Annotated in this window: 56 protein-coding genes and 1 pseudogene (2 of these 57 cut by a window edge); 25 read left to right on the plus strand and 32 right to left on the minus strand. The window is 64.5% G+C overall.

From position 1 onward, the window contains the following. Positions 1–195, minus strand: partial view of a hypothetical protein gene (locus tag NLY37_RS17900; RefSeq protein WP_023740888.1) — the 5' portion only. The gene continues 156 nt to the left of window position 1, outside the view; only the first 195 of its 351 coding nucleotides appear in the window; it begins with the start codon at positions 193–195; the stop codon falls past the left edge of the window. A 45-nt stretch (positions 196–240) separates the two neighbouring features. On the opposite strand from NLY37_RS17900, the gene NLY37_RS17905 reads away from it, so the two are divergent. The 4 genes from NLY37_RS17905 (at position 241) to NLY37_RS17920 (ending at position 2,968) form a co-directional block, all read left to right on the plus strand. Next, positions 241–513 carry a hypothetical protein gene (locus NLY37_RS17905; protein ID WP_023740887.1) on the plus strand — a complete coding sequence of 91 codons (273 nt, stop codon included), beginning with the start codon at positions 241–243 and terminating at the stop codon, positions 511–513. 262 nt (positions 514–775) lie between these two features. Further along, complete coding sequence (locus tag NLY37_RS17910) at positions 776–1,528, plus strand: DUF4142 domain-containing protein (protein WP_023671088.1); 753 nt, start codon at positions 776–778, stop codon at positions 1,526–1,528. A 32-nt stretch (positions 1,529–1,560) separates the two neighbouring features. Beyond that, positions 1,561–2,166 carry a general stress protein gene (locus NLY37_RS17915; RefSeq protein ID WP_023671087.1) on the plus strand — a complete coding sequence of 202 codons (606 nt, stop codon included), beginning with the start codon at positions 1,561–1,563 and terminating at the stop codon, positions 2,164–2,166. 181 nt (positions 2,167–2,347) lie between these two features. After that, a complete protein-coding gene (locus NLY37_RS17920; protein ID WP_031245930.1) occupies positions 2,348–2,968 on the plus strand; it encodes a hypothetical protein in 621 nt (206 codons plus the stop codon). 53 nt (positions 2,969–3,021) lie between these two features. Here the strand turns inward: NLY37_RS17920 and NLY37_RS17925 are convergent, their stop codons facing one another. The 3 genes from NLY37_RS17925 to NLY37_RS17935 form a co-directional block, all read right to left on the minus strand. After that, positions 3,022–4,170 carry an extracellular catalytic domain type 1 short-chain-length polyhydroxyalkanoate depolymerase gene (locus tag NLY37_RS17925; protein ID WP_023740885.1) on the minus strand — a complete coding sequence of 383 codons (1,149 nt, stop codon included), beginning with the start codon at positions 4,168–4,170 and terminating at the stop codon, positions 3,022–3,024. 208 nt (positions 4,171–4,378) lie between these two features. Further along, entirely contained in the window at positions 4,379–5,365 is a 987-nt protein-coding gene (locus tag NLY37_RS17930) for an aldo/keto reductase (protein ID WP_023740884.1), read from the minus strand. Positions 5,366–5,602: 237 nt separating this feature from the next. Further along, complete coding sequence (locus NLY37_RS17935) at positions 5,603–6,343, minus strand: FadR/GntR family transcriptional regulator (protein WP_023740883.1); 741 nt, start codon at positions 6,341–6,343, stop codon at positions 5,603–5,605. Between the two features lie 104 nt (positions 6,344–6,447). On the opposite strand from NLY37_RS17935, the gene NLY37_RS17940 reads away from it, so the two are divergent. Then, positions 6,448–7,359: an NAD(P)-dependent oxidoreductase gene (locus tag NLY37_RS17940; protein WP_023740882.1), complete on the plus strand. Its 912-nt coding sequence runs from the start codon at positions 6,448–6,450 to the stop codon at positions 7,357–7,359. A 160-nt stretch (positions 7,360–7,519) separates the two neighbouring features. Here NLY37_RS17940 and NLY37_RS17945 read toward each other — a convergent pair whose 3' ends face one another. The 3 genes from NLY37_RS17945 to NLY37_RS30945 form a co-directional block, all read right to left on the minus strand. Continuing rightward, complete coding sequence (locus NLY37_RS17945; RefSeq protein ID WP_023740881.1) at positions 7,520–8,314, minus strand: DUF3037 domain-containing protein; 795 nt, start codon at positions 8,312–8,314, stop codon at positions 7,520–7,522. After that, positions 8,311–9,132, minus strand: a complete 822-nt coding sequence (locus NLY37_RS17950; protein ID WP_156931487.1) for a HipA family kinase — start codon at positions 9,130–9,132, stop codon at positions 8,311–8,313. The genes NLY37_RS17945 and NLY37_RS17950 overlap by 4 nt, the downstream gene beginning before the upstream one ends. Before the next feature lie 217 nt (positions 9,133–9,349). After that, positions 9,350–9,628: a hypothetical protein gene (locus NLY37_RS30945; protein WP_488492020.1), complete on the minus strand. Its 279-nt coding sequence runs from the start codon at positions 9,626–9,628 to the stop codon at positions 9,350–9,352. Between the two features lie 250 nt (positions 9,629–9,878). On the opposite strand from NLY37_RS30945, the pseudogene NLY37_RS17955 reads away from it, so the two are divergent. Further along, a pseudogene (locus NLY37_RS17955) lies at positions 9,879–10,761 on the plus strand (AraC family transcriptional regulator). 285 nt (positions 10,762–11,046) lie between these two features. On the opposite strand, the gene NLY37_RS17960 reads toward NLY37_RS17955, so the two are convergent. Beyond that, positions 11,047–11,844, minus strand: a complete 798-nt coding sequence (locus NLY37_RS17960) for a FadR/GntR family transcriptional regulator (RefSeq protein ID WP_023740880.1) — start codon at positions 11,842–11,844, stop codon at positions 11,047–11,049. Positions 11,845–11,847: 3 nt separating this feature from the next. Further along, complete coding sequence (locus NLY37_RS17965) at positions 11,848–13,290, minus strand: FAD-binding oxidoreductase (RefSeq protein WP_023740879.1); 1,443 nt, start codon at positions 13,288–13,290, stop codon at positions 11,848–11,850. Between the two features lie 157 nt (positions 13,291–13,447). On the opposite strand from NLY37_RS17965, the gene gloA reads away from it, so the two are divergent. Next, complete coding sequence (gene gloA / locus NLY37_RS17970) at positions 13,448–13,858, plus strand: lactoylglutathione lyase (protein ID WP_019856614.1); 411 nt, start codon at positions 13,448–13,450, stop codon at positions 13,856–13,858. 74 nt (positions 13,859–13,932) lie between these two features. Here the strand turns inward: gloA and NLY37_RS17975 are convergent, their stop codons facing one another. From NLY37_RS17975 to NLY37_RS17990, 4 genes are all read right to left on the minus strand, one after another. Then, a complete protein-coding gene (locus tag NLY37_RS17975) occupies positions 13,933–14,901 on the minus strand; it encodes an ABC transporter permease (RefSeq protein WP_023740878.1) in 969 nt (322 codons plus the stop codon). Positions 14,902–14,905: 4 nt separating this feature from the next. Next, the gene (locus NLY37_RS17980; protein WP_023740877.1) at positions 14,906–16,408 is read right to left on the minus strand and encodes a sugar ABC transporter ATP-binding protein; all 1,503 of its coding nucleotides are present in this window, start codon (positions 16,406–16,408) and stop codon (positions 14,906–14,908) included. Between the two features lie 5 nt (positions 16,409–16,413). After that, positions 16,414–17,454: an ABC transporter permease gene (locus NLY37_RS17985; RefSeq protein ID WP_245262508.1), complete on the minus strand. Its 1,041-nt coding sequence runs from the start codon at positions 17,452–17,454 to the stop codon at positions 16,414–16,416. 102 nt (positions 17,455–17,556) lie between these two features. Beyond that, positions 17,557–18,627 carry a sugar ABC transporter substrate-binding protein gene (locus tag NLY37_RS17990; protein WP_023683136.1) on the minus strand — a complete coding sequence of 357 codons (1,071 nt, stop codon included), beginning with the start codon at positions 18,625–18,627 and terminating at the stop codon, positions 17,557–17,559. Positions 18,628–18,931: 304 nt separating this feature from the next. Between NLY37_RS17990 and NLY37_RS17995 the strand changes: the two genes are divergently transcribed. Next, entirely contained in the window at positions 18,932–20,527 is a 1,596-nt protein-coding gene (locus tag NLY37_RS17995; protein WP_023740876.1) for a GMC family oxidoreductase, read from the plus strand. An 865-nt stretch (positions 20,528–21,392) separates the two neighbouring features. After that, entirely contained in the window at positions 21,393–22,406 is a 1,014-nt protein-coding gene (rsgA, locus tag NLY37_RS18000) for a ribosome small subunit-dependent GTPase A (protein WP_245261286.1), read from the plus strand. A gap of 60 nt (positions 22,407–22,466) precedes the next feature. On the opposite strand, the gene NLY37_RS18005 is transcribed toward rsgA, so the two are convergent. Genes NLY37_RS18005 through NLY37_RS18035 form a run of 7 tightly spaced genes read right to left on the minus strand, consistent with a single transcriptional unit; the run spans position 22,467 to position 28,782 of the window. Further along, entirely contained in the window at positions 22,467–23,258 is a 792-nt protein-coding gene (locus tag NLY37_RS18005) for a sugar isomerase domain-containing protein (RefSeq protein ID WP_023740873.1), read from the minus strand. 37 nt (positions 23,259–23,295) lie between these two features. Continuing rightward, complete coding sequence (locus NLY37_RS18010) at positions 23,296–24,066, minus strand: GntR family transcriptional regulator (protein ID WP_023683130.1); 771 nt, start codon at positions 24,064–24,066, stop codon at positions 23,296–23,298. Beyond that, the gene (locus NLY37_RS18015) at positions 24,063–24,938 is read right to left on the minus strand and encodes an ROK family protein (protein WP_023740872.1); all 876 of its coding nucleotides are present in this window, start codon (positions 24,936–24,938) and stop codon (positions 24,063–24,065) included. Before NLY37_RS18015 ends, NLY37_RS18010 begins: the two co-directional genes overlap by 4 nt. Further along, positions 24,935–25,675, minus strand: coding sequence for a PIG-L deacetylase family protein (locus tag NLY37_RS18020; RefSeq protein WP_031195993.1), 741 nt, complete (start codon positions 25,673–25,675; stop codon positions 24,935–24,937). The genes NLY37_RS18015 and NLY37_RS18020 overlap by 4 nt, the downstream gene beginning before the upstream one ends. Next, positions 25,672–26,529, minus strand: coding sequence for a carbohydrate ABC transporter permease (locus NLY37_RS18025; protein WP_023740871.1), 858 nt, complete (start codon positions 26,527–26,529; stop codon positions 25,672–25,674). The genes NLY37_RS18020 and NLY37_RS18025 overlap by 4 nt, the downstream gene beginning before the upstream one ends. Continuing rightward, positions 26,526–27,458: a carbohydrate ABC transporter permease gene (locus NLY37_RS18030; protein ID WP_031245929.1), complete on the minus strand. Its 933-nt coding sequence runs from the start codon at positions 27,456–27,458 to the stop codon at positions 26,526–26,528. The genes NLY37_RS18025 and NLY37_RS18030 overlap by 4 nt, the downstream gene beginning before the upstream one ends. Before the next feature lie 49 nt (positions 27,459–27,507). Next, the gene (locus tag NLY37_RS18035) at positions 27,508–28,782 is read right to left on the minus strand and encodes an extracellular solute-binding protein (RefSeq protein ID WP_023740869.1); all 1,275 of its coding nucleotides are present in this window, start codon (positions 28,780–28,782) and stop codon (positions 27,508–27,510) included. Between the two features lie 315 nt (positions 28,783–29,097). Between NLY37_RS18035 and NLY37_RS18040 the strand changes: the two genes are divergently transcribed. The 3 genes from NLY37_RS18040 to NLY37_RS18050 are packed head-to-tail and all read left to right on the plus strand — an operon-like array spanning position 29,098 to position 32,140. Beyond that, entirely contained in the window at positions 29,098–30,390 is a 1,293-nt protein-coding gene (locus NLY37_RS18040; protein ID WP_023740868.1) for an ABC transporter substrate-binding protein, read from the plus strand. Next, positions 30,390–31,280 (plus strand): carbohydrate ABC transporter permease, encoded by an 891-nt coding sequence (locus NLY37_RS18045; protein WP_023740867.1) that lies wholly within the window; start codon positions 30,390–30,392, stop codon positions 31,278–31,280. The genes NLY37_RS18040 and NLY37_RS18045 overlap by 1 nt, the downstream gene beginning before the upstream one ends. After that, entirely contained in the window at positions 31,277–32,140 is an 864-nt protein-coding gene (locus NLY37_RS18050) for a carbohydrate ABC transporter permease (protein ID WP_023710857.1), read from the plus strand. The genes NLY37_RS18045 and NLY37_RS18050 overlap by 4 nt, the downstream gene beginning before the upstream one ends. 6 nt (positions 32,141–32,146) lie before the next feature. On the opposite strand, the gene NLY37_RS18055 is transcribed toward NLY37_RS18050, so the two are convergent. Next, entirely contained in the window at positions 32,147–33,331 is a 1,185-nt protein-coding gene (locus tag NLY37_RS18055; protein ID WP_023740866.1) for a Gfo/Idh/MocA family protein, read from the minus strand. A gap of 86 nt (positions 33,332–33,417) precedes the next feature. Here NLY37_RS18055 and NLY37_RS18060 point away from each other — a divergent pair, with 86 nt between their 5' ends. The 8 genes from NLY37_RS18060 to NLY37_RS18095 all read left to right on the plus strand — a co-directional run bounded on the left by NLY37_RS18060 (position 33,418) and on the right by NLY37_RS18095 (position 42,760). Continuing rightward, on the plus strand, positions 33,418–34,305 hold the full coding sequence (locus tag NLY37_RS18060) for a MurR/RpiR family transcriptional regulator (RefSeq protein WP_023740865.1): 888 nt from the start codon (positions 33,418–33,420) through the stop codon (positions 34,303–34,305). 78 nt (positions 34,306–34,383) lie between these two features. Continuing rightward, entirely contained in the window at positions 34,384–35,166 is a 783-nt protein-coding gene (locus NLY37_RS18065; RefSeq protein WP_023740864.1) for an SDR family oxidoreductase, read from the plus strand. Beyond that, complete coding sequence (locus NLY37_RS18070; protein ID WP_023740863.1) at positions 35,163–36,698, plus strand: mannitol dehydrogenase family protein; 1,536 nt, start codon at positions 35,163–35,165, stop codon at positions 36,696–36,698. Before NLY37_RS18065 ends, NLY37_RS18070 begins: the two co-directional genes overlap by 4 nt. Before the next feature lie 22 nt (positions 36,699–36,720). Further along, positions 36,721–37,635: a sugar phosphate isomerase/epimerase family protein gene (locus NLY37_RS18075; protein ID WP_023740862.1), complete on the plus strand. Its 915-nt coding sequence runs from the start codon at positions 36,721–36,723 to the stop codon at positions 37,633–37,635. 78 nt (positions 37,636–37,713) lie between these two features. Beyond that, positions 37,714–38,748, plus strand: a complete 1,035-nt coding sequence (locus NLY37_RS18080; protein ID WP_023704174.1) for an ABC transporter substrate-binding protein — start codon at positions 37,714–37,716, stop codon at positions 38,746–38,748. A 277-nt stretch (positions 38,749–39,025) separates the two neighbouring features. Next, complete coding sequence (locus NLY37_RS18085; RefSeq protein ID WP_023740861.1) at positions 39,026–40,576, plus strand: sugar ABC transporter ATP-binding protein; 1,551 nt, start codon at positions 39,026–39,028, stop codon at positions 40,574–40,576. Then, entirely contained in the window at positions 40,573–41,544 is a 972-nt protein-coding gene (locus tag NLY37_RS18090) for an ABC transporter permease (protein WP_023669686.1), read from the plus strand. The genes NLY37_RS18085 and NLY37_RS18090 overlap by 4 nt, the downstream gene beginning before the upstream one ends. Positions 41,545–41,779: 235 nt before the next feature. Beyond that, positions 41,780–42,760, plus strand: a complete 981-nt coding sequence (locus NLY37_RS18095; RefSeq protein WP_023735089.1) for an ABC transporter permease — start codon at positions 41,780–41,782, stop codon at positions 42,758–42,760. A 293-nt stretch (positions 42,761–43,053) separates the two neighbouring features. On the opposite strand, the gene NLY37_RS18100 is transcribed toward NLY37_RS18095, so the two are convergent. Together NLY37_RS18100 and NLY37_RS18105 are read right to left on the minus strand one after the other, a co-directional pair. Then, positions 43,054–43,494 (minus strand): lipid-binding SYLF domain-containing protein, encoded by a 441-nt coding sequence (locus NLY37_RS18100; RefSeq protein ID WP_023735090.1) that lies wholly within the window; start codon positions 43,492–43,494, stop codon positions 43,054–43,056. 160 nt (positions 43,495–43,654) lie between these two features. Continuing rightward, entirely contained in the window at positions 43,655–44,647 is a 993-nt protein-coding gene (locus NLY37_RS18105) for a hypothetical protein (RefSeq protein WP_023735091.1), read from the minus strand. Positions 44,648–44,845: 198 nt separating this feature from the next. On the opposite strand from NLY37_RS18105, the gene NLY37_RS18110 reads away from it, so the two are divergent. Together NLY37_RS18110 and NLY37_RS18115 are read left to right on the plus strand one after the other, a co-directional pair. Next, a complete protein-coding gene (locus NLY37_RS18110; RefSeq protein ID WP_031202403.1) occupies positions 44,846–45,514 on the plus strand; it encodes a GNAT family N-acetyltransferase in 669 nt (222 codons plus the stop codon). A gap of 13 nt (positions 45,515–45,527) precedes the next feature. Beyond that, the gene (locus NLY37_RS18115) at positions 45,528–46,739 is read left to right on the plus strand and encodes a cytochrome P450 (protein ID WP_023735092.1); all 1,212 of its coding nucleotides are present in this window, start codon (positions 45,528–45,530) and stop codon (positions 46,737–46,739) included. Here the strand turns inward: NLY37_RS18115 and NLY37_RS18120 are convergent. The 6 genes from NLY37_RS18120 to NLY37_RS18145 form a co-directional block, all read right to left on the minus strand. Further along, on the minus strand, positions 46,705–47,637 hold the full coding sequence (locus NLY37_RS18120) for a glycosyltransferase family protein (RefSeq protein ID WP_023735093.1): 933 nt from the start codon (positions 47,635–47,637) through the stop codon (positions 46,705–46,707). The genes NLY37_RS18115 and NLY37_RS18120 overlap by 35 nt on opposite strands. Then, on the minus strand, positions 47,634–48,509 hold the full coding sequence (locus NLY37_RS18125; RefSeq protein WP_023735094.1) for an alpha-1,2-fucosyltransferase: 876 nt from the start codon (positions 48,507–48,509) through the stop codon (positions 47,634–47,636). The genes NLY37_RS18120 and NLY37_RS18125 overlap by 4 nt, the downstream gene beginning before the upstream one ends. Positions 48,510–48,614: 105 nt before the next feature. Continuing rightward, the gene (locus NLY37_RS18130; RefSeq protein ID WP_023735095.1) at positions 48,615–48,974 is read right to left on the minus strand and encodes a hypothetical protein; all 360 of its coding nucleotides are present in this window, start codon (positions 48,972–48,974) and stop codon (positions 48,615–48,617) included. Positions 48,975–49,062: 88 nt separating this feature from the next. Next, positions 49,063–50,211, minus strand: coding sequence for an amidohydrolase (locus NLY37_RS18135; protein ID WP_023735096.1), 1,149 nt, complete (start codon positions 50,209–50,211; stop codon positions 49,063–49,065). Positions 50,212–50,246: 35 nt separating this feature from the next. Next, a complete protein-coding gene (locus NLY37_RS18140; protein ID WP_023735097.1) occupies positions 50,247–50,678 on the minus strand; it encodes a type II toxin-antitoxin system VapC family toxin in 432 nt (143 codons plus the stop codon). A 3-nt stretch (positions 50,679–50,681) separates the two neighbouring features. Then, entirely contained in the window at positions 50,682–51,044 is a 363-nt protein-coding gene (locus NLY37_RS18145) for a hypothetical protein (protein ID WP_023710841.1), read from the minus strand. Between the two features lie 51 nt (positions 51,045–51,095). Here NLY37_RS18145 and NLY37_RS18150 point away from each other — a divergent pair, with 51 nt between their 5' ends. The 3 genes from NLY37_RS18150 (at position 51,096) to NLY37_RS18160 (ending at position 52,752) form a co-directional block, all read left to right on the plus strand. Beyond that, on the plus strand, positions 51,096–52,091 hold the full coding sequence (locus NLY37_RS18150) for a GlxA family transcriptional regulator (protein WP_023714104.1): 996 nt from the start codon (positions 51,096–51,098) through the stop codon (positions 52,089–52,091). A gap of 68 nt (positions 52,092–52,159) precedes the next feature. After that, a complete protein-coding gene (locus NLY37_RS18155) occupies positions 52,160–52,441 on the plus strand; it encodes a type II toxin-antitoxin system ParD family antitoxin (protein ID WP_023669694.1) in 282 nt (93 codons plus the stop codon). Beyond that, positions 52,438–52,752, plus strand: coding sequence for a type II toxin-antitoxin system RelE/ParE family toxin (locus NLY37_RS18160; RefSeq protein ID WP_023735098.1), 315 nt, complete (start codon positions 52,438–52,440; stop codon positions 52,750–52,752). The genes NLY37_RS18155 and NLY37_RS18160 overlap by 4 nt, the downstream gene beginning before the upstream one ends. Here NLY37_RS18160 and NLY37_RS18165 read toward each other — a convergent pair. The 3 genes in view from NLY37_RS18165 to eglC are tightly spaced (at most 3 nt apart) and all read right to left on the minus strand, a layout consistent with a single transcriptional unit that may run on beyond the window. Then, positions 52,739–54,058, minus strand: coding sequence for an HlyD family type I secretion periplasmic adaptor subunit (locus tag NLY37_RS18165; RefSeq protein ID WP_023740859.1), 1,320 nt, complete (start codon positions 54,056–54,058; stop codon positions 52,739–52,741). The two genes, NLY37_RS18160 and NLY37_RS18165, sit on opposite strands and share 14 nt — an antisense overlap. Before the next feature lie 3 nt (positions 54,059–54,061). Continuing rightward, a complete protein-coding gene (locus NLY37_RS18170; RefSeq protein WP_023740858.1) occupies positions 54,062–55,822 on the minus strand; it encodes a type I secretion system permease/ATPase in 1,761 nt (586 codons plus the stop codon). Further along, positions 55,823–55,995: the 3' portion of an endo-1,3-1,4-beta-glycanase EglC gene (eglC, locus tag NLY37_RS18175; protein ID WP_023714107.1), read on the minus strand. The gene runs 1,252 nt beyond the window's last position; only the last 173 of its 1,425 coding nucleotides appear in the window; its start codon lies beyond the right edge, outside the window — the gene reads right to left on this strand; it ends in the stop codon at positions 55,823–55,825.

Genomic DNA, 55,995 nt, shown 5'->3' on the forward strand with positions numbered 1-55,995 from the left:
TGCCCGTGCCGCGCGCTCGGTCGCGCTGCCGTACCAGCCGCCGGCTTCGCCGACGGCATCTTCTGCGCGCTCGGCAAGCGTCCGGTTGATCTTGCTGATCTCGCGCTTCAGCGATGCGACCTGCTTCTCCAGGGCCTCCTGGGCCTCTCGGGCGGAAATCTTCGGGGTGTCCTTCGGGGTGTCGTTCTCGGCCATGGCTGTTCCTTTCGTTGAGGCAGGGGGAACGGCCAACGGACAAGGATGGTTCCGCTGCCTGCCGTCACGGTCATTCGCCGGGCCGGCCGCCAACTTTGGGAACACTCTCCCGATCCAACGGTTGTGGCTGATGGAGGCACGCATTTGTCGAATCGATCGAGCCATGCTGAAACGCTGCGGACGGTCTCCGACCTGCTCCACCGCGCCCGCCGTGTCATTCGCGACGGCGGCCATGCGGCGGCGATGTTCGAAATAGACACGCTGCTGCAGGTCGCACAAACAGAGGTTGCGCGCCGCCTCGAACGCAACGATCGCTGAACCTCGATAGGCCACCGCGGGCGGTGTTCATTTGCCGGCGGCGAAGGGCCTCGTTTCCCTTTTTGATCGACTTGCAAGGCGCCCATCGAGCGGGTCGCCGTCCCCGCCACGCGTCGACATGGCAAAGGCGCAAAATCCGAGGATGAGGGGCCATCATCGCGGCATCGACCCTCCCGGCTATAACGCTTGGGCGGCGGAACAAAGCTTGGCCGCACTGGTTAGGCTCACAGCACGATGTGTGCCCCAACGAGGATTTCTGTCCATGAAAACACGTGTTCTTCTAGCTTCGCTGGCCACCGCCACAGCCATGGTCTTCGCCCTGCCCGCCTTCGCCGCCGACAGTGCTCAGGACTTTGTCGACAAGGCTGCCATCGGCGGCCTGTTCGAAGTGGACTCCAGCAAGATCGCAGAAGGCAAGGCCCAGGATCAAGGCGTCAAGGATTTCGCCAAGAAGATGATCGACGATCACGGGGCCGCCAACGCCAAGCTTGCGACCATCGCCGGCGAACAGAAGCTGAAAGTGCCGACGGAGCTGGATGCCAAGCACAAGGCCGATCTGGAGGCTCTGCAGAATGCCAACGATGCCGTCGACAAGCCCTATGTCCAGATGCAGCGCGATGCGCATTCGGAGGCGGTCACGCTGTTCGAGAGCTATGCCAAGGACGGCGACAACGCGCAGTTGAAGACCTTCGCCTCCGAGACCTTGCCGACGCTCAAAATGCATCAGGAAATGGTCGAGAAGATCGCTTCCGCCGACAATGCATCGTCGACCACCAGCTCCACCACCCCGGCCGTGAGCACGACCGACACCACCAATCCGGCCGCCCCAGTCCCGGGTGCCAACAGCTTCACCGAGGATCAGGCGAAGAGCCGCATTCAGGATGCCGGCTTCTCCGGCGTGTCCAAGCTGACCAAAGACGACCAGGGCATCTGGCGCGGTCAGGCCACCAAGGATGGCAAGACCACGACCGTGGCGCTCGATTATCAGGGCAACGTCGTTGCCGGCGCGAACTGAACCCTCTGAACCAGAACGAGGAGATCAAGACCATGAAAACCGTAACCGGACTTTTCGACAACTACGATGATGCCTCCGATGCCGTCGGCGAACTGGAGGCAATCGGCGTGCCGCAGGCCGACATCAGCATCGTCGCCAACAATTCGGATGACTGGTACGACGACGGCGACACTTCCAACGCCGCCGAGGATGCGGCCGGCGGCGCCGGTCTCGGAGCCGTCATTGGCGGCGCCGGCGGGCTTCTGACAGGGCTCGGCATCATGGCCATTCCGGGCGTCGGTCCGGTCGTGGCCGCAGGATGGCTGGCCGCCACCGCGGTCGGCGCCGTTGGCGGCGCGGTCGTCGGTGGCGCTGCCGGCGGCATCGTCGGGGCGCTGACCGAGTCAGGCGTCCCCGAAAGGGATGCGCATGTCTATGCGGAGGGCGTTCGCCGCGGTGGCACGATGGTGACCGCCAGGGTCAGTGACGAACTCGCCGACGAGGCCGAGCGTATTCTTGGCGAATCCAACTCGGTCGATCTGCAAGACCGCCGACGCGCCTATGAAGCCGGTGGCTGGACCGGCTTCGATGCCAATGCCGACCCCTACACCGACATCGAGGCCGAGCGCGACAAAACGCGCAACGCCAGCCCACTCTGATCATCGAGCCCCGTCGCCGCACGGCGGCGGGGCCGAAGGTGCTGTCGGCGCACAGCAAGCGGCGTTCAAATTCGGCCATAAGGGGCGGTTCTCTTCGGACCTGCCCCTTTTCGCTGTTGCCTTGGCTTGACCGGCTCTTGCCGTGTTAGCATCGAGCCAACGAAACCAGCCCAAGGAAAGCATGAGCCCGTCCCCGCAACTGATTGCCGAATGGCCGCTGTCGCCGTCAGCGACACTCGGGTCCGCCGTGCGCTCCAAGGGGATCGAACGTGAAGTCAGAGCCCGGCTGCCATGGGCAGTCAGGAAGCACGTCAAGGCCGAGACGGGCCGCATCGCATTGCGAATGTCGAGATCCGAAGCGGAAGCGTTCAAGGCCGCCTCTGCCAGTATCTCCAAAACACTGGAGGGAGTGGAAGCGCTGCCTGTGCTTCCACGCGAGGTCGAGGATATCCTTACGATCTCTTCGCGCGAGCGCCACAAATGGCTCAAGGACGGTCGGCTGCAAAGCACCGGCACACGCACCGTCAAGATGCGTGGGCGATCAAAGTCTGTCACCTTCCACGTTTTCGACCCGCGCCACATCGAGGACGTCCTGGACCGCGATTTGGCAACAGTCTGGAGAGAGCAGGATGTCCAGGCGGTCGCCGAGAACAGGCGGCGCGGCGCGGGCAAGGCCGCGTTGACGCGCGCGGTAAAAGGCACCGGGCAGGCACGCACTGCGAGGAAGGCCCGGAACACGGACGGCCCGCCGCCCGGATTGAAGGGCTGGGATGCGTTCGAGGACGAAGGCCTGCTGCGATAATGATGCTGGCGCTTGCCGTTGTCCTTTGGGCCGGGCGAGCCTCAGCCTCAGCCTCAGCGCATCAATCCCGCTGCCCTGAGCGCGTCCTCGATGACCTTGGTGATCCCGGCCGCCGGACCGCCTGGCGGATTGACGGGCTCCGGGGTCGGATCGACACGGACGGCTCGCGGTTTTTCCTTCGGCGAGAAAGGCTGCAATACAGTGCCTGAAGCGGCCTCGGCTTTCGCCGCGCGTCGTACGTCTGGCTTCGTCAGCCCCCAGAAACGGGCGATGTGGCGCGTCGAGGAAATCCCGACATCCAGCATGAACGGCCCTGCTTTGCCGAGAGCATTGTCGCCGCTCGCCTGCAATGGCGTGCCATGGCCCATGCCGGCAATGCTGTATGCCTCGACCACGTCGCGGCCTTTGCCATCGCACCAGACTTTTCGGCTCTGACCGTCGACCTTTTCCGTGCGTGTCGGCGCTTGAGCGAGGCCGTGCACGCCCTCCCATTGCGCCAGCACCGCGTCGGCATTGGAAGGCACCACGGTCGTATCGGCCGAGCCCTGCCAGATCGAAATCCTCGGCCACGGCCCCTTGTGCGGCGAAGCCTCCCGCAACAGACGCTGCAGGTCGGTTCTGGACGGGCCGCCATGGCCACGCATGCGGTCGAAGGCTTCGGGGATGGTCGAGGCGCTGCCATAGGCAAGCCCGGCAATGATCGCGCCGCCGGCAAACACGTCCGGGTAGGTCGCCAGCATCACCGCCGCCATGGCGCCGCCGGCGGAAAGACCGGTGACGAAGATCCGCTTGCGGTCGAGACCGTGGGTGACCACCGCCGCCTCGATCATCTGGCGGATGGACAGCGCCTCGCCGCTGTCGCGGCTTATATCGCCCGGCACGAACCAGTTGAAGCAAAGATTGGCGTTGTTGGCGCGCTGCTGCTCGGGGAAAAGCACGGCAAAACCCTGCTCGTCGGCGAGTTCGGTCCAGCCGGAACCATGGTCGTAGCCGGCGGCAGTCTGGGTACAGCCATGCAGCACCACGACCAGCGCCGCCTGCTTCGGTAGGTTTTCAGGACGATAAAACCGCGCGCGCAAGGCGCCGGGATTGGACCCGAACCCTGTCATCTCGGACAGGTGATCGTCCTTGCTCTGTCCTGCACCGGCTGGCCGGCCGCGCATCGCGCTCAGCCGGGCGATCGTATCGGATATGTCTCGCAAATCGTTATCCTTGCGCGCCGGAATGGGCAGACTCGTGCACACAACGCACACGCAGCAATATCGTTGCTGCACTGCACAATAACAAGCGGCGCGGTCGATTAAATGACCGATGGATCATAGAATCCGCTGCACGGCTTGTGACGGACGAACGCAATTTGGCCCGGCTGGCCTCTGGTCAGTCAGCCGGTCGAGGGCGGCAGGCGCTGGCTCACCAGCGCTGATGCACGTAGGGCTTGATGTTCTCGTCGTAGACCGCCTCCACCTTGGCCATCAACTCGGAGGACAACGGCGCAAGCTCCGCCGCTTCCGCATTGGAAACCGCCTGCGCCGGATTGCGGGCGCCGGGAATGACAACCGTCACCGCGTCGAACATCAGGATCCAGCGCAGCGCGAATTTCGCCATCGTGGTGTCGCCTGACACCAGCGGCCGCACCTTCTCGACCGCCGCCAGCCCGACCTCATAGGGCACGCCCGAAAACGTCTCGCCGACATCGAAGGCTTCGCCATTCCTGTTGAACAGGCGATGATCGGTGGTCTCGAACTTGGTGTCCGCCCTGAACTTGCCGGACAACAGGCCGCTGGCCAGCGGCACGCGGGCGATGACGGCGACATCGTTCTTTTTCGCCTGGTCGAAGAACAGCTCGGCCGGGCGCTGGCGGAAGGCGTTGAAGATGATCTGCACGCTGACGACGCCGGGATATTGCATCGCCTTCAGCGCCTCTTCGACACGCTCGACGCTGACGCCGTAATTGCGGATCTTGCCCTGCTCCACCAAACGGTCGAGACGCTCGAACACCTCCGGGTGGTAGTAAAGATCGGTCGGCGGGCAATGCAGCTGCACCAGGTCGAGCGTGTCGGTCTCGAGGTATTTCAGGCTGCGGTCGATCCAGCCGTTGAGGTTCTCGACGCTGTAGCCCTCGACCGTCTGCTTCGGCAGCCGCCGTCCGGCCTTTGTGGCGATGAACGGGCGCGCGCCACCGCGTTCCTTCATCACCCGCGCGATCAGCTTTTCCGAACGGCCGTCGCCGTAGACGTCGGCGGTATCGAGGAAGGTGACGCCGGCATCGAGCGCGGCATGCAGGGCGGCGACCGCATCGTCATCATTGACCTCGCCCCAGGCGGCGCCGATCGCCCAGGCGCCGAAGCCGATCTCGCTGACTGATCTGCCGGTACGGCCAAATTTCCGTGACTGCATCTCGCTGTTCCTGACTGCGGCTTCGCCGGCAATGCCGGCTGCAAGATTCCGTTTTTCGGGGAGCCTCATATCGCATGGCAACGCGATTGACATCCCTCTTCGTTGGATTTACCAGATTACAGGGTTGTATGACAACCTGGTAAGAAGGCAACGATTTCGAGTCGGGAGGAACATGTCGCTGATGCGCGAACTCTATCTCGGCGGGGTCGCCGCAGTCCATCAACCGTGGTTGGCTCCCTAATCGTGAACAGCCTTGTCGCGCAGATCCTCGAAGCGGGCATAGCTTTTGGTCAGATGGCTGCGCATGGCGCGGCGCGCGGCGTTGACGTCCCTGGCTTCGATGGCCCCGAGAATGGCGCGATGCTCGCGCTGCATGCGGTCGAGATATTTTTCCCGCTCGGCCTCCGTCATGCGGTCGAGCCGCGTCCAATGGCGCGGGACCATGGCGCTGCCGAACGTGTCGAACAGCCGGGCGAAATTCGGGTTCTGCGTCGCCGCGAGAATGGCGCGGTGGAAGCCGAAATCCTCTTCCGAGCCGGAGCCGCCGGCGCGCACCGCAGCCTCCAGCGCGTCTAGCCGCGCGCTCATCTGCTGGAGCGCTGCCTCGCTGCGCCGTTCGGCGGCGAGACCGGTCGCTTCCACCTCGATGCCCATGCGCAGTTCCAGCACGCGCAGCACCTCGTCGATCGATTCGAGATCGTCGGGCAGCACGGAAAACGTCTTCGGCGGCGGATCCTTGGCGACGAAGGCGCCGAGCCCCTGGCGCGTGGTAATCAGCCCGCGCGCACGCAGCGCCGCCAGCGCCTCGCGCACCACGGTGCGGCTTACACCCGTGGCGGCGACGATTTCCTGCTCGGTCGGCAGCCGCTGGCCCGGCGCGAGGTCGCCGGATTCGATCTGCGCGATCAAAGTGTTGACCAGACCCGTCCGCAGGTTGGGCGCCTGCGGTATGGCGTCGAAAGTCATGGGCTCCGCCATCGGTGGCACTCCGGTTCGATTCTTGATCAAAGGATTGCATCCACAGGTGTTCGCCGCAAGGTGACGAAAATCTAGCCCGTCGCGCGGGTCATAGGAGGATTCTCATGAAAGAACGCATCGGTTTCATCGGCCTGGGCAGCATGGGCGCCGGCATGGCCGACAATCTGCTGCGCAAAGGCTGGCCGCTGACCGTCCATGTGCACCGCAGCCGCACCGCAGCCGACCGCCTGATCGCGGCCGGCGCTACCGAAGCCGCCAGCCCGCGCGAACTCGCTGCCGCCTCAGACATCGTCATCCTCTGCGTCACCGGCTCGCGCGAGGTCGAAGCGCTGGTCAAAGGTCCCGACGGGCTGGTTGCGGCCGCCAAGCCGCTGCTGATCATCGACTGCTCGACCTCCAACCCGTCCTCGACGACCGCACTTGCCACCGACCTCGCCACGCAAGGCATCACCCTGATCGACGCGCCGCTGGCGCGCACGCCCAAGGAAGCCGCCGAAGGCAAACTCGACGTCATGGTCGGCGGTGCGGCCGAAGTGGTCGCCCCCGCACGCCCGGTGCTCGAAGCCTTTGCCGCGCGCGTCGTTCCCACCGGCCCGACCGGCAGCGGCCACACCATGAAGCTGCTCAACAATTTCGTCTCGATGGGCTATTCCGCCATCTATTCCGAAGCGCTGACGCTGGGCGCCAAAGCCGGCCTGACGCCGCAGGTCTTCAACAGCGTCATCTCCGGCAGCCGCATGGATTGCGGCTTCTACCAGGCCTTCTTCGATTTCATCCTCAACCGCAACGAAAACGCCCAACGCTTCGCAATCGTCAACGCGCTGAAAGACATGACCTACCTCGCCTCCTTCGCGCAATCAGCCGGCGTGGCCAACCCGATCGGCGCTGCGGTGCGCAATGGCTTTGCCACGGCGGTCACCACCGGCCACGGCGAGAAATTCGTGCCGGCGCTGTCGGATATTGTTGCGGGGTTGAACGGGGTGTCGCTGGTGGAGGCGACATCACCGGGCCAATAGAAAACGGGTGGATTCGGGCGCAAGCCAACGGTCCCTACATCCTGTAGCCATTGGCGTGAAATCCGAGCGGCTCAACGGAGCCGCCCGGAAGCTTAAAGCATATGAAGGCGAAAGGGGTTTGAAACCGCGATTGACAAATTGCAAGGCGTCGAACGCGGAACTAGCGATGGAGGACGTAATTCTGGCGAATGTCCCTAACCAACGGCTCGATCTCATTTAGGGTATAGAATCGGACATGGTGGCGGTCCATTTGCTCCGCAATCATGTTTACGAATTCCGCATCCTGTGCCTGCGCATCGTCCCCGACCACCACTAAGCGAGCAGGTCGATCAAGGGCGGTTTCTTGGTAAAGAAGTTCGCCTTCTATCATATGCGGGCTGGCGCGGTTGAGCGCCTTATCCGGGTCACCCGCAAGCGACACGGCGTCAATCAGATTGAAGGCTCCATTCTGATAGGCAAAGGGAACCTCGATCTTTACGCCTCCGGAAAGATGGACGGGGTCAGGCTTCACGAGGAAGTCTTCGACGCCATTAGAACGAAAAGCTTGCGCCAGTTTTGTCGACAGCCTTTGGCCGCGCGGCGAGCTGGGTACCTCACCAACCAGCTTTTCGAACAGTTCGCTGACAAGCTTCTCGGGGTCTTTAACCAACACAGATCGAACCGGGGACAGGCGAACCTTCCCAGACCTAAGCCCTATAAATTTCTCGATCTTTTCCCTGTCCCAGCCGTTACCAAATTCATACCGCAATCGACCTTCCATCGATTCTTTCAGGTGCTGAAAATGGTTACCGAGATGGATTTTGAACGCCTGCTCGGCGCGGCGCGGGCTATGGCTAAACTTCACAAAAACCGAAGCATGAGCGAACACAATGACGCCAATGTTCACAAACTCAGCCCGCTCCGGGAACTCTGAGTATTGAACGAGCGAAAAATAGCCTTGTGACTCTCGGATCATTTTACCAACCCCGGGATTTCCGGTTCATCCACCAATCGCCCTGAGATCGTGTTCACCACATATTGGCCGCGCTCACAAATCAAATCGACCAGCGAGAGCGCGGCGTTGGGGCCAAAGCCCCATTGTGCAGGAATAGAATTAACGACTTCAACCACGAAATCGCGCTTTAATTGAGACAGCTTCTCGACGGCGCGCTTGACTGACTTCGCGTCGATATATGGATCGAAGGCCGGAAACTTACCATATACATTTGGGTCTAGGACCCATGCCTCAGGGGCCGGCCCCATAGGAAAATCAACGTCATTCCCAATAAAACAGCTTGAATGATCGATGGGGACAAGATCGTATTTACGACGCCCCTCAGCCTTCACATAAAGTAGGTTGTCGGCGTTGTCTTGTCCATCAAAAAACCGGTCCCAATTGCGGACCCACGTATCGAAAACAACCAGCAACGCCACGTCACCAGGCTCTCGGAGACGAGACAAAAAAGTGTCTCCTCCGTCGTGTGGGGTTCCATCAACGGCGCGTGAAAAGAACATGGGCGGCACCATGCGCGCCCCATTCCTTTCCATAGTCAGGTCTATTTGACAGTCGTGGACTATGGCAAACGGCGGCACCTTGAGGCCAAGCCAAGAAGCCAATTCTCCAGACACCAATTCCGACACAAGTATCGCAGAACCCATCGGATTTCCCATCGATTTGAGAAATCCCTCGCCTGAATCTGTGTCCACCCGGATCGGGCTGGTGCTTGAACCAAACGACTCTATTTCCCGACGCACCTCCGCCGGCTGACATACCGCCCCACATGCAAGAGCCATGATGCTCCACCCATCCCAATTCGGATTGCATACATCGCATCCCGAACGGAATCGAGTCTTGGGTACACGAAGTATAACATACTGCTTTGTTTTGGTTAGTTTGTTGATAGGTCAGGCATTGGCCAGTCGCGTCTATGATAGCTGCTTCGGCGCGTTGCGTATGGCGAGTAGCTTCTTATCCTCAGTCTCACCTGTCGCCAGTGCGGGTGCTTATCGGTCATGATAATGCGTGAGGATGCATGGACCGTTTGCCTGAGAAGGTTCGCGGTTTCAGTGAGCATCCATCATGGCCGTCGATGTGTTCGAAATGAGCGCGCATCCCATTGTTGCTTTCGCGGTGTGCACGGACAGCGCCATGGCACTCTGGGCAACGCTTCGGAATTTTGGGATTTAGACCAAGCGCTTGGTCGATCGTGAGGTACGACCAACCATCGACTACCTTCATTTCGCAGGCATCCATTTCCATCCGACGAATATGGCATTCAACGCCGGACATTCAAAGGCGGAAATTCGACCGTCAGCCCGCCCGCGCACAGCCTTCCGCAATCTCGAATGCCGCAGCGGAGACGCTGCCCCTCGCGCCCGTGATGCCGACTCCGCAGCCGCATCGCTCTCGAGCAGACCTGGCGCACCTCCAAGCACCCGCCTAGCGAACAGCCATCCATCCGTGTCAAACCGCAATATCGGTCGAGCGCGAAATGCCCTGACGCGCCTATCTGGTGTCGCCACGCAGGACGAGACGTTTGATGACCCCACTTGAAAACTACCATGCCCGGATGCGGCGGGTGCTGGATCATATCGACCAGCATCTCGACGACGATCTGGGCCTGGAAGCGTTGAGCGGCGTCGCGGTGTTCTCGAAATACCATTTCCACCGGCAGTTCACGTCAACCTTCGGCTTGTCCGTGCATCGCTATGTCCAGCTCGCCCGCCTGAAGCGCGCTTCGTACCGGCTTGCCGAGAGCGACGCCCAAAGCGTCACCGACATAGCGATGGATGCCGGCTACGACGCACCGGATGCCTTCGCCCGCGCCTTTCGGCAACGGTTCGGACAATCGCCTTCGTCGTTCCGGAAGTCTCCCGACTGGGGGGCGTGGCTCATGGCCTTCGGGCCGCTCGACAAAGCAAGGACCACGCTCATGCAGATAATCTTCGAACCCGACGACGTGATGATCCGCGATGTGCCGCCGACGCCGGTGGCGATCATGGAGCATCGCGGCGACCGGGCGACGCTCCAGGACACCATCCAGCGCTTCATCGCCTGGCGCAAGGCCGCCGGCCTGTCGCCCGAGACCAGTTCGACCTTCAACATCTTCCGTTCCGAAAGGGAGCCGGCGAACCCGGCCGATTACAGCATGGACATCTGTGCCGGAACCGAGCTGCCGGTAGAGGGTGGGCCGATCGAGGACGCGCAGATGAAGGCCGGCGTCATCCCCGGCGGACGCTGCGCGGTGCTGCGCTACCCCGGCAACACCAACAATCTCGAGCCGGCAGCACTTTACCTCTATCGCGAATGGCTTCCGGCCAGCGGCGAGGAGGCGCGACTTTCCGGTGTATTGCCAGCGACACTTTTCGTCGAACGGACCGGTGCGCGAGGTGGTGCTTGAGCTGTTTCTGCCGCTGAAATAGCGCGGTGGGGTGGCGGCCTATCTCCGGCCCTGAGCTGGTTGAGCCGACGACCGAGTGAAATCTGATATGGCGCTCCCCACTCCGTCTCGGCTTCGCCGAGCCACCTCTACCCCCACATTCGTGGGGAGAGGAAACCCAAGCTTTTGAAGGGCTGCGATCTCGGAGATTGGCATTTCCTCATCCCCCATGAAATGGGGTAGAGGTGGCTCGGCGAAGCCGAGACGGAGTGGGGGTCAGCGCTGCCATAGGCGATTGGCCCAGCGCGCGGACAAGGCAAGGCTATCCCTAAGCCTGCCCGCGCACAGCCTTTCGCAACCGCGAATGCCGCACCGGAGACGCCACTTCCTGCACCGGCGCACCAGGCTCCGCAGCTTCCCTCTCATGCAACCCCACCCGCAGCGCAGCGCCCGCTAGGTGGTCGCGCATGGCGGCTTGTGCTCCTTCGGCGTCGCCGGCACGGATCGCTCTCAGGATGCGCTCATGTTCGCCGAGCGTAATGCGGGCCATGTCGTCCGACTTTTGCTGGTTGCCGGCGGCGAGAATGCTTTCGCGCACCCGCTCGGACACGAAGACCAGGAATTGGCCCATGTAGGAATTGCGCGTCGCCTCGGCGACGGTGCGGTGGAATTCGAGGTCGCTGCGCAGCCAGGCGACGCTGCCATAGGGGGCGGCGCGCATGCCGGACAGCGCATCGCCCATGGCTTTGAGATCGGCGTCGCTGCGCCGCTTGGCGGCAAGGGCCGCCGCCTGCACTTCGAGGATACCACGCAGTTCGAACAGATTGCGAAACGAGTCGGCGCGCTGCAGCGTCTCATGGTCGATGGTCAGCACCGTCGGGTTGTTGCTCTCGACCACGAAGGCGCCGCGCCCCTGCTGCGACCAGATTCGGCCTTCCGAGCGCAGCCGCGCGATCGCCTCGCGCACCACGTTGCGGCTGACCCCGAAAGTGGTTGCCAGCGCCGCCTCGGTCGGCAGCTGGTCACCCGGCTTCAGCCGGCCTTGCGCGATCTCGCGCGAGATGGAACTGGCCACCAGAGTGGAGAGGTGTGGGCCGCGATTGACCTTGTCGAGTTTCAGCGTCATCGCTCACCTATAGTCGACGGCGGGTGCGGACGCCAGAATGCGGCCGTTGCTGAGAATGTGGCGCGGGTCGAATGCGTCCTTGATGCCGGCGGCGAGGTCGAGCGTCACCGGATCGATGCGTTCGAGGAACGCCTTCTGCTTGACCCGGCCGATGCCGTGCTCGGCGCTGATAGAGCCGCCATAGCGATCGACGACGGTGAAGATCTCGGCTTCCGCCTGCTCGAACAGATGTTCCATCGCCTCGGTGCCCATGCCTTCCGGCGGCACGACGTTGAGGTGGATGTTGCCGTCGCCGACATGGCCGTAGGTGACGGCCAGCGCGTCGGGCCGGGCTTTCTCCAAGGCGGCCAGCGCATCGGTGACGAAATCGGCAAGCCTGGAGATCGGCACCGACACATCGGTGCGCAGGTAGCGCCCGCCCCTGCCCTGCCGCTCGACCATGATCTCGCGGTAGAGCCACAACCGCTCACCTTGAGCCCTGGTCGAAGCGATGACGCCGTCCTCGACGATGTCCTCGACGCTGCCGAGAAACCCCAGCAGCATATTGGAGAGGTCGATCAGCCCGCCCGACGACACCTCGATCAGCACATAGACGGGATAGGGCTGGCTGAGCGGATCGGGAAAATCCTGGCCTTCGCGCATGGTGATCTCGATGCCGCCGCGCAGGATCAGTTCGAAGGCGGTGAGCAAATCGCTGCAATCGCGCCGCGCCCTTGCATAGAGTGCCATCGCGTCCTCGACGGAACGCAGGCCAACCAGCGCGGTTTCGATCTGCGTCGGCTTGGGGAATAGTTTCAGCGCCGCCGCGGTGACGATGCCTAGCGTGCCCTCCGAGCCGATGAAGATCTGCTTCAGATCATAGCCGCGGTTGTCCTTGCGCAGCACTTTCAGCCCGTTCCAGATGCGGCCGTCGGCCAGCACCACTTCGAGGCCAAGCACCAGGTCGCGCGTCATGCCGTAGCGCAGCACGTTGAAGCCACCGGCATTGGTGGCGACATTGCCGCCGATGCGGCAGCTGCCTTGCGCGCCGAAGGTGATCGGCAGCAGGCAGTCGCTCGCTTCAGCCTCGCGCTTGGCGTCCTCGAGGATGCAGCCGGCCTCGACCACCATGGCAAAGTCGATCGGGCTGATCGAACGGATACGGTTCATGCGCTCCAGCGAGATGACGATCTCGCCGCCATCCGCCGCCACTGCGGCGCCCACGAGCCCGGTCAGGCCGCCTTGCGGCACCACCGGAATGCGCTCGGCATGGCAGAACCGCATCAGCGCCGACATCTCCTCCACCGAAGAGGGCCGCGCCACGGCCAGCGGCCGGCCGAAATGATCGCCCGACCAATCGCGGCTGTAGCGCGCCAGATCCACTTCCTCGGTCAGCAGCCCGCCATTCGGCAGCAGGCCGGCCAGGGCTGCGATCTGCGATGCGGAGGTTGGCAGCACGGCATTCATGGATTGGCTCTAGGCCCCTCGGCAAAACGACTGGACAAATACCGACGTTGTCGTGTTATCATACAACCCTGATTGAGAACATCAAGCGAGGCTTGCCGCCAAGCGTGCGATGTGGATGATCAGACCCGCAAATCACAGAATTCGGAGGACTTCCCCAATGAGCGACGCCCCGGGCTTTCGCTATATGCACACCATGATCAGGGTGCTCGACCTTGACAAGTCGATCGCCTTCTACACCGAGGTGCTCGGCATGACCCTGCTGCGCCGCGACGACTACCCCGGCGGCAAGTTCACCAACGCCTTTGTCGGCTATGGCCCCGAGGACAAGGAAGCCGTCGTCGAGCTGACGCTGAACTGGGGCCGCGAGGAGCCCTACGAGATCGGCACCGGCTTCGGCCATCTGGCGCTCGGCGTCAACGACATCTACGCCGTCTGCGCCGAACTGGAAAAGCGCGGCGCCAAGATCCCGCGCAAGCCCGGCCCGATGCAGCACGGCACCACCCACATCGCTTTCGTCGAAGACCCCGACGGCTACAAGATCGAGCTGATCGGCCTCGACACGATGTGATCCGATCGGGCCGGACCGCATCGGCCTCGCGCCGATGCGGTCCCGTCCTGTCCGCGCTTGCCTGGGAGGCGGGATCACTTGATGACCGCGATCTTGCTGCGGTCGATGGTAATGGCGACGGCGGCAATGAGCACCGCGCCGAACACCATGTTTTCCAGGAAAATATTGACGCCGACGAAGGTCATGCCGATGCGCACGATCGAGATGATCAGCGCGCCGACCGCCGTGCGGGCAACGCCGCCGAGCCCGCCGGTGATCGCCGTGCCGCCGACGATTACGGCGGCGATGGCCGGCAGCAGCAGCTGGTTGGCCAGCACCGGCGAACCGCTCGACAGCCTGGCTGCCAGCACGACGCCGGCGATGGCCGCGAGCATACCCGACGCGGCAAAGGCGATGATCTTGGTGCGGTCGACATTGATGCCGGCCGCCCACGCCGCCGGTTCGCCGGCGCCGACCGCGATCGCTTGCCGGCCGAAGCGCGTGTAGCGCAGCGCCAGAAAGGCGGCGATGCCGATGACCGCCGAAATCAGCACCACCACCGGAATGCCGCTGATGGTGGCGTTGATCCACGCCGTGTTTTCTCGGCCACCTTCCTCGATGGTGATGGCGCGGCCATTGGAGACCCAGAGCGCCAGGCCGGTGACCACGCCGCCGGTGGCGAGTGTCGCCACGAAGGACGGCACGCGCAGCTTGACGTGGACGACGCCGCTCAACACTCCGAAGGCGAGCCCCGACAGGATCGCCACCGGGAAGGCAGCAAGGCCGAGCGAGGGCAGCAATTGCGCCAGGATGACGCTGGCCAGCGAAGCCACCGCCTGGATCGACAAATCGATGCCGCCAAGCAGGATGGCGAAGGTGACGCCGGTCGCCAGGATGAACAGCACGGCGGTGTTGGCAAACAAAAGCGCCACGGTCTCGCCGGTCAGGAAGCCGGGCGCGGCGATCTCGATGATCAAAAGCAGCGCTAGCAGCAGCACCAGCGGAATGGCGCCTTGCGTCCACTTGCCCTCGAAAACCCGCCTGATGGAGAACGCTTCATTCATCGGCTCACACCATTGCCCTGAGAAGATCGACCTGGTTCGGCTTGTTGCCCGGGCTGGCATCGAAGCGCGCGGTGATCTCGCCATCGCGCATCACCAGCACCTGGTGCGACAGGCCGATCGTTTCCTCCAGCGTGTCGGAAATCAAAAGAATCGCCACGCCTTGCGCGGAGAGATCGCGCACCAGCTCGTAGACCTCTTCCTTGGCGCCGACATCGAGCCCGCGTGTGGGATGGTCGAGCACCAGGATGCGCGAGCCCGCCGTCATCCAGCGCGCCAGCACCACCTTCTGCTGGTTGCCGCCGCTGAGTTTGCGGCAGGCGGCATCGGGGCCGGGCGCCTTGATGCGCAGCCGCTTGATCCAGTCGGCGGCAAGCCGGCGCTCCTTGCCATAGTCGATGGCGCCATGGCGCATGACGCTGGAGAGATCGGCCAGCGAAATGTTCTCCGCGATCGACAGGAACATCACCAGCCCTTCGAGCCGGCGCTCGCGCGGGACATAGCCGATGCCCTTGCGCACCGCCGGTTCCGGCGAGGAGAAGCGCACGACATCGCCGGCGATTTTCATCTCGCCCGCATCATGCTGGACGAAGCCGCCAACGGTGCGCGTCACCTCCTCGCGGCCGGAGCCGACGACGCCGGCAATGCCGACGATCTCGCCCGCCCGGATCGAGAGATCGACGCCGTGATAGAAACCGTTGGCGCCAAGCCCCTTGGCCTCGACCATCACGATATCGCGCGGCGCCAGCTGGCGGGCCTCGCGGAAATATTCGGCCTGCAGGCCGCGCCCGACCATGATCTCGTGCAGCTCCGGCGCGGTGACTTCGGCTGCACGATGTTCGGCAACGACGGCGCCGTCCTTCATCGTGTAGACGCGATCGGAAATATTGAGCACCTCGTCGAGCCGGTGCGAGACGAACACAAAACTGGCGCGGGATTTAAGCGAGCGCACCCGCGCGAACAGCACCTCGATGTCGGCGGCGTTGAGCACCGAGGTCGGCTCGTCGAGCAGGATGAGCAACTGCCGCTCGACCACTTCTTCCAGGGTCAGCGCCTTGGCGAGCTCGACCATCTGGCGCGCGGCGAAGGTGAGTTCGGAGGTGCGCGCGGTGACGTCGATGTCGATGCCGATCTTGGCCAGTTGCCGCCGCGCCGCCGCGTTCATGGCGCGCCAATTGACGAGGCCGAAGCGGGTGAAGCGGTCCTCTTCGCCGAGATAGATGTTTTCGGCAACCGTCAGGTTCAGCACCAGCGACTGCTCCTGGAACACCATGCCGATGCCATGCCTGGCCGCATCACGGGCGTTGCGCATGCGCAGCTGTTCGCCATCCAGCGTGAGCGAGCCGCCATCCGGCCGGTAGCCGCCGGCCAGCACCCGCATCAGCGTCGACTTGCCGGCGCCGTTCTCGCCGATCAGCCCGACAACTTCATTGGGCCGCACCTCGATGGAGACGTCGCGCAGCGCCTGGACGCCGGGGAAATTCTTGATGATGTTGGACGCCTGCAGCATGGCGTTCACTTGACGATTTTCAGGCGGACACGGTCGAGCGACAGCGCCACCGCGGCGATGATCATCAGACCCTGCACCGTCTGCTGGATGTAGGGCGAGATGCCGAGCAGGATCATGCCATTGGCAAGCACGGTGACGATCAGCACACCGATCAGCGTGTTGACGACGCCGCCCTCGCCGCCGGTCAAAGCGGTGCCGCCGACGACCACTGCGGTGACCGCTGCAAACAGCCTGCCGTCGCCGATGACGGCGTGCGACTGGCCGAGCTGTGCCGCGGCCAGCACGCCGGCAATGCCGAAGAAGAACCCTGCCAGCGCAAAAGCGGTGATGCGCACGCGCACGACATTGACGCCGGAGAGCTTGGCGACATCCTCGTCGCCGCCGATCGCCAATATGTGGCGGCCGAGCTTGGTGTGATACTGGATGACAGTGGCGAGCAGGAAGGCGCCGAACGCGACCCAGACCGCCACCGGCAGGCCGAGGAAACGGTGCAAGGCCAGGTCGCGGATCGAGGCGTCGTTCAGCTTGATGGCCGTGCCGCCCAGCATATAGACCGACAGGCCGAGGCCGATGAACCACATGCCGAGCGTGCCCATGAAGGACGGGATGCGCAGCATGGTCTGGACGAGACCGCTGACGAAGCCCATGGCGGTGCCGGCGGCGATGGCAGCGAGCACCGCCCACCAGCCATAGTCGTTGCCGTTGCCGTCATTGGCGGCGAGCAGCACAAGCACCATCGCCGCCACCGAAAGCGTGCCTTCGACTGCGAGGTCGATGCTGCCCATCAGGATGATGAAGGTCAGCCCCATGGCCAGCGTCAGCGGCACGGCGGCGGAATTCGCAAGCCGCACCAGATTGCGCAGCTCGATGAAATTGGGATTGGCAATGGCGATGAGTACGCAGAGTACAATCAGCACCGCCAGCGGCGCCAGGCTGCGCCAGCGCCTGCCGCCCAGGAATGTCGCGATGCGGCCGGGGAACGGTGTCATGGGCGTCGTCCGCTCGATGTCCGAAACGGACTTCAGGGGTTCTGTATGGATTGTCAAGAAACCGCTTCCCGTCTGCTGGTGACAGCCGTCGCGACAAGGGGATCGCGACGGCTGCGGGAGGAAGCGGGCCGCCAGGGAGTTGCAGCCCACTCCGATGGATCAGGTGCGGATTGCTCCGGTGACCCGGCCCCACAGATCGTTCCAGTCGATCTCGGGCTTCGCATCGACATTGGTCTTGTAATATTCCTCGACATTGTCGTGCGAGATCAGCACCGCCTTGCCGTAGAACTCGCGGTGCTCCGGGGGCTCCTTGGTCGGGTCGAACTTGCCGATCTTGGCGTTGTAGCCGATGGCTAGACCCATGCCGCCCTGCCAGAACGGATCCGAAGTGACCGTGCAGGCGAACTCGCCGGTGCGCACCGCATCGACCGCCGTCTTGATGCCGTCGACGCCGACGATCGGCACCTTGCCGGCGAGATTTTCGGCACGCAGCGCTTCCAGTGCGCCGGAGCCCATATCGTCATTGGCCGCCCAGATGCCCTTGATGTCGTCGCCGAAGCGGGTGAGCAGATTGCCCATCAGGTCGAAGGCTTCGGTCGACTTCCAGTTGGCGACCTGAAAGTCGAGCAGCTTGATGTCCGGGTTGGCGGCGAGCGCCGCATCGAGGCCCTTCTTGCGTTCGATCGCCGCCGTGGTCGAGATCAGGCCGCCGAGTGCGACGATGCCGCCCTTGCCGCCAATGGTCTTGAACAGGATCTCGGCGATGGTCTTGCCGCTGTCGATGCCGTCGAACTCGATATGCGAGACATAGTTCGGGTTGAAATCCTTCGGGTGCAGATCCCCAGGCTTGTTCCACTGCGTCACCACATAGGCGCCGGCCTTGGCGCAGGCCTCGACGATCGGGCGCGCATCGGGCGTGTCGTTGGGATCGGAATTCAGCACCATGTTGCCGCCGGTCTTGGCCAGCATCGCCTTGATGTCGGCAATGCCCTTCTCGCTGTTGCCTTCCGAAACCAGCGTGACGTGTTCCAGCCCGGCCCATTTGGCATACGCTTCGGCGCCGGTCTTCCACACCGCGTGATAGGGGTTGGACAGCGAGCGGATCGACGTCACCAGAGTCGGCTTGTCCTGCGCGCGCAGCACGCTCGGCATGGCGAGTGCCGCCACGCCGGCGGTGGCGCCCATCATCAGCGTGCGCCGGTTGACCGCAAAATTCTTCGTGTCGTTCATACCTCGAAACCTCCCGATTGAATTCTGTTCCGCCCGGCATCTTGCGCAGGGAGCGCGGCCGGGACCTCCTGGTGAGGATCGTCGAGCTCCTCCACTTGTACGACAACCCTTCAACACGATAACCATACCCTTTCTCTTGACGCGGCACAAGCGACTTGAGATCGTCGCGCGCAAGAGGAGGGCGGTGATTTTCATCGCCCGCCGGAGCATGATCCCTAGAAGTGGGAACCGGTTTTCTCGGACAAATCGGGAAACCGTTTTGTCCGGGAGATCATGCTCCAACAAAGAGAACCCGGGAGTGGAAATGACGGATTACATCATTGTCGGCGGCGGTTCGGCTGGCTGCATTCTGGCCGCCCGGCTGAGCGAGGACCCGGACGTGTCCGTCGTGCTGCTCGAGGCCGGTCCGCCCGACACCGATCGCTACATCCATCTGCCGGTCGGCTTCTTCAAGATGACGTCGGGGCCGCTGATCTGGGGCTATGACACCGCGCCCGGCAAGGAAATCGACGGCCGCACCATGGTCTATCCGCAGGCCCGCGTGCTGGGCGGGGGCTCCTCGATCAACGCCCAGGTGTTCACCCGCGGTTGCCCGCAGGATTATGACGGCTGGGCGGCTGACGCCGGCTGTGCCGGCTGGAGCTATGCCGACGTGCTGCCCTACTTCGTCCGCTCCGAGGGCAACGACACTTTTGCCGATGCGCAGCATGGCATTGACGGCCCGCTCGGCGTCTCCAGCGGCGCGCCGCATCCGCTGACCCGCATCTTCGTCAAGGCGGCGCAGCAGGCGGGCCTTCCTTTCCGCGCCGACTTCAACGCCGGTGAGCAGGCGGGCGCCGGCTTCTACCAGACGACGACGCGTCGGGGGAAACGCTCGAGCACGGCGGTCGCCTATCTGAAGCCGGCGCTCGGCCGCAAGAATCTGACGCTACGCACCGACGCCTCCGTCAGCCGCATCGTGGTCGAGAACGGCCGCGCCATCGGTGTCGAGATCATCGTCAATGGCCGCACCGAACTGCTCCGCGCCGAGCGCGAAGTCATCGTCGCCGCCGGCGCCATCGGCTCGCCGAAATTGCTGATGCTGTCCGGCATCGGCCCGGCCGTGCATCTCGGCCATCACGGCATCGAGGTGGTCCACGATTCCAAAAACGTCGGCCAGAATCTGCACGATCACATGGACGTCGATGTCGTCGCCGAGCTCAACGGACCGCACGGCATCGACCGTTACAAGAAGAAGCGCTGGCAAGCGGTCGCCGGTCTTGAATATGCGCTGTTCGGCAAGGGGCCGGTGGCCTCCAACATCGTCGAGGCCGGCGGCTTCTGGTGGGGCGACCGCGCGGAGAAGACGCCGGACATCCAGTTCCATTTCCTGCCCGGCGCCGGCGTCGAGGAAGGCATCGGCTCGGTTCCCGGCGGCAATGGCTGCACGCTGAACTCCTACCATGTGCGCCCGCGTTCGCGCGGCAGCGTCACGCTCAAGTCCGCGGACCTGCGCGATGCGCCCATCATCGACCCCAACCCGTTCGCCGAGCGCTATGATCTCGAACGCGCCATCGACGGCATCGAGATCAGCCGCGAAATCCTGTCGCAGCCAGCCTTCGCCAGATACATCAGCCGCGAGCATCTGCCCGGCAAGGCGATGCAGGGGCGCTCAGCACTCGAAGCCTTCGCCCGAGAACATGGCCGCAGCGCCTATCACCCAGTCGGCACCTGCCGGATGGGCGGCGATGCCGACAGCGTCGTCGACCCCGAGCTTCGCGTGCGCGGGCTGCAAGGCCTGCGCGTCTGCGACAGCTCGGTCATGCCGAGCATCGTGTCGTCGAACACCAACGCCGCCGTGGTCATGATTGCGGAGAAGGCGGCGGATCTGATTGCGGGGCGAACGCTGCCGGTGGCGTAAGCAGGACAATCGCATGTGGTGGCGCCATGCGATTGCCCTGCCTTGAGCACCTGTCGCTGAGCGCATAGCACTCGAACCGCACTAAAAACGACAGCCTCCCGCAGCGCCTTCAACCGACGCTTGCGCAACCCACCAACCGACCGGAAACCCCCGGTTGCGGGCTCGTTGCCGACGCCTGCGCGGGGATATGAAAGCGCTTTTGCGCCAGTCCGCGATCACACCATATGAACCGATCCAACCTCTGCTAGCTTGTGGGCGTGGGACTTGTCCCGCTTTGGCCGGTGCTTCAGGCAACCCCATCCCAACCCCCCGCCCCCTGCGGTACCGGCCATCCCCTCCCCCTTTTGGCGGGCTTCTCGACCTGCCATCCTCAGCCGTCCCTGCCAACTTCGAGGTCGACGAAGAGGCTTGATGCGTTGCATGCAAATCCAAACCATCGGGCAGCGTATCGAGGAATTTCACATCGGCTGTCTGGACGACCCCCTGAAAGGCGACCAGTTCCGGGTCGAGCCGCCTCAGCTCCCGGTTGATGGCCGCCAGGCGCTCCGGTTCGCCCTTCCGTGTTGCAGACATTGAGAATAACGGGGCGTAAGCGCATAGGATTTTTCCTCAATGTTGAACGACCCTCGACGCACGCGACGCGGATAGGTGCCACGATAGGGTTCCGTGTCTGGTGACGTTCAGCGAACCACCGCCTCGATGCGTTCCACGCGGTGCGCGAACGGCTTGGCCATCGGCGCGGTTCGGCTTGCCAAATGCCGCCATGCCGCCCATACACGGCTTGAACAACCGCCCCGAGGGTCCGCGCCCATTTTGCCAAAGGATACTCTCCGATGTCTGTGACGCCGTCCCCCTGGTCAAAGCCGTGACGGCCTCCCTCGCAAGCCTGGGCTGGACGGATTTCTTCGGCGACCAGCTTGAAGCCGATGAGGCAGACCTCGTGCCGACGCGCATCGCCTCGGTGCACCGCGACCGCCTGGCCGGCCTGTCCCGGGCAGGGCCAGTGGATCTGACGCTGCCGGCCAATGCCAACACCGGCGACTACGCCGTCGGCGACTGGGTGCTGGTCGAGCAGCATACACATCTGCTGCTCCGCCGGCTGACCCGCAAGACGGTGCTGGAGCGCCGTACCCAGGGCGGCAGGATCCCGCAGCTGGCCGCGGCCAATGTCGACACGCTGTTCATCGTGACGTCCTGCAATGCCGATTTCAACATCGCCCGGCTCGAGCGCTATTTGGCGCTTGCCAACGAGGCCGGAACGACGCCGGTGATCCTGCTGACCAAGGCCGACACCGCTGACGATGCCGAGGCTTACCAAGGCCAGGCCGCCGCCCTGCAGCGTGGGCTGGCCGTGGTGGTGCTGAACCCGCGCGTCGCCGATGCCGCAGCGGCGCTTGCTCCCTGGTGTGGCGCAGGGCAGACGGTGGCGCTGGTCGGCTCCTCCGGCGTCGGCAAATCGACGCTGGTCAACACGCTGGCCGGATCGGCGCAGCAATCGCCGCAACAGACCGCGGGCATCCGGGAACACGATGCCAAGGGTCGCCACACCACCACGGCGCGGTCGCTGCACCCCATTGCCGGTGGCGGCTGGGTGATCGACACGCCGGGCATGCGCACGCTGCATGTCAGCGACGTCGCATCCGGCATCGACACGCTGTTTGCCGAAATCACCGAGCTCGCACCGCTGTGCAAATTCCGCGACTGCACCCATGTCCACGAACCGGGCTGCGCGGTGCAGGCTGCGTTGAAGGCGGGTACGCTCGACCCTGAGCGCCTTGCCCGCTGGCGCAAGCTGTCGGAGGAAAACCAGGGCAACACGCCGGTTCAGAGCGGCCCGCGCGGCAACAAATCGCCTGCCGGGCGCCCGAAGCGGCGTTGAGCGGATAGGAATTGCGGAACGAGACGTCGGAGGCCCGGCATGTGCCGGGCCTCCCTTTTTTCACTCTCCGCGCATCGTTGCCTGGAAGGTCGGCAGGTGCTTCTTCTGCGCATCCAGCATGCGCTCGCGGTAGACGCCGTAGATGACGTCGGTGTCGTGCAGCGTCACGCCGGCAATGGTCGGCGAGGCGAAGACCGGCAGTTCGATGCCGCGCTTGGCGAGCTGCTCGGCGGTGCGCGCGATCAGCTCATGCGCCAGGATCATGGCAAGCACCGTCGATGAGCCCGACACCGGCCGGCTCCAGCCCTCGACCGGCACGATGGCGTCCTCGATCGGCGAACAGGTGTCGATGACGAGGTCGGCGGCATCCGCCAGCCGCTTGCCGGAGGAGTGCGTCGCCGGCTTGTCCAGATTGTTCTTGCTGGTGACCGCGACGACGAAGATGCCGCGCTTCCTGGCATAGAGCGCGGTGTCGATACCGGACGAGTTGCGGCCGCTATGGCCGAAGATTATGATGGAATCACCCTTGTTGAGCGGCTGGTGGTCGAGGAATTTCTCGGCGTATTTTTCCGTCCGCTCCAGCCACAACAGCTCGCGCACGCCGCCGGCGCCGAGCACATTGTGCCACATCACGCGCGGGTCGGTCAGCGGGTTGAAACCGACATAGCTGCCATAGCGCGGAAACACTTCCTGCACCGGCAGCACCGAATGGCCGGAGCCATAGAGATGCACCAGCCCGCCGCCCTCGAGCGAGTCGGCAAAGTGGCTGGCCGCCTGGCCAAAGGCCTCTTCATTGGCTTTCGCAGCCTGGTCGATGAGGGCGGCGAGACGGTGGATGTAGAGATCGGACACGTGGGTACTCCTGTTTGATGTGTCGGTCTGGAATGGATCAGCTTCTTGGGTTCAGCGGCACGCGTCCGGCGCGCAGCGTCGAGCGGATTTCGTAGCGGTCGCCGCGCATGATCGAGACGGTGAATTCGAACGGGCCGCGCTCGTCGGTGGTGATGCGTTCGACGACGAAGGCCGGGCTGCCGACAGCGAGGTCGAGCAGTTCGGCGTCCGCCGCGCCGACCGCGCCGACCCGGTAGTTCTCCCGCGCGGCCACCGGCACGATGCCGTAATGGCGCTCCAGCGCCTCGTAGAGCGAGCCCTGCAGCAGGCCGGCATCGAGGAAGCCCGGCACGCGCACGGCCGACAGCTGCGCCGTCTGGATGCCGATCGGCTCGTTGTTGCCGAGCCGCAGCCTGCGGATGCGCACCACCGGATCGCCCTCTTCGATCTCCAGCGCGCCGGCAGCCGCCGCGTTGGCGGTGGTCAGGCTGCAGTCGAGCAGACGCGAGCCCGCGACCACGCCCATATTGCCCATCTCCTGGGTGAAGCTGGTCAGTTCGCGCGTGCCGGCGACCAGCGTGGTCGAGCGCACGAACGTGCCGCGGCCATGTTCGCGCCTGAGCAGCCCGGCCTCCTCGAGATTGCGCAGCGCGTGGCGCAGCGTGATACGGCTGACGCCGAACAGGGCGCACAGCCTGTCCTCCGCCGGGATCTGGTCGCCCGTTGCCCATTCGCCGCTCTTGACGATGGCGCGGATCGCCTCTTCGACCTGATACCAGAGCGGCTCCGGCCGTCTGCGGTCCGGCTGCTGAAAGCTTGCTTCGCTCATCGCACCTGCCTCCACCCTTGCCCAACGGCGCCGGCCAGCGCCGCGCCGACGAGGCCGGCGCGGGGACCGAATTTTCCGGGCTTGACGTCGATGCCGCGCAGATGCGGCGGCAGTTGGCGTCGCAGCGCTGCAAGCAGCGGCGGCCGGATCACATCCAGCGCCTCCGCCAAACCACCCGAAATCAGAACCGCTTGCGGATCGAGCAGCGCGACAGCGCCTGCAAGCGCGGTGCCGAGCTGTCGCGCCGGCAGTTCAAGCAAGGTGAGTGCGGCCAGTTCGCCGGCCTGGGCAGCGGCGATCAGCTGGCGGCCGTCGGCAAGGCCGATCTGTCCGGCAAGGGCATCAAGCGCCCGGCCCGACGCGACGCGCTCCAGCCAGCCGCTGCGCTCCTCGCCATGATCTTTGACGTCGGCGCAGGCCCAGCCGAACGAGCAGGCGCCGCCATGCGCGCCGGCAACGATGCGGCCATTGGCCAGCACCGCCGAACCGATGCCGGTGCCGATGGCGAGCAGGATCGCATCCGACATGTTTTTCGCACTGCCTTCGACAGCCTCCGCCAGCAGCGCAATCTGTGCGTCATTGCCGATCGCTACGCGCAGTTTGGGAAACAGCGTCTGGATGTCGACGCCGTCGAGGAACGGCAGGTTGGGGATCCAGCGGCAGATTGAGCCCTCGACCAGACCCGGCACTGCGATGCCAAGTGCTGAGACCGGCCCGGCCTCAGCGCACAGCGCGTCGATGCGCGCAATGAAGGCATCAAGGGTTGCCGGCGCCGGCTCGCTGCCCAGCGCCTCCAACGCACCGACATCGCCCGGAGATACGGCAGCGCGCAGATTGGTGCCGCCGAGGTCGATGGCGAGTACCCGCCTCATCGACCGGACCCTTTGCCGAAGGGGAGCGAGAACAGGCCGCTGCCGGCATTCCACGAATGCGACGCCGCCGCGAAGGCCTGCGCATGGCGCGTGCCGCGCAGGCAGCCGCGCAGCCGGTAGAGCGAACTGTAATAGTCCACATAGGGGAAGCTGCTCAGGCCGCGCGCCAGCTCATACTCCATGACCGCGTCGCGCCAGGCCTCGAACCCGTCGCTGACATCGACGAGATGCTCGGGCCGGAAGCCGTCATCGTCCTCCCAGTTTTCGCCGAACAGCAGCAGTTGCGGCGTGTGCGCCGGATGGTCGCTGGCAACGGTCGGCAGTCCGGCGAAGAAGATACCGGTCTTCGTCAAATGCGCGGCGGCGCGATGGTCCTTGTGCCAGCTGCCATGCCAATGGGTGATGACGATCTCGGGTTTCAGCTCGCGAATGATGTCGCCCACCTCGAGCGCCGTCTGATCGTCTGTGGGCAGGAAGCCGTCGCGCAGGCCAAAGCCACGCATGGTGACGCCGAGCCGCTCCGCCGCGCTGCCCGCTTCCTCTTCCTTCTGCACGCAATAATGCGCGGGAACCAGGTACGGATGGCCCTGCTCACCCATGGTCAGATGCAGGAAGGTCACCGTGGCGCCGCGCTTGACGGCAGCGGCCGCCAGCGGCCCGGCCATCACCTCGGCATCGAAGGCGTGCGCGCCGACCACCAGGATGGATTTCGCCGCATAAATCCTGTCTTCGATCATTTCATGCCCCCTCCGGTACCGACGCCTTCGCGAATCTGGCGCGCCAGCAGACAATACATGATCAGGATGGGCGCCATGGATATCGCCAGGGAGGCGAACACCAGGCCCCAGTCGGTGCGGAACTGGCCGACGAAGACGCTGATCGCCAGCGGCACCGTCTTGTAGCGGTCGTCGAAGATGAAGATCAGCGGGAAGAAGAAATCGTTCCACACCGCGATCGCCGTGAAGATGGCCACGATCGACACCGCCGGCTTGACCATCGGCAGGATGATCTGGAACAGGATGCGGACCTCGCCGGCGCCGTCCATGCGCGCCGCCTCGTCCAACTCGGAGGGTAAGACGCGCATGAAATTGGCGAAGATGAACACGGCGAAGGGAATGCGGACCGCCGAATAGACCAGGATCAGCCCGGTCAGCGAATCCAGCAGGCCGAGATTGCGCATCAGCGTGAACAGTTCGACCGAGGCGAGCCGGATCGGCAGCATGATGCCTGACAGGAACAGGCCGAGCATGATGGCATTCCAGCCAAGCTTGTAGCGGCTGAGCGGATAGGCGGCCATCGCCGAGACGCCGATGGTGAGGATGACAGCGCCGCCGGTGACGATCAGGCTGTTGATGAAATTCTGGCCGAGATCGGCGCGCGTCCAGGCGTTGACGAAATTATCGAAGGCAAAGCTTTGCGGCAGGCCGAGCCTGTTGTCGTAGATCTCGGCCGTGGTCTTGAAACAGGAGACGATGAGGATGTAGAGCGGCAACAGCACAGCCGCCGTCCATACGATCAGCACCGTCCAGCCGGGCAGCCGCGCCAGCTGCCGAGAGATGGCCGGCCTTTGCGAAATCGCCAGCGCGCTCATAGCTGCACCGTGCGGCGGTCGAAGAAGCGCAGCATCATGAGCGTGCCGATGCTGAGGATCAAGAACAGCATGGTGCCGAGCGCCAGCGCCAGACCGATATCGGTGATGCCGACAGCGCCTTCCGCGCCGAAGGCCAGCCGGTAGAAGTAGGTCACCAGCGTGTCGGTCGAATAGCTCGGATTGCCCTGCACGCCCTGCATGACATAGACGATGTCGAACTGGTTGAAGGTGTTGATGAACGACAGCGTCGTCAGCGTGCCCAGCGCCGGCATCAGCAGCGGCAGCGCGATCGAGAACAGCATGCGCGCATTGCCGGCGCCGTCAAGTTTTGCCGCCTCGAAAATCTGGCCGGAAATCTGCCGCAGACCTGCCGTGTAGATCAGCACCGGCAGGCCCATCCAGTTCCAGGCATCGACGGCGATCAGCATGGTGAGCGCGGTGTGGCTGTTGCCGAGCACGGTCAGGCTGCCCTGGTGCAGGCCGAGCCCGTTCAGCGCCCATTCGACGACGCCGCCCGGTGCCAAAAGCAACCGCCACAGCGCGCCGACGATGACCGGGCTCAGCACCGCCGGAAAGAAGAACACCGACTGGAAGAAGGCCGCACCCTTGTCGCGCAGGAACAGCAGCCAGGCGAACAACAGGCCGAGGCCATTTTGGAAGACCATGATGCCGAAGAACCAGGCGGTGTTGTGCCACAGCGCGCCGTAGATCCGCGCGCCGCTGGGGAAAACGAACAGCCTTGAGAAATTCGACAGGCCGGCGAACTCGACCATGCGCAGCCCCTTCCAGACGAAGAAGCTGCCCCACAGCGACATCCCCAGGGGATAGAGGACGAACAGCGCATAGACCGCCAGCGCCGGCAGGATGAACAGCACGGCCATGCGCTGCTGCGTGCGGCGAAGGCTGCTGGTGCGGCGAAGGGTGCTCATGCGCTTTTCTGGTCCGTGAGAGGCCGGCCGCTTTTGCGACCGGCCGCGCCTACTGCTTCGGCTTGAACCAGGTGGCGACCGCGGCCTGCATGTCGGCCGCCAGCTTCTCCGGCGCGATGTTGCCTTCGACCATGTCGATGATCTCCGACTGCAGCACCGAAGACGCCGTCGGCGACTGCCAGCGGAAGCCGACCAGCGTCAGATAGGGCGTCGAATTCTTCGCCATCTCCATCATCGAGGCCAGCACTGGATCCTTCACCGTCACATCCGTGCGGGCCGGCGGCCAGCCGAGCTCGTCGGCGAACATCTGCGCGAACTCTGCCGAAGCCATGAAGCCCAGCACCTTGGTCGCGGCTTTCTTGTTCTGGCTCTCGGAGACCAGGCCATAGGAGCCGTCGGAGAAGGCCGAGGTGTAGAGTTTTGCCCCGGCATCGTCCGCGGGGAACGGGAAGATCGAGAATTTCAGCTTCGGGTTCTGCGCCTTGAGGCTGCCGTTCTCGAACGAACCGCCGAGGAACATCGCCGCCCTGCCGCCGATGAACTGCTGCGTGGCGGTGGTGTAGTCGATGCCGGCGAAGCCGTCGGGGAAATACGGCTTCAGCTCGGCGAAGCGCTTCAGCGCCGCCACATAGCGCGGATCCTCGAACGTCGCCTTGCCGCTCATCATCTCGTCGTAGAATTCAGGACCATAGATGGTCGGGCCGACCACGCCGACGGCGATCTCCAGCTCCCAGGCCGAGCCGTTGGCGCCGCCGGTGGCGATCGGCGTGATGCCGGCCGCCTTAAGCTTCTCGCAGACAGCGGTGAAATCCTTGTAGGTCTTGGGGATCTCGATGCCCTGGGCGGCGAAAATATCCTGGTTGTAGAAGACGCCCATCATCGGCACCGAGTAGGGCACACCGTAGACTTTTCCGTCAGCGCGGCCGCGCGCGCCGCCAAGCGCCGCGTCCTCCATGTTCTTCAGCTCCGGCACGCTGTCGTCCAGCGCATCGAGATAGCCGGCCTCGACGAAGGGCTGCAATTCGCCATAGGCCTTGAGCTGGGCGATGTCGGGCCCGCGGCCGCCCCGCAGCGCCGTGCTCAGCCGGTTCTGGTAATCGGCATCGGGCGTGAACTGGATGGCGACCTTGATGCCGGGATTCTTCACCTCGAAGGCATCGAAGATGCGGCGCATCGCGGCCTCGTCCTCGGTGCGCCAGCTCCACAGCGTCACCGTGCTGTCGGCGGCTCGCGCCGGCAATGAGGCGAAGACGCCCGCGCAGGCGGCGGCAAGGCCGCCGATCAGCCTAAGCGCTGCGCGCCGGTGAAGTGAAAGCATGCTCATTGCCAGTCTCCCATTGTTCTCTGTCTTGGCGTCCCGCGGCGTTCCGGTGCCGTGAGAAGTCATTGGTTCGGCAAAAGTCATTATAACGACATGGCGGTATTCGCAAGAGGTCTGCTGCGCCTCAGGAATGGCGGCGTTGGCCCCCTCACGACATTGCAGTACCCGCATCCGCTTGTTACATAACGATAAATATCCACATTCCAGCGCCGCAAAGAAATCTGTGACCGTACCATGTGAGACTTTTTCGCCAGCAAGCCCTTGCGTCGCCGCGCTAACTTGTCATAACGTCATTGTGAACCGATAGGAGGATGAGGAATGTCGTTTGCCTGGACGTCGAAACTGGCACTGGCCGCAGGCCTCGCCATCCTGCCCGCCACGGCCTGGGCGCAATCGGTCAACATCTCCTATCTCACCCACTGGTCGCCGGAGACGGTCGCGCTGCTGGAAGCGGCGGCTAAGGATTATGCCAAGACCAATCCGGATGTCAGCGTCACCGTGCGCGCCGTCCCCTTCGGCGACCTCCTGACCACGCTGCGCTCGCAAGGCGGCGGCGCGGACGGTCCGACGATCGGCGGCATTTACGATCTCTGGTTGCCGGAACTGGCGCGCGACAAGCTGGTCGCGCCCGCTCCCGATGCGGTGGCCAGCGAGGTCAAGGCCGCCTGGCCGGCGGGCGTCACCAGCGCCGCCTCGGTCGGCGGCACGCTCTACGGCATCCCCAACGAAATCGACGTCTATGCGCTGAACTATAACAAGGCGCTGTTCAAGCAGGCCGGCATCGCGGCGCCACCCAAGACCTGGGACGAGTTCAAGGATGCGGCCAAGAAGCTGACCAACAAGGATGCGGGACAGCAAGGCTTCGGCATGATCAATTCATGGGCCGCCGGTGTCGTCCACCCCTTCGCCTCGCTGCTGGTCTCCAATGGCGGCGACCTGGTCAAGGACGGCAAGCCGGTGCTCGACAGGCCGCAGGCCGCGGAGACTTTCCAGCTCTATGAAGACCTGATCAAGTCCGGCGCCAGCGTGCCTTCGATGGCGACAGCCGACGCCAACACCACCGGCCCCTTCCTCGACAATTTCGTCTCCGGCAAGACCGGCATGATCATCATGGCCAATTGGTGGGAGAGCGCACTGAAGGCCGGCATGGGCGACAAGTTCGCCGACATTGCAACGGCGCCTATTCCCGTCGGCCCGAGCGGCGACAAGCCGCATTCGATATCCTACTCCTGGATGACCGTGGTCAACGCCAATGCAGGTGCCGCCGAGCAGAAGGCGGCATGGGACTTCCTCGCCTGGCTGAACAATCCAAAGTCCGGCAAGAACGGCGCTTCCGCGATGTCGGATATCCTGATGTCGATGGGCATCCTGCCCTCACGCCTCTCCGACATCGAGGCGCACAAGGACAAGCTCGGCTCGGAATTCCTCTCCGGCTATGTCAGCGTGCTCACCGACGCCAAGCCGTTCCCTGTCGTGCCCGGCGGCCAGGAATTCTCGGAATCGCTGCAGCAGACGCTCGAGGCGTTGCAGTATGGCCAGGTCTCGGCCAAGGATGCGCAGGCGACGGCGCAGGCCGACGCCATTTCGATCCTGGAGCGCGCCGCCAAATAATGATTCAGAGGTACCGTGCCTCGGCGGGCATCATGCTGGCGCCCGCCGTGACGCTGATCGGCATCTTCGTCCTGTTGCCGATGCTGCTCACCGTCTGGCTGTCGTTCCAGGACTGGTCGACGCAGACACCGTTTTCCAGCGCCGGCTTCGTCGGCCTCGACAATTTCCGCGAGATTTTTGGGGTCTCCTCGGTCGGCCGCGATTTCAAGGCCGCGCTCGTCAACACAGCCGTCTACACCGCGCTCTCCGTCGTCCTCATCCTGCCTCTGTCGGTGGCCTTCGGCCTGATGGTTTACCAGCGCGACGTCGCCGGCGGCACGGCGCTGCGCACGGTGCTGTTTGCCACCTACATGGTGCCGATGATCGCTGTCGCGCTGGTGTGGTCGAAACTCTATTCGCCGAGCGAAGGCCCTCTCAACCAGATGCTCGACCTTATCGGCATCGGCCCGCAGCCTTTCCTGTCGTCGCCGCGCTCGGCGCTGATCTCGATCGTCTTCCTCAATGTCTGGCAGCAGGTCGGCTATTTCACCGTGCTGGCGATCGCCGGACTGACGCAAATCCCCGGCAGCCTGTATGAAGCAGCAAAGCTCGACGGCGCCAACCGTTTCGAGCAGTTCCGCTTCATCACCCTGCCGCTGATACGGCGCACGCTTCTGTTCAGCGCCGTCATCGCCATCATTAACGCCGTGCAGGTGTTCGAGCCGGTTGCCCTGATCACGCAGGGCGGGCCGGTCGGCTCGACCAATGTGCTGACCTACCACATCCGCCGCGTCGGCATCGAGCGTGCGCAGGGTGGACTGGGTTCGGCCATGGCGGCGATGCTGATGCTTTCGCTGATTGTCGTCGTCTGCGCGCTGTTTGCCTTCGCCAACCGGAAGAACGACGAATGAGCGCGGGATCGTCGAGCCGGCTGTCGCGCCGGCGCCCGTCGGGCCGCAAGGCGCTGCTGGCGACGCTGATGCTGCTGGTCGCCGTCGCCTCGGCCTTCCCGCTGGTATGGATGGTGCTGTCGAGCCTCAAGACGCCGGCCGAGAGCATGCAGGTGCCGCCGGTGTGGATCCCCCTTACGCCGAGCTTCGACGCCTATGAGAAGGTGTCGGGCGTGGTCAATGTCGGCCGCTCGATGTGGAATTCCCTGGTCATCGCCTCGATCACCACCGCCGGCATCCTGCTGACCAGCATGATGGCCGGCTACGCCTTCGCCAAATACCACTTCCCCGCCAAGTCGCTGCTGTTCTCTGTGCTGATCGCCACCATGTTCCTGCCGCCGATCGTGACGCTGATCCCGCTCTATCGCCTGGTCGGCTCGATCGGCCTCAACGCCAGCCTCGCCGGCATCATCGTGCCCAATCTCGCCAATGCTTTCGGCATCTTCCTGATGCGCCAGTTCATCTCCGGCGTTCCCGACGAGCTCATCGACGCCGCGCGCATGGACGGCGCCTCGGAGTTCTTGATCCTCTACAAGATCGTCGCGCCCAGCATCGCCCCCGCAATCGCGGCTCTGGCCCTCTTCGCCTTCGTCTACCACTGGAACAGCTATCTGTGGCCGCTGACCGTGCTGCAGGGCAATGCCGACGCCTATCCGATCGTCATCAGCCTGAGCCGCCTGCTCAGCTACAACAGAGGTGCGGTCAACACCGGCCTGGTGATGGCCGGCGCGACGCTGGCCGTGCTGCCGCCGCTCATCCTGTTCGTCTTCCTGCAGCGCTTCTTCGTCGATTCCATCGTCGGCTCGGCGATCAAGGGATAGCTCGCCTCACCCGAACCTTGCCGCCGTCCAAGCCCCACCCGCAGCATTCGACTCCACCGCCGCCGCCACAAACTTCACCCCGCGCGCGCCATCGACGACATCGGGCACCTGTGCCGCGCGCGCCGGATCAACCGTCCCGCCCGAACGGTGCGCGCGAATGATATCGGCGGCGTCGCGGTAGAAATTGGCGAAGGCCTCGATATATCCCTCCGGATGCGCCGCTGGCATGCGCGACACGCGCTGGCTTTCAGCGGTCGAGCCGTGACCGCCACGCACCAGCGTGCGGGTTTCCTCGCCATATGGTGAGAAGCGCAATTCCTCCGGCCGGCCACCCGACCATTCGAGCCCGGCTTTGTCGCCATAGATGCGCACCGAGAGATCATTGTAGTGGCCGGGCGAGGTCTGGCTGGCGAGGATCGTGCCGCGCGCCCCGCCGGTCCAGCGCACCAGCACATGCGCATTGTCGTCGAGCCGGCGTCCCGGCACGGCAGTGAACAGATCCGCCGACACCGCCTCGGCCTCACAGCCGGAGATATAGCTTGCCAGGTCGAAGGCATGCACGCCGATATCGGCCAGCACCGCCGACTGCCCGGCGCGCGCCGGATCGGTGCGCCACTCCGCCTGCTTCTGGCCCTCGGCGTCGATCGGCGTGGTCAGCCAGTCCTGGATGTAGGCGCCATGCACGGACACGATGCGGCCAAGCGCGCCCGCCGCCACCATCTCGCGCGCCTGGCGGACCATGGCGTAGCCGGTGTTGTTGAGCGTGACGACGAAGCGACGCTTTTTCTCCCTCGCCAGCGCCACCAGCGCCTCGGCCTCATCCAGCGTCGTCGACAGCGGCTTGTCGCAGATGACGTCGATGCCGGCCTCGAGAAAGGCCGTGGCGATCGGCGCGTGCAGATGGTTGGGCGTGACGATGACCACCGCCTCGATGCCGTCCGGCCGCGCTGCTTCGGTTCGCGCCATCTCGCGATAGTCGGCATAACTGCGATCCGGCGCGATGCCGATCTCGGCGGCCGATGCGGCGGCGTTTTCCGGGTCCGACGACAGCGCGCCGGCGACCAGCACGATCTGGTCGTCGAGGCGCATGGCGAGCCGATGCACCGCGCCGATGAAAGCGTTGCGGCCGCCGCCGACCATGCCGACCCGCAGGCGCTTGCCGGCCGACCCGTCCGATGTTGCGTAGACCATTTTCAAGCTCCTCCCGGCAGACCGCTTTCGAACATGATTTCCAATTTTCATATTGTAAAACGATCGTATCGCGCTAGCCTGAAATCATGAGTGGGGCAAGCAAGGCATCCGCACGGTCCAGCACCGACGAGGCGGCGACGCGCAAGCGCGGGCGCTCGCTGGCCGCGCTTGGCTACATCCAGCCGCAGACCTATGAGGAGCTACGCGCGGTGCTGTCGTCGGGCACGGTGCATTTCCCCAAGCGGCTGCGCCAGGTGGCGATCTTCCTGTGGCAGCACCCGAGCGACGTCGCGCTCGGCACCATCGCGCAGGTTGCGGCACAGGCCGGCGTGCAGCCCTCGACGCTGGTGCGCTTTGCCCAGATCTTCGGCTATTCCGGCTTTTCCGATTTCCAGGGCCTGTTCAAGGAGCACATCAAGGGCTCATGGCCGGAAGGGCGCGGCGAACCGCGCACCGAGACCGAGCCAAATCTGCATTTCCTGCACGGCATGGTCGGCGCATCGCAGGCCTCGCTGGGCCGCATCGAGGCCGGCTTCGACGTCGAGAGTTTCGACAAGATGGTGGCGCTGCTGGCGGCGGCCGAGCTGATCTATGTCATCGGCTCCAAGCGCGCCTTTCCCGTCACCGCCTATCTCTCGCTGACGCTCTCGCAGCAAGGCGTGCGCAACGTGCTGGTCGACAATGTCGGGTCCTCCGCACTCGACCAGATCGGCTGCATCGGCGGCCGGGATGCCGTGCTCGCTGTCTCCTTCAGCCCCTACAATTCGATCACGCCCGATCTCGTCGCGGTGGCGCATGAGCGCAAGGCGCGTATCGTCACCGTCACCGACAGCACCTTCAGCCCGCTGATCCCGCTCTCGGACAGCTGGTTGGAAGTGGTGGAATCCGACTTTGCCGGCTTCCGCTCACTGGCGGCCTCGCTCGCCGTTGGGATGGCGCTGGTCCATGACGTGGCGGCGCGGCGCGGCGAATGAGGCGTCACTGGTCCAATTGACTATCGGGAATTGCCGTTCCATATTTCTCAAATAGAAACTTTATTCCCGGGAGGAGGAATGGAGATCCGGCTTGACGGCAAGGTGGCTCTGGTCACCGGGTCGACGCAAGGCATTGGCCGCGCCATTGCCGAGACGCTGGCGCGTTCCGGTGCCGCCGGGCTGCTGGTCACCGGGCGCGAGAGGGCGCGTGGCGAGGCCGTGGCGGCCGAGCTTTCGCAATTGGGCACGCCGACCATCTTCGTCGCCGCCGACCTTGCCGATCCTGACGCCCCCACCCTTCTGGCAGAGGCCTGCATCGAGCGCTTCGGCCGCATCGATGCGCTGGTCAACGCCGCCGGCCTGACCGATCGCGCCTCTTTCCTCGACGCCAGCCTCGACGACTGGGCGTCACTGTTTGCCGTCAATGCGCGCGCGCCGTTCTTCCTGATGCAGGCGGCGATTGCCGACATGAAGCAGCGCGGCCAAGGTGGCGCCATTCTCAACATTCTGTCGATCAACGCCCATTGCGGCTCGCCGGAGCTTGCCGTCTATTCCGCCACCAAGGGCGCGCTGGCGACGCTGACCAGGAACGCCGCCAACGCCCACCGCTTCGACCGCATCCGCGTCAACGGCATCAATGTCGGCTGGACCGACACGCCGGCCGAACGCATCATGCAGGCGGAGACATTGGGCAACGGCCCCGGCTGGCTCGACAAGGCCAATGCCGCGCAGCCTTTCGGGCGGCTGCTGACCCCGAACGACATCGCCAGCCTCGCCGTCTTCCTGCTGTCCGACGCCGCCGGCCCGATGACCGGCGCGGTTGTCGACCAAGAGCAGGCGGTGATCGGGGCGAACCGGTGAGCGCTTCCATCGAAACGCTTGGGCCGGCGCTGCTCGATCGCTTGCCGGCATCGGTGCAGACACCTTCCTATGACCGTACGCTCCTCTCGCCCGGCATGGCGCATCTCGGCGTCGGCGCCTTCCACCGCTGCCATCAGGCCGAATACACCGACGATCTCATCTCGCTGCGCTTCGACCGCTGGGGCATCGTCGGCATCAACATCCGCCCGCCCAGCCTTGCCGACACGCTGGGACGGCAGGGCGGGCTGTACACAAGGCTGATCCGCGAGAACAGCCACATCGAGGCGCGCGTCATCGGCAGCATCGTCCGGGTGGTCGACAGCCAGGAGAGTGCGGCACCGGCGCTCGGCGTGCTGATCTCACCCGATATCGAGTTGGTGACGATGACAGTGACGGAAAAAGGCTATTGCCACGTCCCGTCCAGCGGCGAACTCGACCTTGGCCATCCTGATATCGTCCACGACCTCGCCAACCCCGAGACGCCGCGCAGCGTCCCCGGCCTGTTGGTGCGGGCGCTGGAGCAGCGCAGGGCCACAAATGGGCGGCCGCTGACACTGCTGTCCTGCGACAACATTCCGGCCAATGGCGTTATCCTAGCCAATGTCGTGCAGACCTTCGCCAGGCAGCGCGGCAATGGCTTGGCCGCATGGATCGCAGCCAATTCCGCCTTCCCTTCGTCAATGGTCGACCGCATCGCGCCGGCGGTAACGCAAGATGACCTCGACAGTGTCGAGCAATGGTTCGGCTACCACGATGCCGCCGTCGCTGTCGGTGAGCCGTTCCGGCAGTGGGTGATCGAGGAAAAATTCGCCGGCCGCATGCCGCGCTGGGATCTGGTCGGCGCCACCTTCGTCGACGACGTCACGCCGTTTGAGCATCTCAAGATGCGGGTGCTGAATGGCGCCCAGACGGCACTCGCCACGCTCGGCGTTCTGGCTGGTCTCGAGCACACATCGGATGCCATGGCCGACCCGCTGCTGTCGGACTTCATCAGGCGCATGCTGGTCGAAGAGACTGTGCCGACGCTGATGCCGGTGCCGGGCATCCTGCCGCTTGCCTATGTCGAGCAGAGTCTTGCCCGGCTGAAGAACACCGCGATCCGCCACCGCAACCACCAGGTCGCAACCGACGGTTCGCAGAAGATCGTCCAGCGCCTGCTCAACCCGATCCGCGACCGGCTCGCAATGGGCCAGAGCATAGGCCTCCTGTCGGTGCCGGTCGCCGGCTGGATCGCCTATCTCATCCATGCTTCCGCACGCTTCGGCAAACGCTGGCCGGTGTTGGATCCCTATGCCGGCAAGGTCGCCGCGATCGCCGATGCGACCGGTCACGATGCCAGCGCGCTGGTGTCCGCCATCCTTGCCATCGACGGGATATTCGACCCCGGCCTTGCCGCCGACGATACGTTCCGCGCGGCCGTCACATCGGCGCTGGGCGACCTGCTGTCGGACGATCCGATGGCGGCTGTCCGGCACAGTCTTGAACAAGATGAGGTCGCGAGGTTGAAGCGATCCAAACAATCGGCATTATAGTCGTCGGGTCTAGGGAGGCAGAATGAAACTTGGAGTTCTTACAGCACCGTTTGCGGAGACGCCGCTTGGCGAGGTCGCCGGCTGGGCGCACTCGGCCGGCTTCGAGGCGCTGGAAATCGCCTGCTGGCCGAAGACCTCCGGCGCGACGCGGCGCTATGCCGGCACCAGCCATATCGACGCCGCCTCCACCTCGCCCGCGCAGGCCAAGGAGATCGTCGCCTCGCTGACGGAAAAGAAGCTGACGGTCTCCGGCCTCGGCTACTACCCCAACCCACTGCATCCGGACCCTGCCCATCGCGAGGCCGTCATCGGCCATCTGAAGAAGGTCATCGTGCTGGCCGCCAATATGGGCGTGCCGGTGGTCAACACCTTCTGCGGTGGCGATGCCTCGAAGACCGTCGACGTCAACTGGCAGGACGCGCTGAAAGTCTGGCCCGAGACCGTCGCCTATGCGCGCGATCACGGGGTAAAACTCGCCTTCGAGAACTGCCCGATGATCTTCAGCTATGACGAATGGCCGGGCGGGCACAACATCGCCTATTCGCCGCTGGTCTGGCGGCGCATCCTCGAAACCTGGGGCGGCGAGGTCGGCATGAATTTCGACCCCTCGCACCTGGTCTGGCAAATGATCGACCAGGGCCGCTTCATCAAGGAGTTCGGCCCCTACATGCTGCATGTCCACGCCAAGGATTTGATGATCGATCATGATAATTTGTATGAGCGCGGGATCCTTTCCGCCGGGATAGGCTGGCAGGTGCCGCGCATGCCGGGATTGGGCGATGTCGACTGGAGCGGCTTCTTCTCCGGCCTCTACCGCGCCGGCTATGACGGCTCGGTCATCATCGAACATGAGGACAGGCGGTTTGAAGGCAACGACGATGCGGTGAAGCGGGGCTTCCTGCTCGCCCGCGACGTGCTGCGCCCCTTCGTCAAATGACGAGGTGAATGACTTGGTCTGAACCTGCCGAAGGGTCTGACCCTGAGACGAAAAACAACAATGTGGAGGAGTACTGACATGAAGAAAATACTGACCATGGTCCCGTTGCTTGCGGGCGCTGCCTTGCTGGCATCGATGGGCGTGTCGTCGGCCGAAGCCAAATATACGATCGGCATTTCCAACACCGTGCAGGGCAATGGCTGGCGCGAGGAAATGGTCTGCGCCATGAAGGCGCAGGCGCTGGCTTCGGGCGAAGTGACGAAGCTCAACATCGCCCACCGCAACACCGATGCCGCCGGCCAGCTCGAAGACATCCGCAATCTGATCAGCGCCAAGGTCGACGCCATCGTCGTCAACCCCGCTGATCCCGCCGGCATCAAGGCGGGCCTGGAAGAAGCCACCAAGGCCGGCATCGTCGTCGTTGCCGTCGACCAGGCGGTGACCGAACCGTCGGCCTACATCATCTCCAACAACCAGGAACAGTATGCCTATCTCGGCGCCAAATGGCTGTTCCAGCAGATGGGCGGCAAGGGCGAAGTGTTCTACATGCGCGGTGCCGCCGGCGCCTCGGCCGACAGCGATCGCGACAAAGGCTTCAAGAAGGCGCTGGCCGAAAACCCCGGCGTGAAGGTGGCGCAGGAAGTCTTCACCGGCTGGCAGCAGGATCAGGCCAAGCAGCAGATGCTGTCGTTCCTGGCCACCGGCACGCCGTTCAACGGCGTGTGGACGTCGGGCATCGACAACGTCATCGTCGACGCGCTGGTCGAATCGCAGGCGCCGCTGGTGCCGGTGGTCGGCGCCGACAATGCCGGCTTCGTCGGCCAGCTGAGCTCGGTGAAAGGTCTCGTCGGTGCAGCCGTCACCAACCCCGGCTCGATCGGCGGCGCGGGCGTGACGCTGGCGCTGCAGATCCTCGACGGCAAGAAGCCAGCGCAGCAGACCGTGCTGGTCGACCCGCAGCTGTGGGACAACGCGACCGACGAAGGCAAGGCCAAGCTGAAGGCAGCCGCCGACCCGTCGCTCAGCCCGGAATGGCCGGTCTCGATCTCGATCCCGGAGTGGACGACCTACACGAAGGAGCAGATCGTGGCCTGCAAGGGGCCGGGGGAGTAAGCCTGGTTTGAATGAACTGGCGAGGACGGCGAACGGCCGTCCTCGCCACACAGACTAGCGCTCTACGGCGCCCCCTCTGTCCTGCCGGACATCTCCCCCACAGGTGGGGAGATTGGCTGTCATCTCGGCTTTCGCTAATTTTCTACGTCGCAAGACGAGGGGCGGCGCCGGAACTGCCAATCTCCCCCCTTGTGGGGGAGATGTCCGGCAGGACAGAGGGGGCGCCGTAGAGCGCCGACATTAGTTTCTGGAACCATCAATTTTGACAACAAACCATTTGACTACCAGCCCCGTCCTCGACGCCACCGGCGTCGCCAAGAACTACGGTGCAGTTGCAGCACTTCGCAACGCGTCGCTCTCCGTCCTGCCCGGCGAAGTGCACGCGCTGATGGGCGCCAACGGCGCCGGCAAGTCGACGCTGGTGAAGATCCTCACCGGCGCCATTCCGGCGAACGCCGGCCGCATCCTGATCCGCGGCGAAGCGCGCGACATTCGCTCGCCGGCCGCCGCGCGCCGCGCCGGGCTGCTGCCCGTCTACCAGGAGCCGTCGCTGATCCCCGATCTCGACGTTCTCTCCAATCTCAGGCTCACCGGCACGCCGGTCGAGCCGTTCCGCGCCTGGGTGCGCGAGCTCGGCATTGCCGACCTCGATCTGCGCGACACCGCGCGCGACATCCCGCTGGCCGTGCTGCGCGTGCTCGACCTGGCGCGGGCGCTCGCCGTCGAGCCCGACGTGCTGCTGCTTGACGAGATGACGGCGGCCCTGCCCGCCAACCTCGCCGAAAAGGTGCTGGAAGTGGTGCGCCGCCAAGGCGATTCGGGCCGCGCCGTGATCTTCATCTCGCACCGCTTCGTCGAAATCTCGGCGCTGTGCGACCGCGCCACCGTGCTGCGCGACGGCGAGACCGTCGGCGTCGTCGACATCGTGCCGGGCGTGGAAGAAAAGATCGTCGAGCTGATGCTCGGCACCCGCATCGTGAAAACCCATGTCGCTGCCCGCAGTGCCGCCGAGAAGGGCGCGCCCGCGACCACCCGGCCGCGCATTTCGGTGCGAAACCTGCGCGTCGGCGCCAAGCTCAGCGATGTCTCCTTCGATCTCGCCGACGGCGAAGTCGCCGGCGTCGTCGCGCTCGAAGGCCAGGGCCAGGACGAGTTGTTCGCCGCCCTTGCCGGCTTGATCCGGCCCTCCGGCGGCACGATCGAAGTCGATGGCCAGCCGGTGAAATTCTCGCATCCGATCGACGCCATCCGCGCCGGCATTGCCTATGTGCCGGGCGACCGCTCGGAAGCGCTCGCCATGCAGCGCTCGGTGCGCGAAAACATCGCGCTGCCTTTCAGCGCTGCCTTGCGCAACTGGGGTCCGATCAACATGCGCCGCGAACGCGCGACCGTGCTCAGCGCGATCGAGCGGCTGCAGATCGACACCCGCGCGCAAGGCGAGGTGCAGCGCCTGTCCGGCGGCAACCAGCAGAAGGTGACCATCGCCCGCTGGATCGCGGCGGATGCCCGCACCATCCTGTGCTTCGACCCGACGCGCGGCATCGATGTCGGCACCAAGCAGGAGATCTACAAGCTGCTGCGCGAACTCGCCGGCAACGGCAAGTCGGTGCTGTTCTACACCTCGGAACTCGAAGAGGTGCAGCGCGTCTGCGACCGCGTCATCGTCATCTTCGGCGGCCGCCTCGTCGACATTTTTCCGGTCGAGGAGGCCGACGAGCCTGCGCTGATGCGCGCCGCCTACGGCCTGCCGCGCGGCGCCAAGGCCGATATCGGCATATTGGCTGATCCGACCGCGAACACTTCGGCTTCGCCGGAGGCCGCGCCATGAGCCATTTCCTGCGCCGCCAAGGCTGGGTCGTCGGCCTGTTCGCCCTGCTCATCGTCCTGTTCATCGCCACCAGGATCATCCAGCCGGCCTATGGCAGCAATGATTTCGGCTCGCTCGCCCGCGCCGTTCTGCCCTATGCCTTCGCAGTCGCCGCGCAGACGGTGGTCGTCATCGCCGGCGGCATCGATCTGTCGGTCGCCGCCATGATGGCGCTGACCAGCGTCACCGCGGCGTCGATGATGAATGGCGCGAGCGAGGAATACGCGCTGTTCGTGGTGCCCTTCGTGCTCGCCATGGGTTTCGTGCTCGGCGCGCTCAACGGCCTGCTCATCGTCGTCACCCGCGTGCCCGACATTGTCGTCACCCTCGCCATGCTGTTCGTGCTGCAGGGCGCCGCCCTGCTGGTGCTCGACGCGCCGGGCGGCGGCATCGCCGAATGGCTGAAGGCGCTGATCTCCGGCACCGTGCCGATCCCCGGCCTGCCCGACGCCATAGACGCCTGGCTGCCCAAGGCCCTGCTGGTGCTGATCGTCTGCCTCTGCGTCATCTGGATACCGCTCAGGCGCTCGCGCCTCGGCCTCTCCATCTACGCCATCGGCTCCAGCGAACTGGCGGCGTTCCGCTCCGGCGTGCCGGTCAAGCGCACCCGCATCATCGCCTATGCGCTGTCCGGTCTGTTCGCCGCCTTTGGCGGCCTGGCGCTGACCATGAGCACCGGCATCGGCGCCCCCATCCCCGGCCCCTATCTGCTCGCCAGCGTCGCCGCCGTGGTGCTGGGCGGCGTCGCGCTCGGCGGCGGCAAGGGCGGCCTGCTCGGCCCGATCGTCGCCGTCTTCGTGCTGAGGCTGGTGCGAACGGATCTTACGCTGCTTGCCATCGACCCCAACGTCACCGCCATCATCGAGGGGCTGATCATGGTGGCGGTGGTGATGTTCGGCGCGTTTATCACGATGCGGGGGCGGCAGTGATGGGCGGGCTGTCGCAGAGAGACGTCAGCGTTCCATCGCGCCCCCCTCTGTCCTGCCGGACATCTCCCCCACAAGGGGGGAGATTGGATGTCGCGACGACCTTCGCCAATCTCCAACCTTGCAAGAATGAGCGAGGCGCTGAAGCTGCCAATCTCCCCACAAGTGGGGGAGATGGCCGGCAGGCCAGAGGGGGGCGCCGTAGAGCGCCGTCCTCGCAGAACATTGGGCAAACCCCATGAGCACCGCCGCCATCACCCCCGTCCCCTTCGGCCGCCGCATAAAACGCTTCATGGCCGACCGCCCGCTCATTCCGCTAATCATCCTGTTGATCATCCTGGTCGTGATCCTGCAGGTCCTGCGCCCCGGCATCGTCAACGAGCGCTGGATCGCCAACACTATTAAATTCGCCATTCCCTTGGCGATCCTGGCGGGCTGCCAGACCATGACCATGCTGACCGGCGGCATCGACCTGTCGGTCGGCACGGTGGCGACGATGAGCGCCTTCATCATGGCCACGCAAGTGGTCAACCAGGATCCGGCGGTGGCGTTCCTATTGGCGATGATGCCGGCGGTGCTGATCGGCCTCGTCAACGGCATCGGCGTCGGCGTCTTCCGCGTCCACCCGCTGATCATGACGCTGGGCACCAGCCTGATCGGCACCGGTTGCCTGCAGGTCTATCAGCGCACCGTCATCGCGTCGGGCGCAAAAATCCCCGACTTCCTGGCTTGGCTCGGCACCGGCGTGACATGGGGCTTCCCCAACGCGCTGCTTTTGTTCGTGCCGCTCGCCGCCCTCATCGTTTTCACGCTCGCCCGCACCGGCTTCGGCCGCCTGCTCTACGCCGTCGGCGACAATGAGCGCGCGACCCGCCTGTCGGGCGTGCAATACTGGCAGGTCATCACCGCGCTCTACGTCACCTCCAGCGTGCTCGCCGGCCTCACCGGCCTGCTCTATATCGGCCTGATCAAGGCCCCCTCGCTGTCGCTCGCCGAACCGCTGGTGCTGCCCTCGGTCGCCGCCGCCGTCATCGGCGGCACCTCCATCTTCGGCGGCCGCGGCGGCTACACCGGCACCATCATCGGCGCCCTGATCCTGACCGTGCTGACAACACTGCTGACCATCCTGCAGATGCCGGAGGGGGCGAGACGGATACTGTTCGGGCTGATCGTGCTGTTCGTGACGGCGGCGTATTTGCGGATTGTGGAGGAGCGGTAGGCGGCTGGCGCCCGACGCTGCATTGGGCGAAGCTTCCCCATCCAAGGTTCAGGCCAAGCGCACGGGAGCAAGTTCCCCCTCACCCGGATTGCCAACCGAATTGCGAAGGGCAATTCGGGCAATCCGACCTCTCCCCGAGGGGAGAGGAGGGCGCCAGCGTCAACGCCAGCCTCTTCTCCCCAGCGGAGAGAAGGTGGCCGCGAAGCGGCCGGATGAGGGGGCTGGCGCAGCCATAGGCGATTATCATCGCCCCAGACGAGCTTACCCCACCGAGAACGCGAGGGAGCGCCCCCTTACTTCAACGAAATCGCCATCCCGCTCAGATCCGCATTCACCTGCAGCCCCACCTGTCGGCCCGTGAGTTCAAGCGTGGCGCCCTTGTCGTTGGTCATGACGATCACCTGCGCGCCCTTGCCAAGCGCGCCGCCACCGCCGGCCGCGCCATAAACCCCGGTCGCATCCCGCACCCTGCGGATATGGCGCACGGTGCCCCGGAAATAGGTCTTGGAAACCCCGAAGGCGAAGCCGCCCGAAACGCCGCCGATCGTGATGGGATAGGAGCGGCCGTGGAAGGTCAGCGTCCCCTCGCCGCCGGAACCGCCGACGAAGAAGGCCGCCTTGTAGACGGCAAAGCGGATCGTGCCGCTATCGGCATGCGCGGCGCTGGCAGCGCTGACGGACACAGTTGTGATGGCCGCAACCGCGAGCGAACGAAAGCTGGACGAGATGGTCATGGTGGGAGCTCCTCAGGATCGCCGCTTGCCCAACCGGCAGGGCTCGTCGGCGTCGTAACAAACTTGAACAATCTAGCCCGTGATTTGGTTCCAGGCAGGCTGTGACAAGATCCGACGAAACTTGACGTGGTGTACTTTCGGGTTGCGGAGGAGGCGGCGGCTATTTCCTCTTCCTGAGCACTTTTCGCAGCGTTAACTTCAACCGCCTCATCTGGTAATGGCGCCGCAACTTGGCCAGCGCCGACTGGTGGGCGGTGTCGATTGCAGCCAGCGAGCCCGCCTCGGTAGCCTGCGGCAGCGCGAGCAGCGCGTCGGCCTGAAGATCGGCAAAGGGCTTGGGGTCATAGATGGCGAACGGCGTCGGCGGGTCGCTGAGCACGGTGGGGTTGCTGTTGACCTCGAACACTACAAGCCTGCCGTCCACGAAAGTGTAGTCGATGCGGCCATACTGCATGCGGGCTTTTTCGAAGACCTGCATGACCGCATTGGCGTCAGGATTCGTATCGATATAGGTCCTGATTTCTTCGATATGCGCCGGCAGCAATTGCTCGGGCGAATTCTTGACGAACCACGATTTCGACATGGCGCAATGCTGGCCGTAGATCGTATCGCCGACCCGAAACGCCGCGTACTTCCTGAAATAACCGTCCATTCCGGGGGTGCCGATCATCTCCACCACCATCGGCCGCACCAGATCGCTACCGTCCAGCCGGGCGATCGCGGCGTCCAGCGCCGGCCGGTCGTGCAGCAGCGGCGGCTCCCTGTAGAGTGCGCCCGTCTCGTCGCGGATGAAAACGGGATAGCGTATCGCCTCTTCCAGCTCGTCCGGCCTGAACACACGAAAAGCGTTGCTGCCGTCGGCATGAAGCAGGCGCAGCAGGTCGAAGCGCTGCAGGCTGGCGGTCGGGTGATTGAGCTGCGTCAGGCCGGTGTTGTCAGCCAGTTCGGCGCTGATGCCGGCCGCGCGGCTCAATTCGTCCGATGTCAGCCGGTCCATGTCGGACCAGATGACCACCCCGGCGCGAACGCCGCGCAGCAGCCCGGCATCCTCGTAGCGCACCAGCCGGAACCACGCCTCCAGGTCAGTCCGGTGATACAGAAGCACCACCGCCTGCGTGTAGGCGTGCTCCCGGTGCGCGACGTAAAATATCATGCGTTTCCGTTGTCCGTATGTAATTGCAAAGGGGAACCATGATAATTAGACAGGCTTGTGAAAGCCGTGAAATGGTTCTCCATCCGGCATGCGTCAAACAGGAGATAGAACAGGTTGACGTTTCCGTGAAGCTGCAAACCGCATTGGCAAGAAACTGCCATGCGCCATCAACGCGTTAGAAGTCGAGGCAGCCGACACATGAATTTAGACGATGTTGCGATACCCATCCGCCGGTTAGACCTGGAAGACATCCCTTTGCTGATGGAGCTTGAGGCTGCCGCCTGGGCCGCACCGCTGCAGGCGAGCGAAACGACCATCCGCCACCGGCTGGCACTCGGACACACCATGTTCGGCGCGATCGATGGCGATCTGCTTGCTGGCACCATCTGCTTTACCGAGACCAGCCAGGATCCGCTGGTGCGCGCCGATTTCCCCAGGAATTTCGATGCCTATGCATCGCTGCCGCGCAGCGAGCCGGTTTACGCACTTTACGCCTACAATCTCTGCGTCCGGCCGAGCCATCGCGGCTCCAACACGGCGGTGCGGCTCTTGAAGGAGATGGAGAGCCACGGCCGCCGCCTGGGCGCCAGCTGGCTGATCGGCGATGGCCGCTGCTCGTCCTATGCCGGCTCCTCGGGCGAAGAGTATGATCATGTCAAGGCCGATGCGCGGTTCCGCGCCACCATCGACCGCTGGAACCAGACCGGCACAAGACCGCCGCTGGAAGAGATCATCCGCGATCCGCTGCTGCGCATGCACTACCGCGTCTACGGATGCGAGTTCCTCTACGTCATGCCGGACTTCTTCCCGCAGGACGCCACGTCAGGCGGCTTCAGGGTCATTTCAGCCAAGAATCTCAAGGCATGAGATTCGAGCCGTCATGACAGCTCCGCATTTCGATCCGTTCGCGCTCGGCGACGACCCGTTTCCGCATTTCGCCCGCATGCGCGCCGCCGGCGGCATTGCGCGCGGCGTCGCGCCCTATCCCGAGCTGGCCGACGCGCATTATGTGTTCAGCCATGAGCTGGTGTCGGGCGCGCTGAAGCATCCCGCTCTTCTTCAGGCGCCGCCGGGTACATATGAAGAGGTCCGCCGCAAGCTCGTCGACCATGCGCCCATGGCTCTGCTCAGCCGCTCGGTGCTGCTCGCCGATCCGCCTCAGCATGGCGCCTTGCGCCGGCCGGTCGCTGGCTTTTTCTCACGGCCGGCCATCGAAGCGCTGACGCAAGGTCTTCGCGCGCTGAGCCACGAGCTGGTCGAGCGTGCGCTGGCGGATGGCCGCGTCGACGCCGTCGCCGGGCTCGCCGTGCCGGTGTCCTTCTGGCTGCTGCAGGAAATCCTCGGCATCGAGATCGAGGACCCTTGGGCGTTGAAATCGGTGACCCGCCGCATGGCCAGCGCATTCGACCTGCGAAGAGCGCAGCCGCCGGCAGCAAGCGCCGAGGCCTATCGCGAATGCCAAGCTTTTGTCGAGGAGCGGCTGGCTCGACAGGCCTACCGGCCGGACGGAATGGTTGCCGGCATGGTGCGGGAGGTTGCGCAAGGCCGCTGGTCGAGCGGGGACATGGTGGCCAACATCGTCTTCATGCTGTTTGCCGGACAGGAGACTGTCGTCGACGCTCTCGGCAACGCAATTGTTGCGCTGGATCGCTTTCCCGAACAGCGCGCGCTGCTCGAGCGCGGCGCTGTCGACTGGAGCAGCGCGGCGGCCGAACTGCTGCGCTATGGCGCCTCGGTGCAATACGCCGTCGCCCGCATCGCGGCGCAGGACATCGACCTCGGCGACGTCAGGATTGCGGCTGGCGAAGCGGTCGTGCCGGTGCTCGGCAGCGGCAATCGCGACGATGCCGTCTTCGCCGATGGCGACCGGCTGGACCTCACGCGCCCGCCAGCCATGTCGATGACCTTCGGCACCGGCCTGCATGTCTGCCTCGGGCAACATGTCGCCCGTATCGAGATCGCGGCGATGATAGAAGCCCTGTTCACCCGTGCGCCCGGATGGCGGCTCGATGCCGCAAATGCCGAGCGCCGCGCCACGATGTCGTTTCACGGCATGGCTACCGCGCCGCTGATCCTCGACCCCGCTGCGTGAAAAGCGGCCGCGTCTGGGCGATGACCGCCGGGTCGAGCGACCTGACGATTTCCGAAACCTTTGCCCGCAAGGCGCCCACCGTCGCATCGTCGAGCGGATCGAGAATATCGTTCTGATCTCTCGATACCCGGTACTCGTCCAGCGACGGCGCCTCGCTCGACGGCGTGAAGCCGCCGCCGCGGGCATGCTTGTCGGCCAGTTCCTGCCTCGATTTCACGGCATAGTGGCGGATCCAGCCGATCTTCCATTCCATCGGCATGGCCGCCGGGTGCTTGTCGAGCGTCATGCCGTCGACCAGCGTCCTGCGCAGCGAGATGCGGAAACCGTGCGGGTGCGGCATGAACTGCCCGGGATCCCGCAGCGCCTTGCGCAGGACCGAGGACACGCGGGCAAACGACTTCTTCCAGCGCGCGGTCGGGGCGTCATGCGTGCCGCGCCTTTGAAACCGCACCGTCACCAGTTCGTCGTCATAGGCCTCTTTGCCGTCGCTGCCGAAATTCACCCAGCGAAAGGCGACGCTGCGCACGCCCGGGCGGCTCAAAAGCGAGCGGACCAGTTCGGCTCCGCTCCAGGGCGGCGCGTCGAGCGGCTCGAGGAACTCGTCGGCGTCCATGAAGCCCAGATAGCGATAGCCGTGGAGCAATGCCTGCCAGTAAAGATAGGAATAGGCCCGCCGCTGCGGCAGCACCGTGTCGTGTCGCCAGTCGACCAGCCGGATCCAGCCGGCATCGCGCAACGCCTGGAGCACCGCCGTCTGCGGTCCGGCGCTGCAGTTGTCGGCGATCATCAGGTCGAAGCCATGCAGCTTGTGCCAGGCGACCCACTCGATCACATAGGGCTGCTCCAGCTTCATGATCGCGCAGATCACCGGCCTGTTAACGGAAAACGGAATTCTCATCGCAACGCTTTCCCCGCGCCACCGGCTGCTGCTTGAGGCTCGACCTGCCGGAACGGGATCGCGTCGCCATAAAATGCTGCAAGCTGCTCCGAAGAGCCCGTCCAGTCGCCCATGTCGAACTGGTGGAACCGATAGCGCCGGTCGTCAAGCGGCAGCAAGTCGATATCCGGCCTGATGCGCGGGTCGAATATGCCGGCCACCGGCAGATGGATCGTCCGCGCCGAAGACAACCAACCGGCCAGCCAGGAGAAGCTGCTCACCCCCGTGACGAGATGGCTCGCCCGGCGCAGCGTCTCGAAATCCGTCAATGGCGACGCCTTCGGCGCGAAGACAGCATCGGGAAAACGCTGACGCAGGCGCCGGCAATAATCGTTGTCGTCATGGGTCTGGCCGACGAAGACCGGCTTGCGGCCGCTATCCTTGATGAGCGTCTCGAAGAAGCCGAATGGCATCGGGCAATAGTTGCGGTGGAAGCCGTCGAGGATGTCGCCGGCCCGCACATGGATGACGAGAAAATCGTCGCCATGGGTCGGCGCGGCGACGGCACGCCCGTCGAACAGCCCGGAGACCTCGTCCCGGTCATAATAACCCAGCCGCTGCGCGAAGCCCTTGAAGCGGATGCTCCGCGCCCGCCTGTCGCGGAACGCGGCTATGATCCCGTCGAGGTCGTAGCGGTGATAGCCGTCGACCCGAAGCAGCCGGTATTTCCACAACAAAGGCGGCCGCACCCTGGCAATGGACCATTCCGGCAGGTCGGCGTCGCAGACATAGCCACCGGGGATACGCTTCGCCAGCACATGGCAAAACATGTACTGGAACATCTTGTTCGCCATGCCGCCAAACGGCTGCATCACGATGGGCACTTGCCGCATTGGACCCCTTTCGCCAAAGACGGTCATTGTTACCCGAGCTGCGCGGGCCGGTCGACTGGCCTCTGACGCCAAGGGCGCATCATGATCGCCGCCGGCAAGCCACCCTCAGGGATAATGCGTCGGCTTTGGCGCGTAGATCTTTGGATCGAAGTCCAGATCCCTCGGCAAGGGCAGGCTTGAGCACTGCAAATGCACCTCGCGTGCGAGCAGCCGGCGCCGCTTCTGCTCATTCTCCTTGATGGCCGCAACGAGCCCCATGCTGTAAGGCCCAAGCACGACGCCAGCGGCCCATCCGGGATTCTCCTTCTCGCGCCTGTCGTACTTCAAGGCCTCCGTGCGCGCCTGCTGGCATTCCGGCGTTGGCCATTTCGGGTCTTGTGTCGAGAGCGAGGCTCCATACTGGACCGGAGACGATACGCACCCTGCCACTGTCGCAGTCAACGCGACGACCATTGCAATTCTCATCCGCAAGCCCCTCCTAATGTAGGACGCGACTACAAGACGATTCCAGCAGCAAAAAGGCAGCTTCAGGATGCGTATCTTGCATGGGCGCTCAGCCCAGCAGGTTGCGCGCCGTGCGCATGAAGATCTTCGAGCCGATCGGGATCAGATCGTCGGGAAAATCATAGTCGGGATTGTGCAATGACGGGGTGCGCTCGCCCGCGCCGAGGAAGAACATCGCCGACTTCGCCTTGTGGCCGAAGATGCCGAAGTCTTCCGAGGCGCGCATCGGCAGGGCCTCTTCGCTGCGCGCGACACCTTCCTCGTCGAGTGCGCGGTTGAGATGCTCCACCGCATCCGGCGCATTGACGCTGGCGACGAAGATCTCGTGATAGTCGCAGCGCACGGAAAGGTGGTGCTCGCCCGCGATCCTGGCAGCCAGGGCTTCCGCAGCTGCGACCAGCTCCGCCATGCGCTCGTCGCGCCTTGTGCGCAGCGTCGCCCACACCTCCGCATGTCCGGGCGCGATGCCGAACACGGCCTCGCCCATGGTCGCATGGGTGACGGTCACCATGCTGAAATCGTCATCGGCGAAAGTGCCGCGCCCCAGTGCCGGAAGCGCCGGCATCAGCTGGCTGATCGCCGGCATCGGCGACACGCCGGTTTCGGGCATGGAGGAATGCGCGGTCTTGCCCTCCAGCACGATGCGGATGCCGCGCGAGGCGCAGTTGACGACGCCGGGCTTGAGCCGCACCTCGCCGAACGGCACGCCCGGCAGATTGTGCAGCGAGAAGGCGAAGTCCGGCGCGATCTCGCCAAAGCGTGGATCGGCGACGACGCCGGCCGCACCATTGCCGGTCTCCTCCGCCGGCTGGAACATCAAGACGACGCGGCCGCGGGCCGGCCGCTCACGCCCGAGCTGGCGGCCAAGTGCGGCCAGGATCGCGGTGTGGCCGTCATGGCCGCACATATGCGATTTTCCCGGCACCTGCGAGGCATGCTCGACGCCCGAAAGCTCCTCGATCGGCAGCGCATCGATCTCCGAGCGGAACAGCACCGTCGGTCCCGCCTGGCCGCTGTCATAGACCGCCGCCACGCCATGACCGCCGAGGCCGGTCAGCACCTTGTCCGGCGCTGTATCGGCGAGGAAGCTGACGACTTCCTTGGCGGTCTGTTCTTCCTCGTTGGAGATTTCCGGGTTTTGGTGCAGCTTGCGGCGCCATGCCGTCAGCTCGATGATATCGCGATTGGTCAGGGTCATGGCTTGGGCTCCGCTTTGGTGCTGTGGCTGCAAACTCAACATACAATGACCTGTAGATAGTCCGGCGAGGCAAGCCCCTGCATGATTGTGTCGCGGGTGATGATCGGAATTTTTCTTGCTCGCGCCGTCGCGATCAGGTAGCAGTCGCCGGGATCCTTATGCCCCGTATCGGTCACCACGGTCGCTGCCTCGCAAGCGATACGTTGCTTGATCGGGATGATCTTAGATCCCGTTGCTGCAACTGCCTCGGAAAACCATTTCGACGGCGTTCCTATGCCGAGATAGGGCGGGTTCTTGTGCGTCGGCTTATGGGACGCGATCGCCAATTCCCACGCAGTGATTGGGGAAACATAAAGCTTGCCCGCAGTTTGGCTCTCGGCGATTGCGATGAGAGCTTCTTCCGAAAGCGTGCCTGCGGCCGTTACCAGCCAATAAAACGTATGCGTGTCGAGAAGCGCCCCTGGCAAGGATCAACTATCCCTGGGTTTGCGCACCTGGTGAGAGCCGCCTTTGAGGGCTTGATTAGCAATCGGCTTCGTAAGGTCCACACCCTTTTTCAGGGGCAACTGCGACGACTTCATCGAATCAGCACCGCGCACTTCAACGTAGCGGCCGCTGCGGGAATCGCGCACCACCCACTTGCCGGTCAGCTCCTGTTTGGTCTGTGCTTTTGTCATGAACCCAATATAGCGGCAAATTGTTATGGATGCGAGCGGTCTCGGCCTGTTGAAGCCAAAGGCGGTACCGTGACGGCGCATCAGAAAGTCGTCAATCTCATCTCCGACATCCGGTGGCTTCTCCTGAAAAGCGCCGCGTGCTCGCCTGTGCGACATCTTTCGCGATAATTGCTTCCATCCACCCGAAGGAACGGTTTCGGAGCAACAATGGCCAGGCGGTTTGCGTTTCTCTTGGTTCGCGACTTCACGCTGTCGCCGCTGTCGCTGTTCATCGACACGCTGCGGCTCGCCGGCGATGAAGGCGACCGCAGCCGCCGGATCGAGTTCGACTGGGAGATCGTCGGCGAGCGTGGCCTGCCGATCCGGGCGAGTTGCGGTGTCGAGTTGCTGCCGACCAAGGCGATCGGCAATCCGCAGGAGTTCGACAATGTCGTCGTGGTCGGTGGCCTGCTCGACACCAACCGCAGCCTCAGCTCCGAAAAGGAGGCCTTTCTGTTGCGGGCGGCCGAAAAGGGCGTGCCGCTGACGGCACTCTGCACCGGCAGCTTCGTGCTCGCGCGCTACGGTCTGCTCGATGGCTACAGTGCTGCCGTCAGCTGGTTTCACATCAAGGATTTCCGCAGCCAATTCCCTGATGTGAACGCCCATGCCGACAGCCTGTTTTCCGTCGATAGGGGCCGCTCGACCTGCGCCGGAGGCACGGGTGCGGCCGACCTTGCCGGCCATTTCGTGTCGCAGTTCATCGGCCGCAAGGCTGCGGAAAAAGCCGCCAAGATCCTCGTGCTCGACCGCATCCGCTCGAGCCTGGATGTGCAGCCCGTCGGCGATCTCTTTCCGGCCGCGTCGAGCCGAGCGGTGAAACGGGCGCTGCTTCTGATGGAAAGCAATCTCCAGGAGACGCTGTCGGTCGCCGAGATCGCGGGCCGGTTGCAGTTATCCCGGCGCCAGCTTGAGCGGCTGTTCGGCGCCGAGCTCGGCATCGGCCCGATGGCCGCCTATCTTGCGCTGCGCGTACATCAGGCCAAGTCGCTGCTGGAGGGGAGCGACTTGGCAATCGGCGACATCGCCTACCGCTGCGGTTTTCCCAATGCCGGCCATTTCAGCCGTGTCTTCCGCCATCAGACCGGTATCACGCCGACCCATCTCAGGCATCCGAACCGAATGTCCGGTGTCTTTGCCGACGGCAAGGGGAGCGGTCCCTAAGCCTATATTGGGGCGTGCGATCTCGCCGTTGGTATGATAATATCATACCAACCTGATAGGAGGGATCCATGTCCGCCACCGAAAAACGCACCTTCAGCCTGCCGGCCGAGCAGGCTGCTTTCATCGACCAGCTCGTTCGGTCCGGCACATACGCGACCAGCAGTGAAGTGATCCGCGCCGGTCTTCGCGCATTGCAGGAACGCGACGCCGCCGTGGAGCGCTGGCTGCGTGAGGAGGTCGCGCCGACCTATGATAGGTGGAAGGCAGACCCCTCCCAGGCCATCCCGGCCGACAAGTCTTTTGACAGCATCCGCGCACATCACGCAGCTCGCCTCAAGGGGAACGTGTGAAGCGCCGGCATGTTGTCCTTTTGCCGGAAGCCCAGACGGACCTGTTATGGATATACGATACGGTCGCTCACGCATCCGGCAACCTCACCGCCCTTCGCTACATCGAGCGGATCGAGCGATTTTGCCTGGGTCTCGACCATGCCTCGGAACGCGGAACCCTAAGGGATGATGTGCGGCCGGGGCTTCGCATCGTTGGCTTCGAGCGCCGCCTGACTGTGGCCTTCACCGTAGAAGGCGACCAGGTGGTGATTCTCAGGGTGTTCTACGGCGGCGTCAACTGGGAGGACGAGTTGGCGCCTATCGCTCCGTGAACGCCCGCGCGAACGAGTCCAGCATCGGCCGCGCCAGATATTCGAGGAAGGTTCGGTCGCCGGTGCTGATAAACGCCTCGACCGGCGTTCCCGGGTAAAGCTGCTCGGCTTTCACGCCCTGCGGCAGCGTGTCGGTGATCTTCAGCCTGGCGCGGAAATACGCCTCATGCGTGGTTTCATCGATCAGCCGGTCGGCGGAAATTTGCGTCACCGTAGCCGGGACCTCAGGGGTGAGGCGCGCGTTCAGGGCGGACAGCCTGAGCTTCGCCGGCTGGCCGACGCGAACCAGGTCCACGTCTTTCGGCCGCAGCTTCGCGTCGACGATGAGGCCCGACGCGGTCGGCAGGATCTCCATGATCTTCTGCCCCGGCGCAATCACGCTGCCTTTGGAGTTGTAGATCGAGGATACCACGATGCCGGCTGCCGGCGCCTTGATCGTCGTGCGCCCCAGCACCGCCTCGGCTGCGGTGATCTGTTCGCCGATGTCGGCCAGGCTGGTGCGAACCTCGTCGAGCTTGGTCAGCGCGTCCTCGACGCGCTGCGTGGTCGCGCGCTCGACCTGCGCCTGGGCTTCGACGATCTGCGTCTTGGTCGCTGCGATATCCGCCTCCAGCGCGCCGGCCTGGCCGACCAGATCGGCCTCGCTGCGCAGAAGCTGCGAATATTCGCTGCGGTTGGTTAGACCCTTGTCGAGCAGGCCGGTCTTGATGCCGAGTTCCTTCTTCACGATCTCGGCCTGTTGCTGGATGGCGAGTTTCTGCGCCTCCAGTCCCAGCGCCGACTCACGATGCATGGCGACGCGCTGCGCCAGGATCGACTGCTCGGAGCGGAACCGGGCGAGCCTGGCCTCGAACTCCTTCTGCTGTTCGTGCACCAGATTGTCGAAATCGCGCTGGAACGGCGCGGGTGCTGCTTCGGCGATCGGCGCCAGCCTGTCCGATCCGTCGCGCTCGGCCTCAAGTCGCGCGGCACTTGCCCTGAGCGCGATCGTCTGTCTGGTCAGCCGGTTGAGGTCGGTCTCGGCCGCCCTGCGGTCGAGCAGGACCAGCGGTTCGCCTTGTTGCACGCGGTCGCCTTCATGCACCAGCAACTGCTCGATGATGCCGCCCTCGGGGTGCTGGATGAGGATGTTGCCGCCCGTCGCCGAGATCGTGCCGGAGGTGATCACCGCGCCGGAGAGCGGCGCGTTCGCCGCCCAATGGCCGAAGCAGCCGACGAAGAGCGCTATGGCCACGTAGCCGACGACGGCCATGCGGCGGAAGTCGGTGCGCGGTCGACCTTCGAAGGCGAGGCTCTGCTGCATCATCGTCTATGACCCGAAGCGGACGCTGTGCGGGCGCACGGTCGGCACGAACGAGCCTGTCACCACCGCGCTCCCGGCCTTGCCGGCCGCCGGTTGCCTCAGCACCTCGCTCGCAGGGCCGAAAGCTTCGACCATGCCGTTGCGCAGGACCATGACGCGGTCGCAGGCCGCGGCGATCGAAGGGCGATGCGTGATGACGACTGTCGTGACGCTTACACTTCGCGCGGCCGAAAGCATCCCTTCGAGCGCCGCCTCCCCACTGCCGTCGAGATGGGCGTTGGGCTCGTCCAGCACCAGCATGCGTGGCTTGCCGTAGAAGGCGCGCGCCAGCCCTATCCGCTGGCGCTCGCCGCCCGACAGCACGGTATGCGACGGGCCTATCATGGTCTGATAGCCGTCGCGCAGCGTGAGAATCAGCTCATGCGCCTCGGCGCGCCTGGCCGCTTCGACGATCGCGGCGTCATCGGCGTTGGGTTCGAAGCGGGCGACATTTTGCGCGATCGATCCCGGGAAAAGCTCCACCTCCTGCGCGAGATAGCCGATATGCCTGCCAAGCTGGGTTTCGTCCCAGCTCCTCAGGTCGGCGCCGTCGACCCTGACCGCGCCGCCGGTCGGCTGCAGCGCGCCCACAAGCAATTTCGCCAGCGTCGATTTGCCGGCCCCGCTCGGGCCGACGATCGCCACCGCTTCGCCGGCGCCGATGGCAAAATTCAACCGCTTGAGGATGGGCTCAGTGCCGAAAGCCGCAGTCGGCGCGATGAAGAACAGATCCTGCACCGAAATCGCGCCCAATGGATCGGGCAGTGCGAGCTTGCGCCCCTGCGCTGGTTGCGCCGCAAGGGCGGTGTCCAGCCGCTTCCAGCATCGCGTGGCGTCGACGATCTGCCGCCAGGATCCGATCAGCTGGTCGAGCGGCTGCAGCGCGCGCGACGACACCAGCGACGAAGCGAAGATCATGCCGGCGGTCATCTGCCCCTGCAGCACCAGCCACGCGCCGGCGCCGAGGATCGCCAGTTGCAGCATCATGCGCAGCGCCCGCGACGTCGCGCTGAAGATCGCATTGGCGCTTCCGGAACGGTCATGCAGGGTCAGCGCCTCAGCAACGTGCTGTCCCCAGACCGCGGCGGCATTTTGCACCATGCCCATGGCGCGCAGCGTGTCGGTGTTGCGGGCGAAGGCCTGCTCCGCCTGGCTGGCCACCGCCGAGCGTTCCGCCGACATGGCATCGTTCCTGCCGATGGCAAGCTGGTTGGCCACGACCAAGAGAAACAGCAGCACGGCGCCGGCGAGCGTCAGCCAGAACAGGACGGGATGGATGAAATAGAGCAAGGCCAGGAAGACGGGCGCAAACGGCAGGTCGAACAACACCGCCACGCCGCGCGACCTGATGAAGGCGCAAGTCGTGGCAAGGTCGTTCAGCGGCGACAGCCCGCTGCCGGCATGTCTGGCGCCAAGCGAGGCGGCGAATGTCCGCGCGCCCAGTTTCTGGTCGACGGTGGCCGCAACACGTTGCGCGTAGATGGCGCGGACCGCGTCCAGCAGGCCGAGGAAGGCGAGCGCGACGACCGCCATGACCGAGAGATAAAGCAGCGTCTCGACGCTGGAGGACGGCAACACCCGGTCATAGACCTGCAGCAGATAGAGCGGGATCACCAGGAGCAGGATGTTGATCAGCAACGAAAAGATGCCGATATCGGCGATGCCGCGCAGGAAAACCGGGCGCAGGCCGATGGCCGCATCCCTGAGTGGCGCGCGGTCCCGTGACATCTAGACCGCGTGCTCGGCTGTCGTGCTCAGATGGCTCTGCTGCAAATCGTTCAGCGTATAGGCGTGGATATAGTCAATCTTCATTTGCGCGGGCGTCGCCAGATGGTCGGGCGGCGCGCCGGCTTGACCGCCGACCGCAAGGTCGACCAGCATATACATGGGCTTGTTCATAT

The organism is Mesorhizobium sp. C395A (genome assembly GCF_030323205.1).
Classification (GTDB): Bacteria; Pseudomonadota; Alphaproteobacteria; order Rhizobiales; family Rhizobiaceae; genus Mesorhizobium.

Excerpts from the sequence above, each read along its gene's own strand:
- NLY37_RS18130 (WP_023735095.1), bottom strand. The coding sequence starts at position 48,974 with ATGAGAATTGCAATGGTCGTCGCGTTGACTGCGACAGTGGCAGGGTGC.
- NLY37_RS18135 (WP_023735096.1), bottom strand. The coding sequence starts at position 50,211 with ATGACCCTGACCAATCGCGATATCATCGAGCTGACGGCATGGCGCCGC.
- NLY37_RS18035 (WP_023740869.1), bottom strand. The coding sequence starts at position 28,782 with ATGAGCATGCTTTCACTTCACCGGCGCGCAGCGCTTAGGCTGATCGGC.
- NLY37_RS18080 (WP_023704174.1), top strand. The coding sequence starts at position 37,714 with ATGAAGAAAATACTGACCATGGTCCCGTTGCTTGCGGGCGCTGCCTTG.
- NLY37_RS17990 (WP_023683136.1), bottom strand. The coding sequence starts at position 18,627 with ATGAACGACACGAAGAATTTTGCGGTCAACCGGCGCACGCTGATGATG.
- NLY37_RS18150 (WP_023714104.1), top strand. The coding sequence starts at position 51,096 with ATGGCCAGGCGGTTTGCGTTTCTCTTGGTTCGCGACTTCACGCTGTCG.
- NLY37_RS18090 (WP_023669686.1), top strand. The coding sequence starts at position 40,573 with ATGAGCCATTTCCTGCGCCGCCAAGGCTGGGTCGTCGGCCTGTTCGCC.
- NLY37_RS18025 (WP_023740871.1), bottom strand. The coding sequence starts at position 26,529 with ATGAGCGCGCTGGCGATTTCGCAAAGGCCGGCCATCTCTCGGCAGCTG.
- NLY37_RS17930 (WP_023740884.1), bottom strand. The coding sequence starts at position 5,365 with ATGCAGTCACGGAAATTTGGCCGTACCGGCAGATCAGTCAGCGAGATC.
- NLY37_RS17940 (WP_023740882.1), top strand. The coding sequence starts at position 6,448 with ATGAAAGAACGCATCGGTTTCATCGGCCTGGGCAGCATGGGCGCCGGC.
- NLY37_RS17905 (WP_023740887.1), top strand. The coding sequence starts at position 241 with ATGGTTCCGCTGCCTGCCGTCACGGTCATTCGCCGGGCCGGCCGCCAA.
- NLY37_RS18040 (WP_023740868.1), top strand. The coding sequence starts at position 29,098 with ATGTCGTTTGCCTGGACGTCGAAACTGGCACTGGCCGCAGGCCTCGCC.
- gloA (WP_019856614.1), top strand. The coding sequence starts at position 13,448 with ATGAGCGACGCCCCGGGCTTTCGCTATATGCACACCATGATCAGGGTG.
- NLY37_RS30945 (WP_488492020.1), bottom strand. The coding sequence starts at position 9,628 with ATGTCCGGCGTTGAATGCCATATTCGTCGGATGGAAATGGATGCCTGC.
- NLY37_RS18110 (WP_031202403.1), top strand. The coding sequence starts at position 44,846 with ATGAATTTAGACGATGTTGCGATACCCATCCGCCGGTTAGACCTGGAA.
- NLY37_RS18105 (WP_023735091.1), bottom strand. The coding sequence starts at position 44,647 with ATGATATTTTACGTCGCGCACCGGGAGCACGCCTACACGCAGGCGGTG.
- NLY37_RS18125 (WP_023735094.1), bottom strand. The coding sequence starts at position 48,509 with ATGCGGCAAGTGCCCATCGTGATGCAGCCGTTTGGCGGCATGGCGAAC.
- NLY37_RS17950 (WP_156931487.1), bottom strand. The coding sequence starts at position 9,132 with ATGGCTCTTGCATGTGGGGCGGTATGTCAGCCGGCGGAGGTGCGTCGG.
- NLY37_RS18060 (WP_023740865.1), top strand. The coding sequence starts at position 33,418 with ATGAGTGGGGCAAGCAAGGCATCCGCACGGTCCAGCACCGACGAGGCG.
- NLY37_RS18095 (WP_023735089.1), top strand. The coding sequence starts at position 41,780 with ATGAGCACCGCCGCCATCACCCCCGTCCCCTTCGGCCGCCGCATAAAA.
- NLY37_RS17935 (WP_023740883.1), bottom strand. The coding sequence starts at position 6,343 with ATGGCGGAGCCCATGACTTTCGACGCCATACCGCAGGCGCCCAACCTG.
- NLY37_RS17915 (WP_023671087.1), top strand. The coding sequence starts at position 1,561 with ATGAAAACCGTAACCGGACTTTTCGACAACTACGATGATGCCTCCGAT.
- NLY37_RS18030 (WP_031245929.1), bottom strand. The coding sequence starts at position 27,458 with ATGAGCACCCTTCGCCGCACCAGCAGCCTTCGCCGCACGCAGCAGCGC.
- NLY37_RS18015 (WP_023740872.1), bottom strand. The coding sequence starts at position 24,938 with ATGAGGCGGGTACTCGCCATCGACCTCGGCGGCACCAATCTGCGCGCT.
- NLY37_RS18075 (WP_023740862.1), top strand. The coding sequence starts at position 36,721 with ATGAAACTTGGAGTTCTTACAGCACCGTTTGCGGAGACGCCGCTTGGC.
- NLY37_RS17945 (WP_023740881.1), bottom strand. The coding sequence starts at position 8,314 with ATGATCCGAGAGTCACAAGGCTATTTTTCGCTCGTTCAATACTCAGAG.
- NLY37_RS17965 (WP_023740879.1), bottom strand. The coding sequence starts at position 13,290 with ATGAATGCCGTGCTGCCAACCTCCGCATCGCAGATCGCAGCCCTGGCC.
- NLY37_RS17910 (WP_023671088.1), top strand. The coding sequence starts at position 776 with ATGAAAACACGTGTTCTTCTAGCTTCGCTGGCCACCGCCACAGCCATG.
- NLY37_RS17960 (WP_023740880.1), bottom strand. The coding sequence starts at position 11,844 with ATGACGCTGAAACTCGACAAGGTCAATCGCGGCCCACACCTCTCCACT.
- NLY37_RS18100 (WP_023735090.1), bottom strand. The coding sequence starts at position 43,494 with ATGACCATCTCGTCCAGCTTTCGTTCGCTCGCGGTTGCGGCCATCACA.
- NLY37_RS18115 (WP_023735092.1), top strand. The coding sequence starts at position 45,528 with ATGACAGCTCCGCATTTCGATCCGTTCGCGCTCGGCGACGACCCGTTT.
- NLY37_RS18055 (WP_023740866.1), bottom strand. The coding sequence starts at position 33,331 with ATGGTCTACGCAACATCGGACGGGTCGGCCGGCAAGCGCCTGCGGGTC.
- NLY37_RS18145 (WP_023710841.1), bottom strand. The coding sequence starts at position 51,044 with ATGTCGCACAGGCGAGCACGCGGCGCTTTTCAGGAGAAGCCACCGGAT.
- NLY37_RS18065 (WP_023740864.1), top strand. The coding sequence starts at position 34,384 with ATGGAGATCCGGCTTGACGGCAAGGTGGCTCTGGTCACCGGGTCGACG.
- NLY37_RS18120 (WP_023735093.1), bottom strand. The coding sequence starts at position 47,637 with ATGAGAATTCCGTTTTCCGTTAACAGGCCGGTGATCTGCGCGATCATG.
- NLY37_RS18165 (WP_023740859.1), bottom strand. The coding sequence starts at position 54,058 with ATGATGCAGCAGAGCCTCGCCTTCGAAGGTCGACCGCGCACCGACTTC.
- NLY37_RS18045 (WP_023740867.1), top strand. The coding sequence starts at position 30,390 with ATGATTCAGAGGTACCGTGCCTCGGCGGGCATCATGCTGGCGCCCGCC.
- NLY37_RS18170 (WP_023740858.1), bottom strand. The coding sequence starts at position 55,822 with ATGTCACGGGACCGCGCGCCACTCAGGGATGCGGCCATCGGCCTGCGC.
- NLY37_RS18050 (WP_023710857.1), top strand. The coding sequence starts at position 31,277 with ATGAGCGCGGGATCGTCGAGCCGGCTGTCGCGCCGGCGCCCGTCGGGC.
- NLY37_RS17995 (WP_023740876.1), top strand. The coding sequence starts at position 18,932 with ATGACGGATTACATCATTGTCGGCGGCGGTTCGGCTGGCTGCATTCTG.
- NLY37_RS17975 (WP_023740878.1), bottom strand. The coding sequence starts at position 14,901 with ATGAATGAAGCGTTCTCCATCAGGCGGGTTTTCGAGGGCAAGTGGACG.
- NLY37_RS18010 (WP_023683130.1), bottom strand. The coding sequence starts at position 24,066 with ATGAGCGAAGCAAGCTTTCAGCAGCCGGACCGCAGACGGCCGGAGCCG.
- NLY37_RS17920 (WP_031245930.1), top strand. The coding sequence starts at position 2,348 with ATGAGCCCGTCCCCGCAACTGATTGCCGAATGGCCGCTGTCGCCGTCA.
- NLY37_RS18020 (WP_031195993.1), bottom strand. The coding sequence starts at position 25,675 with ATGATCGAAGACAGGATTTATGCGGCGAAATCCATCCTGGTGGTCGGC.
- NLY37_RS17980 (WP_023740877.1), bottom strand. The coding sequence starts at position 16,408 with ATGCTGCAGGCGTCCAACATCATCAAGAATTTCCCCGGCGTCCAGGCG.
- NLY37_RS18155 (WP_023669694.1), top strand. The coding sequence starts at position 52,160 with ATGTCCGCCACCGAAAAACGCACCTTCAGCCTGCCGGCCGAGCAGGCT.